This is a genomic window from Corynebacterium marinum DSM 44953 (genome assembly GCF_000835165.1).
GTDB lineage: Bacteria > Actinomycetota > Actinomycetes > Mycobacteriales > Mycobacteriaceae > Corynebacterium > Corynebacterium marinum.
The window spans coordinates 847,810-903,539 of the sequence record NZ_CP007790.1; the positions used below are offsets into that span (position 1 = coordinate 847,810).

Below are 55,730 nucleotides of genomic sequence, written 5' to 3' on the forward strand. Positions count from 1 at the left end.
CAGCGCGATGAGGATGGTGAGGTTCTGCAGGGAGGTCAGGGCGGTCTCGCCGCCGGCCAGCAGCATCACCGTGGCGATGCCCATCATGCACAGGCCCCAGAACACCACGATCAGCTTGTTCGGGGCGGGGTTGCCCTTGGAGGACATCGTGCCCATCACCACGGAAGCCGAGTCGGCCGAGGTGACGAAGAAGATCGCCAGCACGCCGATGAGGAGGAACGGGGTGACCGCGTTGAGCGGCAGCTGGTCGAAGAGGGCGAAGAGGACCTGTTCGTTGCCGGCGGAGCCGTCGAAGGCCTCGACCCCGTCGCGGTGGAAGCTGATGGCGGCGCCGCCGAAGATGGTGAAGGCCAGGATGAGGATGGAGGAGGGCACCGCGATGGTCACCAGCGCGAACTCGCGGATGGTGCGTCCCCGGGAGATACGGGCGATGAACATGCCCACGAACGGGGTCCAGGCGATCCACCAGGCCCAGTAGAAGGCGGTCCACCAGCCCTGGAACTCGACGGTGTCCTCGCCCCAGGACAGGGACTTGCCCATCATGGGCAGCATCTCGTCCAGGTAGGTGGCCACGCCCGAGGGGATGAGGTTGAGCAGCAACAGCGTCGGGCCGAAGAGGAAGACGAAAGCGACCAGGCCCAGGGTGAGGCTGATGTTGATGTTGGAGAGGTAGCGCACACCCCGGGCGACGCCGGACACGGCGCTGATGACGAAGGCCACGCCCAGGATGCCGATGATCGCCAGGATGGCGTTGTTCGTCAGCGGCCCGGCGCCCGAGATGATCTCCACGCCCCGGCCGATCTGCAGGGCGGAGAGGCCCAGGGTCGCCGCGGTGCCGAAGAGGGTGGCGATGATGGCGAGGATGTCGATGATCCGGCCGGGCAGTCCCTCGGTGTTCTTCGCGCCGAGCAGCGAGAGGAACGCGGAGCTGAACAGCGAGGGACGGCCGCGCCGGTAGGTGGAGTAGGCCAGGGCGCCGCCGACCAGGGCGTACAGGCCCCAGACCGCCAGGCCCCAGTGGAAGTGGGACTGTGCCATCGCCTGGTGGAGGGCCTCCGGGGTGCCCGCCTCGACGGTGTTCGGCGGCGGGGAGAGGAAGTAGGCCAGCGGCTCGGAGGGGCCGAAGAAGAAGATGCCCACGCCGATGCCGGCGCCGAACATCATCGCGATCCAGGAGAAGCGGGAGAACTCCGGGATGTCGTTGTCCTTGCCCAGGGGAATATGGCCGAAACGGGAGAAAGCCAGGAAGACCATGACGATCAGGCCGAGGGACATGACGAGGTTGAGCAGCCAGGCCGCGTGCGACATCGCCCAGGAGAAGGCGGTGGCGGAGACGTCGGCGACGGACGCGGGGTTGATCACGCCCCAGGTGATGAAGGCGATGATGAAGGTGGCGGCGGTGAAGAAGACCACCTTGTCCAGGCTGAACTGCCGGCGCTGGTCCTCCACGCTGATGCCGGGGACCAGTCCGGGGTGGAGATCATGCGGGTACACCCCGTCCGACAGGCCTTTCAGGGGATCCAGGATCTTCTCGGTCATCTGACTGGGTATGGGCTCGCGCTGTTCTGAGCGCTTCCGGGGGATATTCGGCATTGGTGTTCCTCACTGTGACGTGTGCGACGGGGTGCGGGGCGCGGCCGGCCGAGGGATGGGCGCGCGGATCTGCATGGGGCAGGAAATCGAGGAGACCACTCGTGGTCTCGTGGCCGGAATGTCTCGGAGGGGAACATCGCCCTGACCCCCGTGATCTTCGGTGTCGAAGGGGGTCGAACGCGGATTCCTCTGCACGGCCCGGGCGGCGGCACCGCCGCAACGCGGCTGGGCCCCCCGGATGAACCCTGAAAACGTTAGCCCCTCGGGGGTGGGGTTGGCCAACCTGAGTGATCCGTGACTCCTTGGGCGTCACATGTGGGGTGGAGCGTACAGTGTGCTCGGGATACCGGTCGGGGTGCTCCCTGAGCAGGCGCGGCAGACTTGGAGTGCGACATTCATGAACGAGAAGAAGAACGACCCGGATCTTGAGAGCGCCCACGTCTGGCTGGAGTCCGTCTCCACGGAGCTGGGGCAGGACCCGGCGGTGATCCGGGCGTTGGTCGAGGACCTGCTCGACCTCACCCGGGACGTGGCCCACGGGCCGTCCCGTCCGGCTGCACCCCTGACCGCTTTCCTGGTGGGCCTGGCCAGCGGCCGGGCGCTGGAGGCCGGTGCCGGGCCGGAAGCAACCGTCGATGAGACCCGGGAGACCATTGAACGGGTGCTCGCGCTGCTCAGAAAGGCCTAGCGGGGATTTTCCGGGCGGCTAGAGTGTGACCATGGCTACTCATCGTCCCCAGGGTCCCCAGGGTCCCCAGGTGTCCGCCGTCAACCCCGTCGCCAACGAATTCGACGACCCGAAGATCACCCGGCGGCCGAAGTCGGCCGCGGGGATGCCCGGGGTGTTCCACGCGATGCAGCACGCGGTGCCGGCCCGCGGCCTGCTGCCGCTGCTGACCATGAACAAACACGGCGGCGTCGATTGTCCGGGCTGCGCCTGGCCGGAGCCCGCCCAGGGCGACCTCGGCATCGTGGAGTTCTGCGAGAACGGGGCGAAAGCCATCGCGGAGGAGACCACCCCCGAGCGCGCGGGCGTCGACTTCTGGGCGCTCCATTCCGTCCAGAGCCTGCGGGAGAAGACCGACCATTGGCTGGGCAAACAGGGCAGGATCACCACTCCGCTGCTCTACGACCGCTCCACCGGCGACGAGCATTACCGCCCCGTCAGCTGGGAGGAGGCGTACCGCATCATCGCCGACCAGCTGCGGCGGACGGAGCCGGAGGAGGCGATCTGGTACACCTCGGGGCGGGCCTCCAACGAGGCGGCCTACATGTTCGGCCTGCTGGCCCGCCGCCACGGCAGCAACAACCTGCCTGACTGCGGCAACATGTGCCACGAGTCCACGGGCGTCGCCCTCACCGAAACCATCGGCCTGGGCAAAGGTTCCGTGACCATGAACGACTTCCACACCACGGACCTGTTGATCTCGGTGGGCCAGAACCCCGGCACCAACCACCCGCGCGCGTTGACCGCCTTCGAGAAGTGCAAGACCAACGGCGGACGGATCTTGGCGATCAACCCCATCCCGGAGACCGGCCTGATGGCGTTCTCCGGGCCGCAGTCCATCAAGGGCGCCCTCGGTATGACCGAGAAACTGGCGGACGAGTACCTGCAGGTCCGGCTCGACGGCGACCGGGCCTTCTTCCAGGCGTTGAACCGGGAGCTCATCCGCCGCGACGCCATCGACCACGAGTTCCTGGACAGGTTCTGCTCCGGGGTCGAGGAAACCGTCGCCCATCTCAACAGTCTTGATGATGCGGAGCTGTTACGCGGCTGCGGCCTGACGATGGAGCAGGTCCGGAAGGCCGCGGACATGGTCGAGGAGTCCAGCAGCATCATCGTCACCTGGACCCTGGGGGTGACACAGCACAAGAACGCCGTGTACACCATCCGGGAGATGGTCAACTTCCTGCTGCTCACGGGCAACATCGGTAAGCCGGGCGCCGGAACGGCCCCACTCCGCGGGCACTCCAACGTGCAGGGCAACCGCACGGTGGGCATCTGGGAGAAGATGCCGGAGTATTTCCTGCAGGCGCTGGAGGACCGGTTCGGTTTCGACGTCCCCCGCGAGCCCGGCCTGGACACGGTCGACGCGTTGCGCGCGATGTGGCAGGGGAAGACGAAGTTCTTCATGTCGCTCGGCGGCAACCTGGTGCGCGTGGGGTCGGACACGACCCGCCTGGAGAAGGCCATGAGCAACCAGGAGCTCACCGTCCACCTGTCCACCAAGCCCAACGGATCGCATGCGTGGCCGGGGGAGAAATCGCTGATCCTTCCGGTCAAGGCGCGCACCGACGAGGACGTCCAGGCCTCGGGCAGGCAGCAGCTGACGGTGGAGAACTCGGTCGGTGTGGTCTCCGCCTCCGTCGGGAAGCGGCGGGCCAATAAGGACCTCAACCTGCAGTCCGAGCCGGAGATCATCGGCCGGATCGGGCACCGCACGTTCGGGGATGATTTCTGGCTGCCCATGGTCGACGACTATTCCGTCGTCCGCGACCACATCGAGGCGACCATCCGGGGCTTCGAGGACTACAACCGGCGCATCGGGCACCCGGGCGGCTTCGCACTGCCGAACGGCCCCCGCGAACGCGTCTTCCGCACGCTGACCGGCAGAGCTCAGCTCACCGTGAACCAGACCGATGTCATCGACCTGCCCGAGGGATACCTGCTGCTGCAGACCGTGCGCTCCCACGACCAGTTCAACTCCACCATCTACGGCCTCGACGACCGTTACCGCGGGGTGAAGAACGGCCGGCGGGTGGTCTTCGTCAACCCGGAGGACGCCCGCGAGCGGGGCCTGCGGGACGGCGACCTGGTGGACATTGTGTCGGTCTTCGAGGGGGAGGAACGCCGGGCCCCCACCTTCCGGGTCGTGGAGTACCCCTCCGCGCGGGACTGCGCGACCACGTACTTCCCCGAGGCCAACGTCCTGGTGCCCATGGACATGGTCGCCGAGAAGTCGAACACCCCCGTCTCCAAGTCGGTGGTCGTGCGCCTGGAGCCCCTGGGCCGCCGGGCGGACGACGCCGCGGGGGCGAAGTAGATGGGGCGGATCACCCGTGATTTCGCCGTCACCCGCGTCACCGTCGAGCCTGACGGCAGTTTCTCCACCGACACCCGCGCGGACAGCGTGGCGGGGGAGGAGCCGCTGGAGGTGCAGGTCAACGGCACGACTTTGACCACCACGATGCGCACCCCCGGCCACGACGTCGAGCTCGTCCACGGCTTCCTCCACGGCGAGGGCCTGATCACCTCGAAGCAGGATGTGGTGGAGGCCCGTTACTGCTCGGGCACCGATTCCCAGGGCCGGAACACATACAACCTGCTGGAGGTGGCCCTGGCCCGTGGGGTCCGTCCGCCAGGGCCGGAGTTCGTCCGCGCCACGGTCACCACGTCGGCCTGCGGGGTGTGCGGTTCGACGTCCATCGAGCAGATCATGGGCAAGCGCGCCCACCCGATCGAGCCGGTGGAGCTGGATCCCCGGGTGGTGGTTTCGCTGCCGGAGAAGCTGCGCACCGCCCAAAAAGCTTTCCGACGCACCGGCGGCATCCACGCCGCCGGAGCCTTCACCCTCGAAGGCGAACCGGTGGTGATCCGGGAGGACATCGGCCGGCACAACGCCGCCGACAAGGTCATCGGCTCACTGCTTCTCGACGACCGCCTGCCCGCGAAGGACCTGATCCTGGTGATGAGCAGCCGCGCCTCCTTCGAGCTGGTGCAGAAGGCCGTCATGGCAGGATTCCCGGCCCTGGTGGCGGTATCGGCGGCCAGCTCGCTGGCCGTCGACCTGGCCCGCGAGGCCGGAATGGCATTGACCGGTTTTGCCCGCGGCGAGCGTTTCAACCTCTACTCGGGTGCGCTGCGACCTTCGACGTAGCCGGACCGCAGCAGCTGCTGCTCACCTACGCTGACCCGGAGCTGGTGGGCTCCGCCTGGGCGACCCTGCCGCTGGCAGACAACGCGAACACCCTCGAGGCTGAGATCCGGCTGATCCCCGGTGCCGGACGCGCACCTCTCCGGTCTGGCGGCCCTGAAGGAGCTCATGAGCACGGACATGCCGTGAGGCGGGCAGACACACGAGAAGGAGACGTGGGACGCGGGCCGTATCCGCGAACTGGAGGAGGCCGCCCGCCCGGCAGGAACCGAGACGCTCTGGAGCGTCGCGGCCCACCGCGGCCACGGGCTGGGGATGGCGCTGAAGATAGCCAACCTCGCGCAGCTCGGGCAGGCCATACCGCGGGTGAGGACCGTGTACACCTGGAACGCCGAGAACAACCGGTACATGCTCGACATCAACCGGAGGCTGGGGTTCGTGTCCTCCGGAACCCTGGAGTGCTGGCAGGCGGGTTAACCTGCCCCCGTTGAGATCACCCCCGGTCGGCGAGGGCGAGCTCTTCCTCGGGCCGGGGTGCGGTGTTGTCCGCTTCCCCCTCGAACCGGGCCAGCTTCGACGGCCACCAGACCTTCGGGCCGATGTCGTGGACCAGCGCGGGGACCAACAGCGAGCGGACGATGAAGGTGTCCAGGAGCACGCCGAAGGCGACAATGAAGGCCAGCTGGACGAGGAACAGAATCGGGATGACCGACAGTGCCGCGAACGTCGCCGCGAGCACGATGCCGGCGGAGGTGATGACGCCGCCGGTGACGGTCAGCCCGCGCAGCACCCCTGTGCGTGTGCCGTGTTTGAGGGATTCCTCGCGGACCCGGGTCATCAGGAAGATGTTGTAGTCGATGCCGAGCGCCACCAGGAACACGAAGCCGTAGAGCGGGACGGCCGGGTCCGCACCCGGGAAGCCGAGCAGCTCGTTGAACACCAGCGCCGCGACACCCATGGCGGTGCCGAAGGAGAGCACTGTCGTCAGCACCAGCAGCACCGGCGCGATGACGGAGCGGAGCAGCAGCATCAGGATGAAGAGGATGACCAGAAGGACGATCGGGATGATCAGGTTGCGGTCGGCGATGGCCGTCTCGTTGGTGTCGATGGCGGTGGCGGTGACGCCACCGATCAGGACCTCGCCGGGGACGTCGGCAAGCTCGGCACGCAGGTCCCGGACCACGGCCTCCGCTTCGGCGGAGTCTGCGGCGGGGAGCAGGGTGCCCTGCAGGAGCACCTGGCCGTCGACCGCGGTCGGTTCGGGTGCAGGACCGGCGCCGAAGAGCGGCTGGATCTCGCCGTCCCGGTCGACCGGCGCGGTGCCCGCGGGCGAATCCGCAGCGGTCACCGTCACGGAGTCGATGCCGTCGTTGCTCCACATGACGCGGGCCACCTCGGCGGCGCTCGCCTGCTCGGCGAGGGCGTAGACAGGGGATCCCGACCCGCCGGGGAAGTGCTCGCCGAGTGCGCGCTGGCCGTCGCGGGCCGCGGATCCGCCGAGCACGAGCTCGGACTGTGCCACGCCACTGGCCTGCAGCTGGGTCGCGCCGAGCGCGCCGAGCAGCAGGACGAAGGTGGTGGCGACCCAGATGGCGCGCGGGTTGCGCCTGACCCGGCCGGCCACCCATGCCCAAGGGCCGGTGGTGGCGGCTGCACCGTCACCGGCCTCAGGGTCGTAGGCGGGTCGACGCGGCCAGAAGGCGGTGCGGCCGAAAGCGTAGAGCAGGGCCGGCAGGAAGGTCAGTGCGGAGGCCATGGCGAAGAGGATGCCGATGGAGGCCACCGGCCCCAGCGTGCTGTTGGACTTCAGGTCGCTGAGCAGCAGGCACAGCAGGCCGGCGATGACGGTGCCGCCGGACGCCAGGATCGGCTCGAAGGAGCCCCGTATCGCCCGGAACGTTGCCTCCCATGTGCCCGGAGTGTGCCGGAGTTCCTCGCGGTAGCGGGCGACGTAGAGCAGCGAGTAGTCGGTGGCGGCGCCGATGACCAGGATGAAGAGGATTCCCTGGGTCTGGCCGCTGAGCAGCAGGATGTCCGCCTTGGCCAGCCACCACACGCTCAACAGGGCCACGCACAGGGCGAACATGCTGGTGGCCAACACGGCGATCGGCAGCAGGAGGGAGCGGTAGACGACGATGAGGATGATGAACACCGCGGCCAGGGCCACGGCGAGCAGGAGCCCGTCGACACCTGCGAAGGCTGCGCCCAGGTCGGCCGCGAAGCCGGCCGGGCCCGTCACGTAGACCGACACGCCCTCGGGTTGTCCTTCGCGGAGCGTTTCGGCGAGAGATTCGACGGCGTCACCCGTGTCGGCTCCGGCATTCAACGGGATGAAGGCCTGGGCGGCCAACCCGTCCTCGGAGGGGATGGGCGGCGACACATCCCCTGCCACCACTGGCAGGTCCGCAGCCTTGTCGAGCTGGGCGGCGACGGCCCCGAACTCGGCGTCGTTCAAGCCGTCCTCGGCGACGAAGACGACGACCGCGGGGATCGCCTCACTGTCGGTGAACTCGCCGAGTTTCTGCTGGACGACCGATGCGTCGGCGGATTCGGGGAGGTAGAGCGTCTGATCGTTGGTGGACACTTCGTTGACCCTGCCGAAGTACGGGCCGCCGACTGCGGCGCCGGCAAGCCAGACAAGAATGAAGAGGGCGGGCAGTAGTGCCCGGACCCACCGTGGGGCGCTGGTGAGCATGTGGTTCCTTCCGGGAGACGGGTAGCAGGGGGAGGTTTTCTTCAGTGTATTTGGTAGCTTGGAAAGAATCTAGCCTGGCGTAGTATATCCGGTGTTAAGATAGTTCCATGAATTCAGAGCACCCGGAGCAGAAGAAGGCAATCGACGTGGCGCCGCCCGTCAGCGTCGACGTTGCTTCGGCTGAGCGATCCTCTGGTCCGCCCACCGTCATGTACGGCGCTGAGGCGAATGACCCGGACGGCAGACTCCTCGACCGGAGCGGGGTGTCGGAAGCGGACAGGCGGCAGATCACCGCCCTCATGCAGGCGATGGGGGAGCTCCGTGACGCGGAGGAGCGCCTGTCGAAGGCGTCGTTGGAGTACATGCAGCTGGGCAAGACCGACATGCGCGCACTCCACTTCCTCATCGTCTCCGGGAACACCGGCCATGTGGTCACCGCCTCAACCCTGGCCGCCCACCTGGGGATAACCAGCGCCTCGACCACCAAGCTCCTCGACCGTCTGGAACGGGACGGCCACATCCGCCGGCGCCCGCACCCCAGCGACCGTCGTTCGCAGAGCATCCACATCACGGAGGAGACCCACACCGCCGCGAGGGAGACGGTCGGGGCTCAGCAGGCCCGGCGCTTCCATGCCGCCGCCCGCCTCACCCCGGCGGAACGGGACGTGGTCATCCGATTCCTGAAGGACACCGCCGCGGAACTCGAGACCGGGATGGACTGGGCCGCGGCAGGGGAGGGGGAAGCGGAAGATCAGTGACGGACCCGGCCGCTGATCCGGGGCGCGGGGAATTCAATCCCGGTACGGTGGGGTCATGACAACTACCGGCCCGGCCCCCGTCCTGCCGAACTTCGACTGGTCGGAGTTCACACGCGTGCTCGTCGTGGTGGCCCACCCCGATGACGCCGAATACGGCCTTTCCTGTGCGGTGGCGATGTGGACCCGCGCCGGGGTCGAGGTCAGCTATCTCCTGCTCACCCACGGCGAGGCCGGGATCCGCCACCTCGACCCGGCGGAGGTCGGCCCGCTGCGCGCCGAGGAACAGCGTCTGGCCTGCGCGGCCGTCGGCGTGGGGGATCTCACCCTGCTGAACCACCCCGACGGCCAGCTGATGGAGTCGATGGAGTTGCGCCGGGACATCGCGGAGCACATCCGACGGTTCCGGCCGGACACAGTGGTCACGGGGAACTTCGAGCTCGAGGCCTACGGCACCTTCAACCAGGCCGATCACCGGGTGGCCGGCCTCATGACCGTCGACGCCGTCCGCGACGCCGACAACCCGTGGGTCCACCGCGACCTGGACCTGCCGGCCCACAAGGTCAGCCGCCTCCTCGTGGCCAACCCCGGCGCACCGACCCACCGCATCGGTGTCGACGAGCAGGCGCACCTGGCGGGCGTGGAGTCCCTGAAGTGCCACAAGGTGTACTTCGAGGCCCTGCCGGACCATCCGAAACCGGAGGAGTTCATCTCGGAGATGCTCGCCCAGCCGGACGGCGGATACGCCGTCTCCTTCCGGGTCTTCGAGCAGATCTAACCGCGCGACCGCAGTAGCGGGACGAAACGGAAAGCCCCGTGCCGGGTCACTGCGGACTCGTCCTCGGAGAGCCGCTCCACCAGGAGCATCGTGCCCGCGACGGGGATGACCATGCGGCCACCGATCCGCAGCTGGTCGATCAGCTCCTGTGGGATCGTGTCGGATTCCGCCGACACCAGGATCCGGTCGTAGGGGCCCAGGTCCGGAAGCCCGAAGACGTCGTCGACGGCCTGGTGGATCTCGACGCCCCCGAAACCGGCCGCCGCGAGATTGACGCGGCCGAAGTCCACCAGTTCCGGGACGAGTTCCACACCCACCACATCGCAGCCGAGTTCCGCCAGCAGCGCCGTGGTCCACCCGGAGCCGGAACCCACGTCGAGGACGCGGTGCCCGGAGTGGACGTCGAGAAGCGTGAGCATGAAGGCCACGGTGAAGGGCTGGGAATTCGTCTGGCCGTGGCCGATCGCGATGGGAGCGTCGACGTAGGCCTCACCCCGCGCGTGGGAGGGAAGGAAGTCCGCGCGGTTGACCCGCGCCATTGCGTTGCGGACCGGGTCGTGCATGAGGGAACCTCCACGCTCTCAGGCGGTATTTCCCGGAATTTTAGCAGGTCAGCCGGGGCGTGGGAACCCCGAATCACACCTCGACGGACTCGTCGGGGCGCAAGGGGAGGTACTCCGGCCCGTGTTCTTCCGCGAGTCTGGTCAGCAGCCCGCGGCGCAGTTTCAGGCCGAACTCGTTGTCGATGCCGTCGTGGACGCCGATGAATTTCGTCGGCCTGCTGGTCCGGAGGAACTCCTCGACGTCGAGCATTTTCAGCCAGGGCGCGCTGACCGGCACGAGGGCGATCTCGACGCCCGCGAGCTCGGGGAAGGAATCGCCGGTGTGCAGCACGCGCCCGTCGAAAAGGTAACCCAGGTTCTCGGGCAGGGGAGTGTTGCTGGTGACCGTGCCGTGCGGCGATTCAAGGACCGCGACGCCGATGTCTCCGACGGTGAAGGTGTCCCCGTCGGCGACGGCGGTGAACTCGATGCCGGTGTGCTCCGCCAACTGCGCCGGCCCGTAGACCGCGATCCGCGGATTCCGGCGCCTGGCGTCGGCCAACGCCTCGACGTCGACGTGGTCGGGGTGGATGTGGGTGACCAGGATGGCGTCCACTTCGGCGAGGTTGTCCGGGGCCTGGAAGGAGCCCGGGTCGATGATCAGGCTCGACTGCCCCTTCGACAGTTCCACGCAGGAATGGTAGCGACGGGTGATCTTCATGGGCTCAATTGTGCCTGCCCCCGCAGCATTCCGGCCAGTGTCAGTTGGCGGGCAGTTCCAGCTCGACCAGGTCGTTGCGGTCGGCGTCGTCCAGCTCGACCTTCCAGCGCAGGACACCGTCGTCCTCGTCCAGCTCGGCCTCGTCGAGGAAGCCGTCCGTGTGCTGGTCCAGGGCTTCGCCGATGGCTTCGGCGGCGGTGACGGTGGCGGCCTGCGCCTTAGCGACGTCGTCGTCCTCGTCCTCGCGCTCGTCCTCGCGGACGGTGCCGTCTGCGTCGACCTCGAGCTCGATGACCTCTGCGCCCACCACGACGTCGATATCGTAGGTGTCGCGGTCGTCCTCGCGGTCGATGTCGATGATGATGCCGTCGCTGTGCTGCGCGAGAACCGCGTCGATGGCGGCGAAGACCGGGTCGCCGCCGTCCCGGCGGTCGGCGGTTGTCTCGGCGGCGGTCGTCGTCTCCGCAGGTGCGGCGGTGGTGGCGCCAGCGGTTGCCTCGGCGGCGGTGGTTTCTGTCGTCGAGGTGTCGTCGGATGCGGTACAGGCACCCAGGAACAGGGCGGCGCTGACGGTGATGCCGGCGGCGAGGGCGTGGCGGGAAATCATGGTGTTCTCACTCCTGTGTAGTTGCGGTGTTGTGGTCGTGTTCTCCAACATATGCGCTCAACATGAAATGAGGATTAAGGTATCTGTCACCCGAAGGACCGGAACCGGAGAATGGAGTGGGACATGGTGGACGCCCCGGACACTTCATCCGTCCAGTGGCGGAAGACGGGGGAAGAGCCGATCCTCGATGCATCGGGGGACCCGGTCGGTGCACTGGTGGACTTCTGGAGGTGGGCCTATTCGGAGACCATCGGCAACGCGCAACGCGGCGTGCTCGCCGAATACCTGGTGGGGTTGGCCGTCGGCGGTGTCGGCGACAGGGCGCGGGTCGAATGGGATGCGTTCGACGTGGTGACACCCGACGGGATCACGGTGGAGGTGAAATCGTCGGCCTATCTGCAGTCATGGCGGCAGGAGCGCCCGTCGAAGATTCAGTTCGGCATCGGCGAGACGCTGGGGTGGACCGCGGCGAGCAACACCTACGCCGAGGTTCCCGGCCGTCAGGCGGACGTCTACGTCTTCTGCCTGTTCAACAGTCGGAAACGGGGGGAAGCGGACCCGCTGGACACGCGGCAGTGGCGGTTCTGGGTCACATCGACGGAACACCTCACAGCGATGGTCGGCCGACAGAAGACGATCTCGCTGAACGCCCTTTTGTCCCGGGTGGGGCCGGAGGAGACGGATTTCGCGGGGCTGCGGGAGGTCGTGCGCCGCGTGGCCGGGTGATCAGGAGTTCGCGTCGATCCATTCCTCCACGACGGAGGCGGGGACCGGGTAGAAGTCGTGGGCGTCCACGCCGACGTGGAACTGCCGGCCGTCGACCACCGCGGGTTCGTGAGTGTGCCCGTGGACCAGAAGCGTGCGGCCGTCGTCGACGGGCATCAGCGCCCGCATCTCGGGCGAGGCGTGGGAGTCGACGAAAGGGTAGGGGTAGTGGGAGACGAGCGCCTCGTTGCCTGCGCTGGTGACCAGCCGGTCGCCGGTCTCGGGGAGGATGAGGTCGAAGGCTTCCTCGTAGAGCGGGCGCTGGCGCTGCGCGTACCCGGGGTCCTGGAGCAGGGAGATTGAGTCGTGGTTGCCGGGCATGAGCAGGATCGTGCCGTTGAGGTGCTGCGTCAGCGGCAGGTTCTCGGCGCGGATGCCCATCGCGAAGTCGCCCAGGTGTAGGACGGTGTCCTCCGGTTTCACCACGGCGTTCCACCGCTCGAGCATCATCGCGTTCATCTCGTCCAGCCGACCCTCGTACTCGCGGCCGAATACCCCGGCCATGCGTTCGTGGCCGAAATGCTGGTCGGAGGTGAGGAAGTCGACCGGGCGGTTGATTCCGGCGATGGTGAGCACGGCGACTCCTCCTCGTCTCCTGTTCGGCGGGCAGTGTCCGTCACCTCAAGGATAGGCACGAACGCCCGCTTCCGGCCGGTGGGCGGAGGCGGGCGGGCGTAGAGAAGCAGGGCCTACTTCACGTAGGGCAGCACCAGGCGCTTGCCGTTCGGGGCGATGTCCCACAGGCGCAGGATGAAGTTGGTGTCGTCCTGGTCGATGGCGGCGAAGGTGCGGGCGGCGCCGGTGCCCATCATCCCGGTCGGCCCGGTGCCCGGCGGCTCCGGGGTCTGCGCGAGGACGTGGCGCGGGCGCAGGTAGAGGGTGCGGTGCTCGATCTCCTTTGTCGGGAATTGAGTGCCTGTCTCGACCACTCTGCACGGTTACCGCCGGGTCGCCGGTTAGGAGTCGACAACGGTGGAGGGGTTTCCTACACTTGCCGGCATGACCCCCGCGCAGCGTCGCGCCAGTTCACGCCGGCGCCTCATCGTCATGGCCGTCGCAGCCTCCGCCGCCGCAGGCTTCGTCGGTGGCGCCGTGGCAGCGGCTTCCCTGCTTCCAGCCGAGGAATCTGCCGCCTCCGCCTCCGCCGAACAGGCCGTCGGCGACATCGCTCTGCCAGGCGAATCCCTCGCCGGGGAAACGCCGCCCGAGGTGCCGGCCGCGGCGGCGGAAGTCACCGAGGTGATCGAGCCCGAACCCTTCGACTACGGCGACTGTCCGCCCGCCGCCCGCGCCTGCGTCGATCTCGACGGGGAGCGGGCCTGGCTGCAGGAGGACGGAGAGGTCACCTACGGCGCCGTCCCCATCGGACAGGGCGGGCCCGGTTACGACACCCCGCGCGCCAGCTTCCACGTCTCACGCAAGGTGGTGGACGACGTCTCCTACGTGTTCGACATGGCGCCGATGCCTTATGCCGTGTACTTCACCGACGTCGGCCACGCCTTCCATGAGGGGGATCCGGAAGGTGAGTCCCACGGTTGCGTGCGGCTCGCCCCGGGGGACGCCGAAATCTACTTCAACGAGCTGCAGGTCGGCGACCTGATCCACATCTACTGACCTGAGCGGCCCTTCCAGGCTCAGAAGCGCAGCACCAGGGTCCCCGGATCCCGTCCCCCGCCGGCCGGCAGGAAGCCGTGGCGTTCGTAGAGGTGGCGGGCCGGATTGCCCGTGTCCACGCTCAGGCTGATGCCCGGCATGTTCTTCTCCCGTGCCAGCGCGACGATCTCCGTCAGCAGCTGACCGCCCAGGCCCATTCCCCGGTGTCCTTCGGCCACCCAGATGCTCAGCTCCGGGATCGACTCGTCCACGAAGCCGTACCCGGGGTCGTCGGCGGGGAAGTGGCGCAGCCACACCACGCCCACCGGCCCGCCGTCCTCGGCGACCAGGCCCTCGTCGGAGGCGACGTAGTGCGACAGGGACGGGGTGGCCAGGACATCGTCGAGGGCGACGCGCGGCCCCGCCCAGTTGACGTTGCCCACGGTGGCCTGTGCGAGCAGTGCCTGTTCGTCGGCGCGCAACGGTCGGATTGTCGTCATTGTGGCCTGCCTACGGTCGAATCTCGCCGGGGGGATGCGGTATAGGCGCCATGGTACGGCGCCGCCCCGGAAAAAGTGACCCAGGATACAAAAAAATTCCCCAACCCGCCGAAACCTGTCCGCCGAAGACCTAGGCTCAGAGGCGTGGCCGGCTCGGTGTGAGGCACGGGCGGTGCCAGCGCACCGCCGGATCACCGAACTGCTCCCGCCGAGAATTCCGGCCCCCATGCTGAACCCTGAAATCGGGAGAATCCCATGAAGGCTCTCGTTTATCACGGTCCCGGAAAGAAGTCCTGGGACGAAGTTCCGGACCCCGTCATTCAGAAACCCACCGACATCATCGTCAAGATCGACGCGACCACGATCTGCGGCACCGACCTGCACATCCTGAAAGGCGACGTCCCGGCCGTCACCGAGGGCCGCATCCTCGGACATGAGGGCGTGGGCACGATCACCGAAGTCGGCGACGCGGTGACCACTCTCCAGGTCGGCGACCGGGTCATCATCTCCTGCGTGAGCGCCTGCGGGCGCTGCGACTACTGCAAGAAGGGGGTCTACTCCCACTGCCGCGCGGACGAGGGCGCCCCCGGCATCGGCTGGATCTTCGGCCACCTCATCGACGGCACGCAGGCGGAGTATGTCCGGGTTCCCTTCGCGGAGACCTCGGTGCACAAGATGCCGGAGGGGGTCAGCGACGCGGAGAGCGTGCTACTCTCGGACATCCTGCCCACCGGCCACGAGATCGGCGTGCAGTACGGCAACGTCAAGCCGGGCGACGTCGTGGCAGTGATCGGCGCGGGCCCGGTGGGCCTGGCCGCGATGCTCACCGCGGGGCTCTACGGCCCCTCCCGGATCATCGCCGTCGACCTGGACGCCAACCGCGTGGAGGAGGCGAAGAAGTTCGGCGCCACCGACGGTGTGCTCTCCTCCGAGGCGGACTGGAAGGAGCAGGTGATGGCGCTGACCGACGGCTTGGGCGTGGACGTGGCCATCGAGGCGGTCGGCATTCCGCAGACCTTCACCATGTGCCTGGACATTGTCCGCCCGGCGGGAACCGTCGCGAACGTCGGCGTGCACGGCACCGGGGTGGACCTGCCGCTGGACACCCTGTGGATCTCGAACATCGTCATGACGATGGGCCTGGTCAACACCAACACCACCGACATCCTGCTCAAGATGGTCGCCTCCAAGAAGCTGGACGCCACCCCGTTCGTCTCCCACACCTTCAAGCTGGAGGACATCCTCGAGGCGTACGACGTCTTCGGCCGCGCCGCGGAGACCAAGGCGCTGAAGGTGCTGCTGACCGCCTGAACATCCGGCCGCAGAACCTGAAGAAGCCCGGCCCCGGGAAGATTCCCGGGGCCGGGCTTTCCCGCTGCCTGAGCTACGGCACGACAACCGTGCGGGTGCCGCCGACCTTGCTCGGCGCGGATTCCCTGAGGAAAAGCGCGAAGAAGGTGACCGCGAGCGCTCCGCCGGAGGAAATGAGCAGCGCGGAGGCGGTGCGTCCCTCGCGGGTGACGGCGGTGACGATGAGGCCGGCGCCTGCGCGACGCTCGACGCGCGGGATAACCATGTCCTGGGTCACCTCCTGGGCGAGCAGGTCCGAGAACTTCTCGGCCGGCCACGGGGTCGGCGGTGCCGCTGGTGATCTCCCTCCGGAGGATCTCCTTGATCTGCTTGTACATGGGGACCCCGGATGAGGGGTCGAGTTCACCGGTCGACATGATCTGAGTCAACCACAGGAAAGGAGATGGTTCGGGGACCGGCGGGAGCGGGGTCGACCAGCTCCTCCGCCTCCATGGTGACGGCCCACGGCCCTTCCAGGGGGAACTCGGGCTCCGGGACCGGGTCCGGCTCGGGTTCGGGCAGGGGATGCACCGCCGCCGGGTCGCCCGCCTCGACATCCAGGAACGCCTCCCCGTCGACCATGAACGCGCGCACGCCCAGCGGGGCGCCGTCGGCCAGGTACGGCTGCAGGCGGTGGGCGAGCACCGGGTCGAGGGCGGCCACGACCTCGCCCCCGACCGTCACGATCTCCCCCTCCACCAGCCCCAGCAGCTGACGGTCCGGACCCGCCGGCAGGTCCGCGGGCCAGCGCCGCCCCTGCGGCAGCAGTCGGGCGCCCTCCGGCAGCGAGTTCCGGGGCACGGCGAGTTCGGGGGCGGGCAGCTCCACCGAGACGTCGAGAAGCCCGCGCTCCCGGTCGACGCACACCCGGGCGAACGCGACCGGCTCCGAACGCACGGCGTGGACCAGGTCGATGCCGGAGAAGATCCCGCGCATGCTCCCGGGCAGCGAACCGATGGTGCCGTAACCCCACCGCACCCGCCAACCGCCGCTCATCAGGTCGGGGATCAGCCGCACGGATATGAGGGTCCCCTCCGGTTCGATGAGTTCCGCGGTGCGCAGGTGCGAGAAGAGAATCGCCTGGCTGACCTTCTCCACCGGCAGGGAGTGGACGTCCGTGCCCGCCGGCGGGCGGGCGAGGGGGTAGGTGGGAACGGCCATACCGACAGCCTAGTTCGCGCCGTCGCCTCGGGACGGCCCACAGGGGGAACCGCCGTCCCGCGGCCTTCCGTCCGGGGCCTCATCCGACCTGTCGACCGGCGCTCAGCTCGGGCACAGGGCAGGATGTGGGGGATTCAGCCAGTTGTTAGCTAATTGTAATGCTCTGCATGAGCGCAGGTGGCACGGAGGATGCGGGGCAGAGTCGGCTCCCCGGCACTGCCCGACTGGGCACGACCGGAGCGTGACCGGCGATAGGTTGAAATGGTTGACCTTATTCCTCATCCACGTTCCAGGAGTTTTTCATGTCTGAGCGACTGGCCAGAGCACTGCGGTTGAAAACCGATCCCCCTGTCTATTTCGCCACTGTCGGCATCGTGCTCGCCTTCGTGGTGGTCACCATCGTCGCCGGCGACTGGGTGAGCGACGTCTTCGGAACCGCCTCCGACTGGATCCTCACCAACCTGGGCTGGTTCTACATCCTCGGCGTGACGCTCTTCCTCATCTTCCTCATCTTCGTCGCCTTCAGCAGGTACGGGCACGCACGTCTCGGGAGCGATGAAGATCGGCCCGAGTACTCCACGCTGGCCTGGTTCGGCATGCTCTTCGCCGCCGGAATCGGCACCATCCTGATGTTCTGGGGGGTGGCGGAACCGATCTCGCACTTCGCCAACCCGCCGATCGGGGACACCCCGGCAGAAAGCGCCGAGGCCGCGCGGCAGGCGATGGCGATCACCCACTACCACTTCGGCCTGCACACCTGGACCATTTTCGCGCTGCCGGCCCTGTGCTTCGCCTACTTCATCTACAAGCGCAAGATGCCTCCGCGCGTGAGCTCCATCTTCTCCCCGCTGCTGGGGGCCAGGGTCTACGGACCGATCGGCAAGATCATCGACGTCGCCGCCCTGATCGGAACGGTCTTCGGCGTCGCCACCTCCGTCGGCCTGGGCACCCTGCAGATCAACGCCGGGTTGGCGGAACTCTTCGGGGTGGAGGTCTCCCCGGCGGTGCAGATCACCATCATCGTCGCCGTCACCGCCGTCGCGTCCGTCTCAGTGGCGCTCGGCCTCGACCGGGGCATCAAGTTCCTGTCCAACCTCAACATCCTCATGGCGATCGCGCTCCTGGTATTCATCATCCTGGCGGGGCCGACGGTGCTGGTGCTCAAGGGAACGATCGAGTCCATCGGCGTGTACCTGGGTGCGCTGCCTGAGCTGGCCTTCTGGAACAACGCCGTCCCCAACTCCCCGGACAATCAGGCATGGCAGAACACCTGGACCGTGTTCTACTGGGCGTGGACAATCACCTGGTCTCCGTTCGTGGGCATCTTCATCGCCCGCATCAGCCGCGGCCGCACGATCCGCCAGTTCGTCACCGGTGTCCTCGGCCTGCCCGTGGCCTTCTCCCTGATCTGGTTCGGCGCCTTCGGCACCTCCGCATTCCACATCGAACAGGACGGCAACGGGGGGCTGGTCCAGGCGGTCGCCGTCGACGGCGATATCCCGGGCGCCCTGTTCGAGTTCCTCTCCAACTACCCGGCCGCGACATTCATGTCCGGGTTGGCCATCATCATCGTGGTCCTCTTCTTCACCACCTCCGTCGACTCCGCAGCCATGGTCACCGACATGATCGCCTCCGGGCGCGAGCCCGCCCTGGCACCGACCCACCAGAAACTGATCTGGACCGGACTCATGGGAGCCGTGGCCGCCGTCCTGCTCGGCGCCACCGGCGAAGGCGGCCTTGCCGCCCTGCAACAGACCATCATCGTCGTCGGCCTGCCATTTTTCATCATGGGTTTCGTCATGATGTTCAGCCTCGGCGTGGCGTTGAAGAACGACCTCGGCGACCCTGTGCCCACCGTCACCAGACAGTGGGATTCCGCCGATACGGTCGAGGACTGGGAACGCAACGAGGATGCGCCGTCCCCGGAGCCGATCGGCCCGATCCACCACATCCCGGACGGGAACGGCGAGAGCATTCCGATCAGCCCCGCAGTCGTGGGCGCCGCCCTCGACGAATACGCCCGGCAGCACCCCGAGGAGTTGGGCCAGTTGGTGGATGACAGTGAGGAATCTGCCGCCCGCACCGACACCGACCGTGATGAATCCCCGCCGCAGGACGGTGACCACCCGAGGAACTGATCCGCCGGTGCTCCGGCTGCCGCCCAAACCCCGGAGACAGCCCGGGGCGGGAAAGTATCGTGGCGGGTACCAGGAAACCGAGAGCAGGGAGAAATGCGATGTCGCTGAAAACTACGCTCGCCTCCGTGGCAACCGCCGCTGTGCTGAGCCACACCATGGTGGCTGCACCCGCCAACGCGCAGTCTGCTGAGCCCGTCGTGCAGGGATCCTTCGACGTCTACCAGTCGCTCTATGACAACCCCGTCACCGCACCCAGCGCCATCGGTGTGTTCCTGTCGTCCATGACCTGGCAGTACCTGATCTGGTGCCCGGTGGCCCAGCGTCTCGGCTCCGCAGGCACCGACATGGGCCGCTGCAGCTTCTGAGCGCCATGAGAATCCCACCCGCCGTCCTGTTCGCCGCGTCCGCCGCCGCGCAACGCCTGCTCGCCGGCCGCTTGTCGACGCCCCCCGCCGTCCTCCCCGCACTTCCTCTCGCCGCCGCGTCCGCCCTGGTCGGCGCCGGGGGCGTGCGGGAATTCCTCCGTGCCCGGACCACCGTCGACCCCGTGAAGGTGGACGGGGCCTCGACCCTGGTCACCGGCGGTGTGCTGGGGTTGACCCGCAATCCGATGTACCTGGCGCTGGCGGGTCTGCTGGCGGCGCATGCGGCGGCCCGCCGGTCCGTCGTCGCCCTCCTGCCGGTCGCGGGTTTCGTGTGGGCCATCGGCCGGTGGCAGATCCCCGCCGAGGAAGCTGCCCTGACCTCGCGTTTCGGAGCCGCGTACCGGGAGTACTCCCGGCGGGTCCCGCGCTGGATCCCGGAGGTCTAGGGTGGGCGCCATGGAGCCCATGAAGTTGAGCATCGAACCAGGCGACATCACCACCATCCGCGTCGATGCGGTGGTCAACGCCGCCAACTCGGAACTGCGCGTCGGCGGGGGAGTGGACGCTGCCATCCACCGCGTCGGCGGCCCGGCGATCCTTTCCGAGACCCGGCGCATCCGCATCGACCAGTACCCGGACGGGCTGCCGGCCGGGCGCGCCGTCGCCACCACAGCCGGGGACCTGCCTGCCCGGTGGGTGATCCACACCGTGGGCCCCGTCTACTCCGCAAGAGAGGACCGCAGCCACGTCCTCGAGTCCTGCTACCGGGAGTCCCTCCGCCTGGCGGCCTCGCTGGGCGCCGCGTCCGTGGCCTTCCCGGCGATCTCCGCCGGTGTCTACGGCTGGCCGATCGACGACGCCGCCCGCATCGCCGTGGGAACCGCGGACGCCCTGGCCGAGGAGGTGGGTCGCGTCGTGCGGGAGGTGGTGTTCGTCCCCTTCGGGGAGGACGCGGTAGCCGCCTTCACCCGGGCACTCGCCGGGCTCCGCCGCTTCCCGCGGGACTAGCGGCTGTGCCCGGCCACCGGCACACCCGCCCGAGGGACGGGGAGTCCGCCCCATTCCACTTCGAGACGACCTGGAAGGTGCGCGGGGACCTCGGCTGTGTCTGGGGGGTGCTCTCCGACATCTCCTCCTGGCCCGGCTGGTGGCCGGGGATGAGCCGCGTCGAGATGAGCGCGGACGGGCTGCACGGCGAGCTGGTCGTGCAGAGTCCGCTGGGCTACCGGCTGTGTTTCACCTTGTGCCTGGTCGAGAAACACGCCCCCCGCGGCGCGGCCTTCTCCGTCACCGGGGACCTGCGCGGGACCGGTACGGTGCGTCTGAGGTCCGAGGGGGAGACCACCGTCGTGACCATCATGTGGTGCGTGGTCACCCGCCGCCGGTTGCTCGACCGGCTGCGCCCGGCGGCGGCCGCCGCCCACAACGTGGTGATGGCCGCCGGGCAGCGGGGGCTGCGACGCACCTGCGGGGCACGCGGCACCGGTCTCATCGGGCAGATCCGGCGCCTGGCGGGCTAACTGAGCAGCTTCTGTTCCTCCGCCGCCCGCGGTGAGACCTCGTCCCGTTCCGGATCCACGGCGTCACGTCGCGCCGGGTCGCCGGACATGCTGGACAACGTGTTGGAGGGGGTCGTCTCGTCGTCCCAGCGCAGGAGGGCGGCGACGCCGTCCGGCAGGGAGAAGGCCTCGTCGTCGAGGGCGTAGACCCCGGCGTCCGTGAGGATCGCCTGATGGAGCAGCTCCTCGATGTTCTCCGGCTCGCGGCCGGGGTTGAAGAGGAGCTCGTCCACCTGGCCGCGGCGCAGGACCTCCGCCACGTGGAAAGACCCGGCGACGGATCCGGTGTCCCGGCCCTGGGTCTCCCGGAACTTCTCGGCGTACTCCTGTTGCGTGGCGTCGACGTGGTCGCGGACGGCCTGGGCCAGCTCCTCCCGGAACGACGCCCTCTCCAGGCTCAGGCCGCGCGTGCCGCCGGACAGTTCTTTCAGACGGTCCAGGACATCCTTGTGCAGCTCCGCCTTGAGCAGCGCTTCTGCGCGGACGTCGCCGGTGAGGAAGACCACGTGGGGCTTGCGCTCCCGCACCAGTTTGTTCACCTGCTCCGCGACGGCCTCGGCGTTGCGCTCCCAGGAGTCCTCGACGCGTGCCTCGAAGTTGTCCGTGCGCCAGCCCCGGCCCGAGTCGGCGCCGGTGGCGCGGGACTTGTGCAGCTCGTCGTGGCCGCCGTCGATTGACGTGTCTTCGCCGCGCCCGTGCACGTTCTTCGTCAGGTCCGGTTCCTCGGGTGCCCGCAGGTGCAGGTCGGCGCCGGCCCGGTCGACCTCGATGAGCAGCTGGCTCACTGCGTGCGGTGTCAGCTGCAGGAGGGGGAGGACGACGGGGCGCTCACCCCAGTCGATGAGTTCCTGCTGCGGTGGGACGGGAAGGACCCGGTCCAGGAGGATCCGGTCGGCGTTGGCCAGGACGGCGCGGCCGTGGCGTCCGCCGATGCTCGGCTGGCGCAGCAGGGATTCCTCCACCTCGGCGAGGATGTTCTCCGGGGCGCCCGCCTTCGCGGCCTGTCCGCGGAACTGTTCCCACCTGGATTCGACCTCCGAGGCCGCCGTGGGGTCGGTGCGGGTGGTGTCCAGATAGACGGTCAGGAACGGGCCGTCGTTGTTCTCGAGCGCGGACTTGAGCCATGGAAGTTTCACTGGTGCCTCCTCGAAGATGGGTACGTGCTCCAGCCAGAGTGACACGGGTCACGAATAGTTTCAAGGGGTTGGCCGGTGCTGCAGGCACCGAGAGGGGTTCCGCCGGTGGGACCTGTCGGAAACGGGCTGAAGTTTCCGTGGTATGCCCGGGAAAGCCGACCTACAAGGTGAATCCCGGAGTATCTCCGACAGGCGCCGAAAACCCCCGCGTGCCCGCCGTCCCCGGCCAGCGACCACCTATGAGACGTACTCGGCCAGATACCTGCCGGTCAGGGTCTTTCCCTCCGCGATCAGCTCGGCCGGGGTGCCGGTGAAGGTCACCTCGCCGCCGCCGGAACCCGCGCCCGGGCCGACGTCGATGACGTGGTCGGCGTGGGCCACCACCGCCAGGTGGTGCTCGATGCACACCACCGTCTTGCCGGCGTCCACGAGACGGTCGAGCAGTCCCAGGAGCATCTCGACGTCCGCCAGGTGCAGGCCCGTCGTCGGCTCGTCGAGGATGAACACGTCGGTCTTCTCCGCCAGGCGCGCGGCGAGCTTGAGCCGCTGGCGCTCGCCGCCGGACAGGGTGGTCAGCGGCTGGCCGAGGGTGATGTAGCCCAGGCCGACGTCGACAAGCCGGCCGCAGATCTTCGCGGCCGCCGGAACCTTCGAATCGGGGGCGGAGAAGAACGCCGCGGCCTCGGCCGCCGGCATGGCCAGCACCTCGGCGATGTCGCGGCCGCCGAGGTGGTAGTCGAGGACCGCCTCGTCGAAGCGGCGCCCCTCGCACACCTCGCAGGGGACGTCCACGCCCGACATGATCCCCAGGTCCACGTAGACAACGCCGGCGCCCTTGCAGTTGGGGCACGCACCCTCGGAGTTGGGGGAGAACAGGGCGGGTGTGACGCCGTTGGCCTTGGCGAAGGCCTTGCGGACGGGTTCCAGGGCGCCGGTGTAGGTGGCGGGGTTGGAGCGCCGGGAGCCGCGGATGGCGGACTGGTCGACGATGACGGTGCCGTCGCGGTACGGCAGGGAAGCGATCAGCGAGGACTTGCCGGAGCCTGCCACGCCGGTGACGGCGGTGAGCACGCCCAACGGTATGTCCACGTCGACGTCGCGGAGGTTGTTGCGGTCGGCCCCGCGGATTTCGGTCGCGCCGGCCGGGGTGCGGGTGGCGGGCTTGAGCCGGGTCCGGTCGTGGAAGTGCCGCCCGGTGACGGTGTCGGACTGCGCGAGCTCCCCGACGGAACCCTCGAACTGGATGAGACCGCCGTCGCGGCCGGCGCCGGGGCCGATATCGATCACGTGGTCGGCGATGGCGATGGTCTCGGGCTTGTGCTCGACGACGAGCACGGTGTTGCCTTTGTCCCGCAGCTCCAGCAGCAGGGCGTTCATGCGCTGGATGTCGTGCGGGTGCAGCCCCGCGGTGGGTTCGTCGAAGACGTAGGTGATGTCGGTCAGCGCCGAGCCCAGGTGACGGATCATCTTGGTGCGCTGGGCCTCGCCGCCGGAGAGCGTGCCGGCCGGGCGGTCGAGGGAGAGGTAGCCCAGCCCGATGGCGACGAAGTTGTCCAGCGTCTCCCGGATCGCACCGACCAGGGGAGCCACCGACGGGGCGTCGACCTCTTTCATCCACTCGGCGAGCTCCCGGATCTCCATCGCGCACAGCTCGGCGATGTTCCTGCCCCCGATCTTCGACTCGAGGGCGTGGCGGGCCAGGCGGGTACCGCCGCACTCGGGGCAGGGGATGAAAGTGACCGCCCGGTCGACGAACTCGCCGATGTGCTTCTGCATCGCGTCGCGGTCTTTGCCCAGCATGGACCGGGAGATCTTCGGCACCAGCCCCTCGTAGGTGATGTTGATGCCGCTGAATTTGATCTTCGTCGGCTCCTGGTGAAAGAGGGCGTGGCGCTGCTCGTCGCTGAACTCCCGCACGGGGACATCCGCCGGGTACAGGCCGGATTCGGCGTAACCGCGCATGTTCCAGGAGCCGACCTTGTAGCCGGGGATGAGCAGGGCGCCGTCGTCGAGGGAGAGGGATTCGTCCACGAGCTCGGCGAGGTCGATGTCGGAGATGCGCCCCATGCCCTCGCACCGGGGGCACATGCCGCCGGTGCGCTTGAACTCCACGTGTTCCCGCTTGCCGCCGCCGACGCTGATGCCGCCGGAGGCGGACACCGAGGGCACGTTGAAGGAGTACGCGCCGGGGCCGCCCGCGTTCGGTTGCGCGATGCGTGAGTAGAGGATGCGCAGCATCGCCGTGGCGTCGGTGGCGGTTCCGACGGTGGAGCGGGAGTTCGCGCCCATCGGTTCCTGGTCGACGATGATCGCGGTGGTGATGCCCTCCAGGCGGTCGACGTCGGGGCGGGCGAGGGAGGGCATGAAGCCCTGGACGAAAGTGGAGTAGGTCTCGTTGATCAGGCGCTGGGATTCGGCTGCGATGGTGCCGAAGACCAGAGACGACTTGCCTGAGCCGGACACGCCGGTGAACACCGTGAGCCGACGTTTGGGGATCTCCACGCTGACCCCGCGCAGGTTGTTCACGTGCGCGCCGGTGACGCGGATGACATCGTGGGAATCAGCGGGCGAGGCGGTCATGTGTTCCTCCGTGGCGGGGGTGCGGGGGTGCGGGCGGTGCAGGCGGCGGGGGTGGCAGGGGGCCGATTCTATCCGGGTTGCCGGGTGCACCTGTGGATTAAGCGTGCGGAGGCGACGATGATGAGGGCTACGGTCGGGTTCCGCCCTCCCGGCCTACCCCGACACCCAGGGAGCCCCCGTCGTGTCCTCCTCATCCGCCCTGCGACGAGTGTCATTGCGCAGCCTGTCCGCCCACCGTCTCCGACTTCTCCTCACCGCCCTGGCAGTCGTGCTGGGCACCAGTTTCGTCGCCGGCGCCTTCATGTTGACCGCCACCCTGGGCAAGGCCTTCGACGACATCACCGAGGCCAATTACGACGGGGTCGACGTCGTCCTGGTCACCTCCGCCGAGCTTCCGCTCACCCTCGGGGTGGCCGGGGATATCGAGGCGCGCAATGACGTGGCCAAGGTCGAGTCCATCGACCAGCTCCCCGTTATCCTCCTCGGCGCGGAAGGAAATCCCGTGCAGACGGGCGGCGCGGGTTCCTGGCTGCTGGCCTACCTGTCACCCGGGGAGGCGGTGTCCCCGCCCCTGATCATCACGCAGGGAACCCCGCCCGCAGGTGAGGGGCGGGCGGTGCTCAACGAGGATGCCGCGGCGTCGGCCGGCCTCGAGGTCGGGGACACCGTCACCGTCATCGATTCGACGGGCCGCCACGAATTCACCCTCGACGGGTTGACCCGCTTCGAGGCGGCCACCGGCGGGTGGGCGGGCCTGCAGATCCCCGCGGAGCAGTTCCGGGCCGAGTTCACCGACGGAGTCCACACCGGGCGCATCGCCGTGCGCGCCGAGGGCGGCGACCCCGAAAGTCTCCGGCAGTCGCTGGCCGCGGCTTACCCGGGTGCAACGGTCATGACCGGCGAGGATGCCGCGGCGGCCGATTCAGAGGAGATCAGCTCCCAGTTGGCGTTCTTCACCTACATTCTCTTCGCCTTCGGCCTCATCGCCCTGCTGGTGGGCACGTTCATCATCTCCAACACCTTCTCCATGATCGTCGCCCAGCGCACCCGCGAGTTCGCCCTGCTGCGTGCCCTGGGCATGTCCCGCCCCCAGCTCAGCGGCTCGGTCATGGTGGAGGCCGCGCTCGTCGCGGTGCTCGGCTCGGCCGTCGGCATCCTCGTGGGCGTCGGGCTGGTGGAGCTGATCATGTGGGCCATGACCGCCGCCGGTTTCGGTTTCCCCGACGCAGGCCTGGGGTTGGACGCCGCGAGCATCCTCGTCCCGCTGGGCATCGGGATCGTGGTCACCGTCCTCAGCGCCTGGGTGCCCGCCCGCCGTGCCGGCCGGGTCCATCCCGTGCAGGCGATGCGCTCCGGCGACCAGTCCGTCGCGGTTCCGTTGAGGGTGCGGACGGTCATCGGCGCCGTGCTGCTGGTTGCCGGCCTGTCGGTTACGTTGGTCGCCGCCCTGGCCACTGGGTGGGACACCGCCGCGCGCGGCATCCTCACCGGGGCAGGTACCGTCGGCATCGTCCTCGGGGTGCTCCTGGTCATGGCGGTGGTGGCCCGCTCAATGTTCCGCGCCCGCTTCCGCCTCGGCGGGGTGATCACCCTCCTGGCCCGGACGAACCTGTCGCGCAACCCGAGGCGGACGGCGGCCACCGCCTTCGCACTGACCCTCGGCGTGGCGCTCGTCGCGGCGGTGGGCATCCTCGGCGCGTCGATGAAGGAGTCCGTCTTCGGGAGGATCGACGAGTCCCTGCGTGCCGACGCCGTCGTCTCCACCGGCATGGTCAACCTGCAGGGCGTGCCGGAGCAGGCGGTCGCGGAACTCGCGGGGATCGACGGGGTCGCGGCCGTGACCCCGGTGACCCTGCTTCCGGTCGAGGTCGACGGGGTGACGGCCGGCACGGTCAACACCACCGGGGTCAGCCCGCTGTTGATTGCGGACCCCCAGGCGGCGATCGCGCTGGAGGTCGTCCAGGGGTCTTTCGGCGCGACTTCCGACACCCCGGGCGTGGGACTCTCGCGCAGCACCGCTGAAGATCTCGGGCTCGCGGTGGGGGACAACGCGACCGTTTCAGCACCCTCCCTCGGACGCGCCTCCGTCACCGTGCCCGTGCTGGTTATCTGGGAGGACAGCGATTCCTACACGCCGGTGGCCGTGACGGTGCCCGTCGGTGAGCAGCTGGTCCCGGACCGTTCCGCCTGGTTCACCCAGAACGTGTTCGTCACGTTCGCCGGGGGCGCGGACGAGGAGGTGGTCTTCGGAGCGGTCACGGACCAGATGAACACCTACGGCGTCCTCCAGGTCATGGACCGCTACCAGTACCGCGACGCCGCCGCCGACCAGGTCAACCAGCTGATGAGCGTGGTCTACGCGCTGCTGGCGCTGAGCGTGGTCATCGCGGTGCTCGGCATCGTCAACACACTCGCGTTGTCAACCACCGAACGCCACCACGAATTCGGGATGCTCCGGGCGGTGGGGACCCAGCGTTCCCAGATCCGGCGGATGATCGTCCTCGAATCTGCGGTGATCGCCCTGTACGGGGCCGTCGTCGGCGTGGTCGTGGGTGTGTGGCTGGGCTGGTGCCTCGTGCGGATCTTGTCCTCCCAGGGCATCGACCGGCTGCTGGTCCCCTGGGACCAGGCGCTGCTGCTGGTGCTCGGGGCAGTGGCCGTCGGGGCGGTCGCCGGGTTGTGGCCGGCCCGCCGGGCGGCGCGGACGACGCCCCTGTCGGCGGTGGGCTGAGGGACGGACCTCCAATCCGTGCCCCCTCGAACCTTCCGGAGGGGCCCTCGACGTGCGTTGAGGGGGGTCGGAGTGGACGAGCCTGCCGGGTGAACAGGGTGGTGCCGCATTCCCGAGGCAGCACTTAAGGCACGTGATGGGTCCAGGCCGGGGTGCCGAACTTCTCCTCCACCAGCTTGTCCGCGGCGGCCAGGTCCTCGGCGGTGAGTTCGGCCATGGTCGCGCCGTAGCGGTTGCTGAACTCGGAGATCATGGTCTGAATGATTTCTTCCCGCGGGGCGCCGGTCTGGCGGCGCAGCGGGTCGACACGCTTCTTCGCGCTGCGCAGACCCTTGGCGGCGAGCTTGACCTTGCCCACCCGGAGGACCTCCGTCATCTTGTCTGCGTCGATGTCGTAGCTCATGGTCGCGTGGTGCAACACCACGCCCTTGCGGCGTTTCTGGGCGGCGCCGCCGATCTTCCCGCCGTCGGAGGTGATGTCGTTGATGGGCACGTACCAGGCGTTGACGCCGTGGCGGGCGAGCGCCGCCAGGACCCATTGGTCGAGGTAGGAGTAGGAATCCTCGTAGCTCAAGCCCGCGACCAGGGAGCCGGGCACATAGAGGGAGTAGGTGATGCAGTTGCTGCCCTCCATGAACATCGCGCCGCCCCCGGAGATGCGGCGCACCACCTGGATGCCGTACTTCTCCACGCCCTCGGGCTCGACCTCATTGACGTAGGACTGGTAGGAGCCGATGACGGTCGCTTTGTCCTCCCATTCCCAGAACCGGAGGGTGGGGCCGCGGGTGCCCGCCGCCACCTGGTCGAGCATGAGCTCGTCGAGCGCCACGTTGACCCGCGTCGGCAGGGGGCCGGGGTGGATGATCTCCCATTCGTGGTCGGTGAAGTCCGTGCCGCCGGACACCGCGCGGCGCACGGCCACGGCGACGTCGTTGGTGCTGAAGCCGTGCAGGGCGACGTCGTGGATCCGCGCGAGGGCGTTGTCGAGCCGCGCCTGCAGCTCCGCGGTCGTCTCGCTTATCGACGCTCCCTCGAGCGCCGGCCCCAGCGCCTCGTACGCTTCATCGGGCTCGAGGAAGAAGTCGCCGGACACCTGGGTGCCGGTGATGCGGCCGTCCTCGACGGAGACGTCGACGACGACGAGTTTGCCGTGGGGGACCTTGATCTCGAAATGATGTTTCATACCTGCCCAGGGTACGGGAGCGCGGAAGTGGTGGTAGGACTGAAGCCATGGACTTCACCTTCGGTCAACTGGTCAATCTCACCCCGGCGGCGGACGGGGAGGAGGCGCTGGTCTGCGGTCCGGAGGGGTGTTCCCCGGCGCCTGAAACCGACCCGGAACCCGGGCCCGCGGACGATGCTTAACGCCCTCCTGGTTCTCCTGTTCATCCTCATCGGCGGCGTCTTCGCGGCCACCGAGATGGCGCTGGTCAGTCTGCGGGAATCGCAGATCCGCCAGCTGGAGAGGGGATCCTCCACCGCCCGGGGCGTGGCCGCGCTGGCCCGGGACTCAGGGCTCTTCCTCTCCGCGGTCCAGATCGGCGTGACCTTCGCCGGCTTCTTCTCCTCCGCCTTCGGCGCCTCGACGATCGCCCCGCAGATCGCCCCGCACCTTCAGGGGTGGGGGATGAACCCCCGCGCGGCGTCGATAAGCGCGCTGGTGCTGATGACCGTCGCCATCTCCTACCTCTCGCTCGTGCTGGGCGAGCTGGTGCCCAAGCGCATCGCCATGCAGAAGGCGCGGCAGGTCAGCCTGCTCATGGCGCCGCCCCTGAAGATCTTCGCGCGGCTGATGACCCCGGTGATCTGGACGGTGGACAAGTCGTCCGGGCTGCTGCTGCGCCTGATGGGTTTCGACCCGTCCGAGCGGACCTCGCAGATGAGCGTCGAGGAGGTCCGGGACATCGTCTCCACCCACCACGGGATCGACGAACGGCAGCGCGAACTCGTGGGGGACGTCTTCGACGCGGGCGACCGGATCGTCAGCGAGGTCATGCGGCACCGTTCCGACATGGTCGCCTACCAGGGGGACATCACCGTGGCGGAGGCGTCGGACGACATCACGGGCCGGCCGTACTCCCGCTACCCGGTCTACGGGGAGTCGATCGACGACATCGTCGGCTTCGTCCACGTGCGCGACCTGCTGGAACAGAGCGCGTTCGGGCGACGCGACGTTCCGGTCCGCGACATCGTCCGCGACATCGCGAAGTTTCCCGGCGCCATCTCCCTGCCGGAGGCGATGGCGCAGATGCGCGCGTCGGGCCAGCACATCGCCGTGGTGGTCGACGAATACGGCGGCACCGACGGCATGGTCACCCTCGAGGACCTGCTGGAGGAACTGGTCGGCGAGATCTGGGACGAGTACGACATCGTGCAACGCCGCGAGTTCCTCCGGCTTCACGAATCCCGGCTGATGGCGGGGACGACCAACCTGGAGGACTTCGCCGAGGCCACCGGCGTCTCCCTGCCCGACGGACCCTACGAGACGGTCGCCGGGTGGCTGCTCGCCGAACTCGGCCGCCTGGGGCGCGCCGGGGACGTGGTGACCGTCCCGCCGGAGTTCACCGCCGATCCCATGGACGACACCGACGTCGAACAGGAGCCCGCGGCCCGCTACGAACTGGAGATCACCGAGGTCGCCGGCAACCGCATCGTCACGGTTGAACTGCGGAAGGCGGGCAACGGGGACTCCCCTGACGGTGCGGCCGCAGAAAAAGCACCGTAGGGTATCCGGACATGTACGATCTCCCGACCATCCTGACGGCTTTCGGCCTGACGCTGTTCGCCGGCTTGGCGACGGGGCTCGGCGGCCTCATCGCCGTGATGAAAAACGACCCGGGCAAGCGTTTCATGGCGGGCGCCCTGGGCCTGTCCACCGGCGTCATGCTGTACGTGTCCTTCATGGAGATCCTGCCCAAGGCCTTCGACGAGCTCACCGGGGCCTGGGGCGAACGCGGCGGCAGCTGGGCGACGGTGGCGGCGTTCTTCGCGGGCATCGCGATCATCGCCCTCATCGACCGACTCGTGCCGGAGCCCATCAACCCCCACGAACGGGGCATCGGGGACGACCCGAAGAAGGCCGCGCAGCGTCGCCGCATGATGAAAATGGGGCTGTTCACGGCCGGCGCGATCGCCATCCACAACTTCCCCGAAGGTTTCGCCACCTTCATCGCGGGGCTGGAGGACCTCACCGTGGCCGTTCCGGTGGCGGTGGCCATCGCCATCCACAACATCCCGGAGGGCGTCGCCGTCGCCGTGCCGATCCGCCAGGCGACCGGCTCCCGGAAGAAGGCGCTGTTGTGGTCGACGGTGTCCGGACTGGCAGAGCCCGCCGGCGCCCTCATCGGTTTCCTGCTGCTCATGCCGTTCCTCGGGCCAGCCACACTCGGGATCTCCTTTGCGGTGGTCGCGGGGATCATGGTGTTCATCTGCCTCGACGAGCTGCTGCCCACCGCCGTGGCCACCGGCCGCCACCACACCGCCATTTACGGGCTCATCCTGGGCATGGCGATCATGGCGGCGTCGTTGCTGCTCATGATCTGACCGCCGGCCCGGCTTTTCGACGCCCCCGCGGAAGCGCCAGCAGGTGCGCCCCCACCGTGCCGGCCAGCAGCAGCGGCAGGGTCCACAACGGCGCCCACGTCAGTTCCCAGGCGATGACGGCGGCGAACAGCGGGGCCTTCTGCAGGACGGAGAGCACCATCGCAGCGCCCACCAGCGCCAGGACGGGTGCGGACTCCGCCCCGGCGCCCGCGATCAGGGCCGCGGCTGACCCCAGCGCGGCGCCCACCGCCAGCGCCGGCGTGAGAGTTCCGCCGACCGCGCCGGACCCCAGGGACGCGGCCGTGAGCAGCGGCTTGGCCACCACCAGAACGGCGAGGAGAACCAGCGGCGAACCGGGGTCCAGGGCGGTGCGCACGATCTGTTCGCCGTTGCCCGTCACCCCCGGCAGGATGAGGGAGGCCGCGACCACCCCGGCGGTGGCCGCACCGACGCTCAGGGGGAGCCAGCGCGGGTCGACGACCTTCCACCCGCCGGTGGACCTCATCAGCGCGAGGAAGAGCCGGCCGGTGAGAACCGCCGCCAGCAGGAGCAGCGGGAACAGGTACAGGACAACGGGGTGGAAGGCCGCTTCCGGGAAGTCGTACACGGCCCGCCGCCCCACGATCGGCCAGGCGGTCACCGTGGCCACGCCGGACATGGCGGCCGCGATGGGCAGCGCACGCCAGGTGCGCCGCACCGGCATCGCCTCCAGGGTGAACAGAACTCCGGCCAGGGGCACGTTGTACACCGCGGCCAGACCGGCGCCCGCCGCTGCGGCCACGAGGACCCGGCGGTGGTCCTCCGTCACGCGGAGCGCCCTGCTGAGCTGGTCCAGCACCGCCGCCGAGGCCTGCCGGGGGGCCTGCTCCCGGCCCAGCGAGATGCCGGATCCCACGGCGAGCAGCTGGAGGAATGCATCGGTGAAGGTGCGGCCGAGGGGGAGGCGGGCGCCTTCGCTGAGGACCGATTCCTCGATGGCGCGCACCGGGCCCCGCCGGCGCAGCCACCACCAGCCGAAACCGGCGAGGACACCGCCCACGGCGGCGGCCGCCACCGGGTGGACCACCCCCGCGCCGCCGGCCAGCAGCTGGATACGGCGAATCAGCCAGGCCATGGATCCGCCGATGACCCCTGCGGCGGCGCCGCCGGCGAGCACCAGCGCGACGAGGACGAGCAGGCTGCGGAACATAAATTCAGGGTAACCCGGGGCCTGCCCTCCAGCCGGAGCAGGTCAGGCCGCGGCTGTCCGCTTGCCCGGGTGGGTCTCGAAGAGACGGTAGGCGACGACCATGCCGACCGCGGTTGACAGCCCCGCGGCGGCCCACACCGCGGAGCTCAACCCCACCGCGTCGGCCACCAGGCCGCCCAACAGGGCGCCGGCTGTGTACCCCAGATCGCGCCACACCCGGTAGATGCCGACGGCCCGGCCGCGCCACTCCGGCGCCGCGACGTCGCCGATCACGGCAAGCAGCGCCGGGTACACCAGCGCGGATCCGAGGCCGAGGAGCATCGTGCCGGCCGCCCAGCCGGGCATCGCGTGCGAGGCTGCGATGACAGCCAGGGCCGCGGCCTGCAGGAACATGCCGGCAGTGACCAGGGGTTTACGGCCGAGGTGATCGGAGAGCCACCCTGTGGCGAGCTGGCCGAAGCCCCACACCAGCGGGTAGAGGGCGACGAGCAGGCCGACCTGTCCGAGGCGGAGGCCGGCGCCCGCGAACAGCAGCGGGAACACTCCCCAGGACAGGCCGAAGTTGAGGTTGTTGGCCATGCCGGCGAGGCTGGCGGAGGACAGGGCCCGGTCACGCCAGCTGACGAGGGTGAAGATCTGCGCGTTCGAGAGCCCGGTGGCCCTGGACTGGGAGGGTTCCGGCGCGGCGGCCTCCAGCTCCACGAATCCGCGCGTCTCCCGCACGAAGAGGGACACCACCACGAGGGCGATGACGGCGTACGCCAGGCCCAGCAGGAACGGGGCGGGGCGCAGTCCGTGTTCCGCGGCGATCCAGCCGGCGGCCATGGACGTGACCGACACGGCGAGATAACCGGCGGCCTCGTTGAGGCCCATCGCCAAGCCGCGCTGTTTCGGCCCTACGAGGTCGATCTTCATGGTGACCGTGGTCGACCAGGCCAGGCCCTGGTTGATGCCGAGGAACAGGTTGGCCAGGATGATCCATTCCCAGGATGGTGCCCACATGATCAGCAGGGGTACCGGCAAACCGAAGAGCCAGCCGGCCAGAAGCACCGGTTTGCGTCCGTAGCGGTCGGAGAAGATGCCCGCCACATAGTTGGAAGCCGCCTTGGCGATGCCGAACACCGCCACGTAGGCGAAGACGAAGGAGTAGCCGGCGAGGCCGAATACCTGCTCGGCGAGCAGCGGGAGGGTGGTCTGCTGCTGGCCGACCATGCCGCCGACCAGGGCGTTGACGGCCACGAGCAGCGCGAACTGGGGGGCGTTCTCGCGGAGGCCCAGTCTCGGGCCGGAGGGGTGTGCGGATGAGGTCACTGGTGCTCCCGATGAAGGCAATTCAACTAATTCATTGAATAGTACACTCGGGGACATGACATCCCAATCGCGGGAACCGCTGGACGGACGCGCCTTCAAAGACGAGATCTTCACTCACCTGGCCCGCGTCGGGGCCGCGCTCGGGAACGCCAAACGGGTCGAGATCGTCGACGTGCTGCTGCAAGGCGAAAGGACGGTGGAATCCCTCGCCGGGCAGGTCGCCGCCACCGTGGCGAACACTTCCCGCCACCTCCAGATTCTGGCGGCCGTCGGCCTGGTCGCCCGCCGCGCGGAGGGGAACCTGCGGGTCTACCGGATCGCGGACAGTGAGGTGGCCACCGCCTACCTCACACTCACCGGTCTGGCGGAGCGCCACATCCGGGAGATCGCGGATCTCGCGGACGCGTTCTTCACCGAGGTGGACGGAGCCCGGGCGATCTCCTTCGAGGAGTTCGATCGGTTGCGGGAAACGGGCGAGGCCCTGCTCGTCGACGTCCGCCCCTCCTCCGAATTCGACGCCGGCCACGCGGTGGGGGCCGTCAACATCCCGCTGTCGGAACTGGATTCCCGGATGTCCGAACTGCCCGCGGACCGCGACATCGTCGCCTACTGCCGCGGCCCGTACTGCGTCATGTCGGCGCATGCCGTCGCCCGGCTACGTGAAGCCGGATTCTCGGCGCTGCGCATGGAGGGCGGCTATCCCGGCTGGCGTGAGGCGGGACGTGCCGTCACGGAGTAGCCGGCCGGGCGTCAGTGCGCCGCAGCCGCCGGCTTTCCGGTCGCCCGGCGGGTGAGCCGGGTGGCGCCCTCGACGACGAAGGCCACGACGGTGCCCCACACCAGGCCGAAGACCAGGGCGAAGAACGTGTTGACCAGCCAGCCGATGAATCCGCCGCCGACGGCGACCTCCATGCCGTGGATGGTGTCGTAGAACCAGGTGAGGCCGAACTCCGCCAGGCCCGCGATGATGATGTGCCCGCCGACCCAGAGCATGGCGAAGGTGCCGATGACCGAGATCGCGGTGAGGACCTTAGGCATGGCGGAGACGAGACCCCGGCCGAAACCTGCCCCGGGGCCGCCCCGGGAGACCATGTGCAGGCCGATGTCGTCCATCTTCACCAGCAGCGCGACCGCGCCGTAGACGAGGGCGGTGATGCCGATGGCCACGACCACGAGGACCGCGGCGCGGAAGATCATCGGCTGGTCGGAGACCTCGTTGAGGGAGATGACCATGATCTCCGCCGACAGGATCAGGTCGGTCATGATGGCGCCCTTGACCAGCTGGTCCTCCGCGAGGGGGGATTTATCCTTGACGGGCTTGTCGTGGCTGCCGTGGCCCAGCACCTTGGCCAGGACCTTCTCCGCGCCCTCGAAGCACAGGTACGTGCCGCCGATCATGAGAATCGGGGTGAGCGCCCAGGGGGCGATCCACGACAGGAGCAGCGCGATCGGCAGGATGATGACCAGTTTGTTGATCAACGATCCCTTGGTGATGCGCCAGATCATCGGCAGCTCCCGGGCGGGTGTGGCGCCGGTGACGTAGCGCGGGGTCACCGCCGCGTCATCGACCACCACTCCGGCCGCCTTGAGGGAGGTCTTGCCGGCGGCGGCGGCGACGTCGTCGACGCTGGCGGCGGCTGCCCGGGCGATGAGGGCGACGTCGTCAAGCAGGGCAATGAGGCCACCGGCCATTGTTGTGACCTTTCTGTCTGCGGGTCTGGATGAGATGCAGTGTAGTCCTCCCGCCCGCGGTGCGCGCGTAGGCTGGTCGCATGAAAATCGCAGTCATCGGAGCGGGCGCCGTCGGGGGCTGGTTCGGCGGGAACCTGGTTCAGGCGGGTCATGACGTCGTGTTCGTTGCGCGGGGCGAAACACTGCAGGTCCTGCGCTCCGAGGGGCTGCGTCTCAACGGCCAGGAGCCGATTGCGGTGCGCGCCGTCGGGACGCTCCGCGAGGCAGGGGCGCCGGACGTCGCGCTGCTGGCGGTCAAGGCCTCCGCCGGGACTGATATGGCGTCGCTGCTCGAAGGGCTTCCCGGCACCTCGATGGTCGCCGTCACCCAGAACTCGGTCGAGGTGCCCGCGCGGGTCGCGGAGGTCGTGGGCGCCGCACGCACCCTGCCCGGGGTGGTGCGCGGTTATTTCCACCACACCGGCCCCGGGAAAGTCGAGTTCCACGGCGGTCCGATCTCCCACACGACGGGAACATGGGACGGCAGCCCGAACGGCACCGTCGACGCCTTCGCGGCGGCGCTGCGGGAGGCGGGCGTGGACGCTGTCGTCCGCGGGGACATCTTCGTGGATGTGTGGGAGAAGGCGATGTACGTGACCACGACGGGTGCGCTCGGGGCCCTGGCCGGCAGCCCGCTCGGCGAGCTGCGGACCCGGCTCCGACCGACGTTGGAGGCGCTCATGCGGGAGGTCCACGCCACCGGCCGGGCGGCCGGGGTGCCGCTGTCCGACGACGCCGTGGACCGCACCCTCGCCTTCGCCGACCGCATGCCGGCGGATGCCACCAGTTCCATGCAGCGCGACCTGGCGGCGGGCCGGCCCGCCACCCGCCACGAGCTGGACGCCCAGGTGGGCGCCATCTGCCGTCTCGCCGCCCGGAACGGCGTCGACGTCCGGCTGCACGACCTCGTGCTCAGGCTGCTGGGGTAGCGTGAGGGCATGACTGCTTCATCCACAGCCCGGGTCAGGTGCGATCGCCCGGGCCGCTACGCACGTCTGCTGGCCGGCCGATTCACCCACGCCGCGCACACGGAGTGGGACAGCGGGTCCGGGCGGGGGCACATGCTGTTCACCTGGGGGCACGAAGGCGAGGTGGCCATGATCGCCGGGGACGGTGTCCTGCTCCTCCAGCTGGAGTGCCCGGCCGAGGAACTCGACCAGTTCGAGGCCATGATTGGCGGGGGCCTGGCCGAGATCGCCCGGGGGACCGGTCTGGAGGTCGCGTGGAAGCGGACCGGGGGACAGGACGGCACCCGCTGGGTCGCTGACCGGGACGGGGAACCCGGGGCGCTAGGATAGTGTTCCACCAACATCCAGTCACGGGTACCCGGTGCGAATCCGGGCTGAGACGCCGACAAACGGCGAACCGTCGAACCTGATCCGGTTAGTACCGGCGCTAGGGAGATTATTGTGAAAACTTCGCGCACGCGTTCGTCATGGCGCGTCATCGACATCATCATCGCCTCCGTCCTGGGAGTGGCCGTCGGCCTCATCTTCTGGGTGTGGAACTCCTTCGGTTACGCCTGGTTCACCGCCATGGACACCCTGACCCCCGGGCTGGGCGGCCTCGCTGCGGGCACGTGGCTGCTGGGCGGCGTCGTCGGCGGGCTGGTCATCCGTAAGCCGGGAGCCGCCCTCTACGTGGAGCTGCTCGCCGCGATCGTGTCGGCGCTGCTGGGCAACCAGTGGGGGATCGGCACCATCTACTCGGGTATCGCGCAGGGCTTGGGGGCGGAGCTCATCTTCCTCGCCTTCGCCTACCGCCGCTTCACCCTGCCCGTCGCGGTGCTGGCGGGCATGGGAGCGGCCCTCGGCGCTTTCGTCCTGGAGCTGTTCACCAGCGCGAACCTGGCGAAGTCCCTGGCCTTCAACTCGATCTACCTCACGTGTCTGCTCATCTCCGGTGCGGTCCTGGCCGGCGTGCTCGGCCACTGGCTGGTGCGCGCCCTGGCCGGGACGGGTGCCCTCGACCGTTTCGCCGCGGGCCGAAAGCGGGTGTAACGGCGTGGCCGTCATTGACGCCCGGGGCCTGGGCTGGCGGCACGCCTCCCGGGTGGCCCCGGCGATCCGCGGCATCGACCTGCGCGTGGAGCGGGGGGAGCGGATCCTGCTCACCGGGGACTCCGGTGCCGGGAAGTCCACCCTGCTCGCCGCCCTCGCCGGCGTCCTCGGCGGGGAGGAGGACGGGGAAATGGCCGGTTCCCTCACCGTCGCCGGAACCGTGGGCATGGTGCTGCAGGACCCGGACTCCCAGGTCATCGCCTCTCGCGTGGGAGACGACGTCGCCTTCGGGTGCGAGAACCTGCGGGTGCCGCGCGAGGAGATCTGGCCGCGGGTTCGTCGCGCGCTGGAGCTGGTGGGGTTGAACCTGCCGCTGGACCACCCGACCCGGCACCTGTCGGGCGGGCAGAAACAACGGCTGGCGCTGGCCGGCGTCATGGCCATGGGCGCGGACCTCATCCTGCTCGATGAGCCGACCGCGAACCTCGACCCGGCGGGCCAGCGGGAGATCGTCGGGGCGGTCGCCCGGATCGCGGCGGAGACTGACGCCGCCCTCATCGTCGCCGAGCACCGCCCCCGCCTGTGGAGCGGCATCGTCGACCGTTTCCTCCACCTCTCCCCGGAGGGGCTGTCGGAGGTGCGCGAGGAGGATCTCCCCGCCCCGCCGGCGCTGCCCGCCGCCCGTGGGGTGCCGGCTGGGGCACCCGTGGCCGTCGAAGCCCGTGACCTCCTTCCCGAGTGGGGTCCGCCGCGTTCGCTGCGGCTGAGCGAGGGCTCCTCCACCGTCATCACCGGCCCCAACGGCGTGGGCAAGTCGACGTTGGCGCTCACGCTCGCCGGGTTGACGGAACCGAAGGGCGGCGCCCTGACCTATTCGGATCACCTGGCCCGGGGGCTGCGCACCCCGCCGCACCGCTGGTCCTCAAGACAGCTCGCCGACCGGGTGGGCTTCGTGTTCCAGGACCCGGAGCACCAGTTCGTCGCGCGCACCGTCGGGGAGGAGATGGCAGTGTCCGGCGGAGCGCAGGCGCGCATCGACGACTTGCTCACCCGCCTGCGCCTGGACCATCTGTCGGCCGCCAACCCCTTCACCCTTTCGGGCGGCGAGAAGCGCCGCCTGTCGGTGGCCACAGCGCTGGTGAACACCCCGGGCCTGCTCGTCCTGGACGAGCCGACCTTCGGCCAGGACGCCCGTACCTTCGTCGAGCTGGTCGGACTCATCCGGGAGCTCACCGACCAGGGGGTGACGGTCGTGTCGATCACCCACGACGAGCTCTACCTGCACGCGCTGGGCGACCACGAGGTGGCGCTGACATGATCAACGTCCTCGAGGGCATCAACCCCGTCACCCGCATCCTCGGGCTCATCCTGCTGACCACCCCGCTGCTGCTGTCGGTGGACCTCGTCTCCGCGGCGGCGGCGCTGGGCTTCACTCTCCTGGCCGCCCCGCTGTGCGGCGTGGGCTGGTTCCGGCTGGTGCGCCGCGGTTGGCCGGTCCTCCTCGCCGCGCCCCTGGCCGCCATCCCCATGGCGCTCTACGGACGGCCGGAGGGGGAGACGTACTTCCAGTTCCTCATGGTCCACGTGACGGACAACTCCCTGTCCCTGGCGGCGGCGATCTTCGTGCGTGTCCTGGCGGTCGGCCTGCCGGTCATCGTGCTCTCCGAGGGGGTGGACCCGACGGACCTCGGCGACGGCCTGGCCCAGGTTCTGCGGCTGCCCGAGCGTTTCGTCCTGGGGGCGGTGGCGGCCTCCCGGCTGATCTCCCTGTTCCAGGACGACCTGGCGTCGATGCGCCGCGCGCGACGTTCCCGCGGTATCGCCGACCAGGGGCGGATCCGCTACGGGCTGACGCTCGCCTTCGGTCTCCTCGTGCTCTCGCTGCGGCGCGGCTCGAAACTGGCCACCGCGATGGAGGCCCGCGGTTTCGGCCGGGTCGCCGACCACGGCCGCACCTGGGCCCGGGAATCCCGGCTGCACGCCCGGGACTTCGCGGTCCTGGCGGTGTGCCTGCTGGCGTCGGTCTCTGCGGTCGCCGTGGCGGTGGCGCTCGGGAGCTTCCGTTTCCTGGGTGTGGCATGAGCAGGCTGACGGTGCTTGTCGACGGCCCGTCCGGGGCGGGGAAGACGACCTTCGCCGCGGCGGTGGCCCGGCGCACCGGGCTCCGGGTGGTCCATCTGGACGACTTCTACCCGGGATGGTCGGGTCTGTCCGCCGCCTCCCGCATGGTCGCCGATGACGTCCTGCACCCGACCAGTCCCGGTTACCGGCGCTGGGACTGGGTGAGCGGGGCGCCCGCGGACTGGGTGCCGCTGGATCCGGGGGAGTCCCTGATCGTCGAGGGGGTCGGGTCGGTCACGGAGGCGTCGGTCGCCGCGGCCGGAGCTCTCGGCGAGGTGCTGACCGTGCGCATCAACGCACCCGCCCAGGTGCGCCGCACCCGCGCGCTCACCCGGGACACCGGATACGCACCTTATTGGGATATGTGGGCCCGTCAGGAGGATCAGCATTTCAGCGCCCACGGCCGGGTCCCGGTGGATTTCGAGTTGGAGTGGTGACCGCCCGGAACCCCGCGGTCAGTGCCGTTTGAGATCTTTCACGGCCGGCCCTTCGAGGAGACGGCCGCCGGCGGTGAAACGGGAGCCGTGCAGGGGGCAGTCCCAGGACTCTTCCGCCCCGTTCCAGGCCAACGTCCCGCCCATATGCGGACAGACCAGTGAGACGCGGCAGGTCCGCCCGTCCACGAAAGCCTCGCCGACCGGATGAATTCCCTCCCGGAAGACCGCCGCGCCGTTGTCCTCGGCGGTCGAATCATCCGGGGCGTCACCCCGGTGGCCGCCCGACCCGGTGAGGGTGCGCGCCAGATTACGGATTTCGGAGACAGGGGCGGAGGCCTGCCTGGACAATGTGGTCTTCAACGTTCCGGACACGGAGGGACTGCCGAACGTGAGCTGCGGAGGGCGGCCCTGGAGGAGATCGGCGAGCTGCAGCGCCGCTGCGGGAGCCGCCGCCAGCCCCCACTTGCTGTACCCGCCGGCGAACAGGACCCGGCCCCCGCCCCAGTGGAGGGTCTCCACGTGGGGGACCATCCCGACGGGGTGATAGTCCTGCGCCGACCAGGCGTGGGTGCGGCGCGCGCCGGGGAAATGCCGCATCGTCCATTCGGTGAGCGTGTCGACGTGTTCAGCTGTGGGGCGGAAATCGCCCGTCCGGTGCCCCTGGCCGCCCACCAGAAGCCTGGTTCTGTCCCCGTCGGTGTAGGTGCGCAGTGAGATGGTCGGTGACTCCGCGGAGATCCACATCCCCTCGGGGATCTCCACGGCTGGGTCGGGGTCGAAGGCGCAGAGGTAGGAACGCTGTGGAACCAGCTCCATGGTTGTGGCCCGTTTGTCCGTGATCGGGGTGGCCGTGGCGAGCACGGCCTGCCGGGCCGTCAGCGGGCCCAGGGAGGTGGTCAGGCGGACCCGGTCCGTGTCCGCCCGGACGCCGGTGACCCGGACGTGCTCCGTGACGGTGCCCCCGGCTAAGTTCACCGCCCTGACCAGGGCGGCCAGCAGGTGGGTGGGGTTGAGCTGGAGCTGGCCGGGTAGTTCGACGGCTGCGTGGACGGGGAAGGGGGCCGGGAGGCTGTCATGGAGGACAGTGGGCAGGCCCAGCGCCTGCGCCGTCTGGTGCTCTGCCTCCACGTTCTCGATACCGCTGTCGGTGGCCGCGAAAGTCACGGCGGTGGCGGCCTGCGTGCTCACCCCCTGCTCCCGGCAGAAATCCCGCAGCCAGTTGAGCCCGGCCTGGTTTGCCTGCAGATAATCCGCTGCGAGTTCCCGGCTGTGGGTCTGCGCCAGAGTCGACAGCCTTGTGCCCTGCAGCACGGTCGCTTTGGCCGTGGTCGCCCCGCTGGCGCCTGCGCCGACGGTGCGGGCTTCGAGAACCGCGACACTGAGTCCCTCCCGGGCGGCGAGGAGGGCGGCGATCAGCCCGGTGAAACCTGCCCCGACGACCGCGAGGTCCACCCGGCGGTCGGTCGGGAGCGGGGAAGTGGGGTAGGTGGGTGCGTCATCCCGCCACAGTGGGCTGTTCATTTCCCCTCACCTGACAGGCAGATGGAGGGGCGGGTCCGGGTCCGGTCCGGGTGCACGTCAGCGTTCATGTCAGTGTCCTCGTTGTCGGTTCGTGCCCTGTGGCGGTCCGTGTCGGCCGGGCGGTTCCGCCCCGGGCCCCCAGTAGGTGATGGCAGTCACATAAATCCCGGCTTTGAGCGTACTCGCGGAGCGCCCCCTTGGGGAGGGGGTTGATGCCGCGGAACCGGCCCCCCTTGCCGCGGGCGGGCCTCCGGGCGGGGGTGGCTGAGGGTAGGCAGGGTGGTGGGAGAAGTCCCGCCGAGCAGGACTAAAGATATTTCCTATTAAGTTTGGAGGTGAAAACTATGTGACCCCTCCCGCTCCGCAGACTTTCTGTGTTGCATGTCACCGAGTAGGCTGAGTGCAACCTGAATCGTATGACCCTTGATCTGGAGGTTCCACCTATGGCGCTCACTAAGAAGACGATCAGCCTGCTCGCCACCACCACCCTGGCGTTCGGGCTCGTGTCGTGCTCCGATTCCGGCGATGGGGCCTCGGGCGGTGACGGCGGCGGAAACTACGTCCTCGCAAACGGCACCGAGCCGCAGAACCCGCTCATCCCCTCGAATACCAACGAGGTCGGCGGCGGCAACATCGTCGACCTGATCTACTCCGGCCTCGTCTACTACGACGCGGAAGGTGAGATCCACAACGAGATGGCGGAGTCCATCGAGCCGGAGGGGGAGAAGGGCTACCGCGTCACCCTGAAGGACGGCTGGACCTTCTCCGACGGCACCGAGATCACCGCCCAGCATTTCGTGGACACCTGGAACCACGCGGTCAAGAGCTCCCACCTCTCGGCCTACTTCTTCGAGCCGATCCTCGGCTACGAGGAGGGCGCGGAATCCATGGAGGGCCTGCAGGTCGTCGACGACAAGACCTTCACCATTGAGCTCAACCAGCCCGAGGCAGACTTCCCGATGCGGCTGGGCTACTCCGCCTTCTACCCCCTGCCGGACGAGGCGCGCGAGGATGAGGCAGCCTTCGGCGAAAACCCGAACGGAAACGGCCCCTACAAGCTGGCCGAGTGGAACCACAACCAGGACGCCACGGTCGTCCCCGACGAGAACTACCAGGGTGAGCGCACCCCGCAGAACGACGGCATCAAGTTCGTCTTCTACGCGCAGCAGGACGCCGCCTACAACGACCTCCTGGCCGGCAACCTGGACACCCTGGACGCCATCCCCGACACCGCGTTCTCCACCTTCCAGGACGAGCTCGGCGACCGTGCCGTGAACGAGCCCTCCGCCGTCTTCCAGTCCTTCACCATCCCGGAGAGCCTTGACCACTGGGGTGGCGAGGAGGGCAAGCTGCGCCGGCAGGCCATCTCCCACGCCATCAACCGCGAGGAGATCACCGACGCGATCTTCCAGGGCACCCGCACGCCGGCCACCGACTTCACCTCTCCGGTCCTGCCGGGCTACGACGGTGAGATCCCGGGCAACGAGGTCCTGAACTACGACGCCGAGCGGGCCCGTGAGCTGTGGGCCCAGGCCGATGAAATCGCCCCGTTCACCGGCGAGTTCACCCTCTCCTACAACTCCGACGGCGGCCACCAGGCCTGGGTCGACGCCGTGACGAACTCCATCCGCAACACCCTGGGGATCGAGGCCGTGGGCAGCCCGTACCCGGACTTCAAGTCGCTGCGCGACGACGTCACCGGACGCACCATCCAGGGCGCCTTCCGCACCGGCTGGCAGGCGGACTACCCCTCCAGCGGCAACTTCCTCGGCCCGCTCTACGGCACCGGCGCCGGCTCCAACGACGGCGACTACTCCAACCCGGAGTTCGACGCCAAGCTGGCGGAGGCCGCCCGCGCCGGGTCCACGGAGGACGCCGCGCGAATCTACAATGAGGCGCAGGAGATTCTCTTCCAGGATCTGCCGGCCATCCCGCTGTGGTACTCCAACGTCGCCGGCGGTTACAGCGAGAACGTCGACAATGTCGTCTTCTCCTGGAAGTCCGTCCCCGTGTACTACGACATCACCAAGAACTAGCCCCCTGATGCCCTGCGACGGCTGATACCCGCGTGACGCGCAGCGCGTCACGCGGGTATCAGCCTGTCCGGCCACCCATCACCCTGAAGGAATAGTTATGTTGCGCTACATCGGGCGACGGCTGCTCCAGATGATCCCCGTGTTCTTCGGGGCCACGCTCCTCATCTACGCACTCGTCTTCCTCATGCCCGGCGACCCGGTCCAGGCCCTCGGCGGCGACCGGGGATTGTCCGAGGCCGCCCGCGCCCGCATCGAGGCGGAGTACAACCTGGACAAACCCTTCCTCGTCCAGTACCTGCTCTATCTCAAGGGTATTTTCACCCTCGATTTCGGCACCACCTTCTCCGGGCAGCCCGTCTCCGACGTCATGGCCCGCGCCTTCCCCGTCACCATCAAACTCGCCGTCATGGCGCTGGTTTTCGAGGCCTTCTTCGGCATCCTCTTCGGCGTGATCGCGGGAGTCCGCCGCGGCGGCATCTTCGACTCCACCGTCCTGGTGATGTCCCTGATCGTCATCGCCGTGCCCAGCTTCGTCATCGGTTTCGTGCTCCAGTTCCTCGTCGGAGTGAAGTGGGGGATACTCCCCGTCACGGTCGGCTCCCGGGAGACGTTCACCTCGCTGCTCATGCCGGCGGTGGTGCTGGGAGCGGTGTCCTTCGCCTACGTCCTGCGGCTGACCCGCCAGTCCGTCAGCGAGAACCTGCGCGCCGACTACGTCCGCACCGCCCGCGCCAAGGGCCTGAGCAACGGGCAGGTGATGAGCCGGCACGTGCTGCGCAACTCGCTCATCCCCGTCGCCACCTTCCTCGGCGCGGACCTGGGCGCGCTCATGGGCGGCGCCATCGTCACCGAGGGCATCTTCGCCATCAACGGTGTCGGTGGCACCATTTACCAGGCGATCATCAAGGGCGAGCCGACGACCGTCGTGTCCTTCACCACGGTCCTCGTCATCGTCTACATCGTCGCCAACCTCATCGTGGACCTGATCTACGCCGTGCTCGACCCGAGGATCCGCTATGCCTGACATGAACCGAAACGTCGCTAACCCGGCCGGCGAGGACGACCTCCTGGCCACCCGCCACCCCGCCCCGCGTCCGGGGCAGGACCACTTCATCGCCGACACCGACGAGACCGGCCTGGGCGCCGTCGACGCCGTCGCCGACGAGTCCGCGCCGTCGTCCATGTGGGGCGAGGCGTGGCGGCACCTGCGCCGCCGACCCCTGTTCTGGGTGTCCGCCCTCCTCATCCTCGTGGCGGTGCTCATGGCCGTTGTCCCGCAGCTGTTCACCTCCGTCGACCCGCGCGCCTGCACGCTCTCCGACTCTTTGGGAGGACCGCAGGCGGGCCACCCCTTCGGCTTCGACCGTCAGGGCTGCGACATCTACTCGCGCACCATCTACGGCGCCCGCGCCTCGGTGTCGGTGGGGCTGCTCACCACAGCGCTGGTGGTGGTCATCGGCACCTTCATCGGTGCGATCGCCGGTTACTTCGGCGGAATCCTGGACACCCTGCTCTCCCGCGTGACGGACATCTTCTTTGCGATCCCGCTGGTGCTGGCCGCCATCGTGGTCATGCAGATGTTCAAAGACCACCGCACCATCATCACCGTCGTGCTCGTTCTGGGGCTCTTCGGCTGGACCAACATCGCGCGCATCACCCGCGGCGCCGTCATGGGGGTGAAGAACGAGGAGTACGTCACCGCCGCCCGCGCGCTCGGCGCCTCGCGCTTCAAGATCCTGGCCAGCCACATCATGCCCAACGCGGCTGCCCCGATCATCGTCTACGCCACAGTGGCGTTGGGCACCTTCATCGTCGCGGAGGCCACCCTGTCGTTCCTGGGCATCGGCCTGCCACCGTCGATCGTCAGCTGGGGCGGGGACATCTCCGCCGCGCAGGCCTCGCTGCGCACCGCCCCGATGGTCCTGTTCTACCCGGCTATGGCGCTCGCGCTCACTGTCCTGAGCTTCATCATGCTCGGCGACGTCGTCCGCGACGCCCTCGACCCGAAGGCGAGGAAGCGATGACCGAGAACGCCACCCCCCTGCTGGAACTGAAGGACGTGAAGATCTCCTTCACCTCCTCCACCGGCGTCGTCGAGGCCGTCCGCGGCATCAACATGGCCGTCTACCCGGGCCAGTCCGTCGCCATCGTGGGAGAGTCCGGCTCCGGCAAGTCCACTGCGGCCATGTCGATCCTGGGGCTGCTGCCCGGCTCCGGCAAGGTCACCGGCGGGCAGATCCTGTTCAACGGCGAGGACATCACCGGCCTGGGCGACAAGGAAATGCAGCGCTTCCGCGGCTCCGAGATCGGGCTGGTCCCCCAGGACCCGATGTCCAACCTCAACCCGGTGTGGCGCGTGGGCACCCAGGTCGCGGAGAGCCTGCGGGCGAACAACGTGGTCAAGGGCTCCGAGGTGGGCGCGCGCGTCCAGGAGCTGCTCGAGGAGGCGGGACTCCCGGACGCCGGGCGCATCGCGCGGCAGTACCCGCACGAGTTCTCCGGCGGCATGCGCCAGCGGGCGCTCATCGCGATGGGCCTGGCGGCCCGCCCGAAGCTGCTCATCGCCGACGAACCGACCTCGGCACTGGACGTCACCGTGCAGAAGAAGATCCTCGACCACCTGGGCACCCTTACCGAGGAACTCGGCACCGCCGTGCTGTTCATCACCCACGACCTGGGCCTGGCGGCCGAACGCGCCGAACACCTCGTGGTGATGCACCGCGGCCGCATCGTCGAGTCCGGCCCCAGCATGCAGATCCTCCGGGACCCGCAGCACCCCTACACCCGCCGGCTGGTGAAGGCGGCGCCCTCGCTGGCGTCGGCACGCATCCAGTCGGCCCTGGCGGCCGGTGTCGAGTCCGCGGAGCTGGTGGCCCACGGGCGGGAGGCGAAGACGCAGGAGGTCATCCGGGTGGAGAACCTCACCAAGGTCTTCGGGGAGAAAACCGCCGTCGACGACGTCAGTTTCACCCTGCGCAAGGGCACCACCCTGGCGCTGGTCGGCGAGTCTGGTTCCGGCAAGTCCACCGTGGCGAACATGGTGCTCAACCTGCTGGAACCCACCAGCGGTAAAGTCCTCTACCAGGGCACCGACCTGTCGACGCTGGGCAACCGCGAGCTCTTCGAGATGCGCCGGAAGATGCAGGTGGTATTCCAGAACCCCTACGGTTCGCTGGACCCGATGTTCTCCATCTACCGGTGCATCGAGGAACCCCTCGCCCTGCACGGGGTCGGCGGGCGCAAGGAACGGGAGAACCGCGTCGCGGAACTGCTCGACATGGTCGCCATGCCGCGCTCCGCCATGCGGCGGTTCCCCAACGAGTTGTCCGGTGGCCAGCGCCAGCGCATCGCCATCGCCCGGGCGCTGGCGCTCAATCCGGAGGTGCTGGTCCTGGACGAGGCCGTCTCCGCGCTCGATGTGCTGGTGCAGAACCAGATCATCCAGCTGCTCGCGGAACTCCAGGAGGAGCTCGACCTGTCCTACCTGTTCATCACGCACGACCTCGCCGTCGTCCGGCAGATGGCGGACGATGTGGTCGTCATGAAGCAGGGCGCGATCGTCGAGCAGGGCACGGCGGACGAGATCTTCGCCGATCCGCGCGAAGAGTACACCCGGGACCTGATCACCTCCGTCCCCGGCCTGAACATCGAGCTGGGCACGGGGGCGAACCTCGGCCTGGCGGGGGACGGGACACCCTCCGCCGGCGGCGCCTGACCCCGCTGCGCGCCCCGGCCCCGCCACCTGGACTGTTCAGGTGGCGGGGCCGGGGCGTACGCGGGGAGCTCAGGCCTGCGGGTCCAGGACCACCTTGATGCAGCCGTCGGTCTTCTTCTGGAACATCTCGTAGGCCCCCGGCGCCTCGTCGATGGGCAGGCGGTGAGTCACCAGATCATCCACCCCGAGCGGGTCGGCCGGATCCTCCACCAGAGGGAGCAGGTCGTCGATCCAGGCCTTGACGTTCGCCTGCCCCATGCGCAGCTGGATCTGCTTGTCGAAGAGCGTGAGCATCGGCAGGGGGCTGGCCTCCCCGCCGTACACCCCGCTGAGGGAGACGGTGCCGCCGCGGCGCACCAGGTCGATGGAGGAGTGGAGGGCGGCCAGGCGGTCGATCCCGGCGTGTTCCATCATCTTCCGGCCCAGCGCGTCGGGGAGGAGTCCGACCGCGGTGTGGGCGGCCTTCGCGATGGGCGAGCCGTGGGCCTCCATGCCCACCGCGTCGATGACGGCGTCGGGGCCGCGGCCCTCGGTGGCGTCGCGGATCTCGTCGTTGGTGTCGGAGGTGAAGTCGAGGACCTCGACGCCGTTGCGGGCGGCCATGGCCCGCCGCTCGAGCACCGGGTCGACGCCGAAGACCCGCGCACCCAGGTGCAGGCCGATGCGGGCGGCCATCTGGCCGATCGGGCCGAGACCGTAGACCGCGAGAGTGCCGCCTTTCGGGACGTCCGCGTACTGGACAGCCTGCCACGCGGTGGGGAGGACGTCGCTGAGGAAGAGGTAGCGGTGGTCGGGCAGATCCTCGCCGATCTTGACCGGTCCGAAGTCCGCGTGCGGGACCCGCAGATACTGGGCCTGCCCGCCGGGCACCGAACCGTAGAGGCGGGAGTAGCCGAACAGCCGCGCTCCGGTTCCCTGCTCCCTGACCTGCGTGGTCTCGCACTGGGAGTAGAGCTTGCGGTCGCACATCCAGCAGCGGCCGCAGGCGATGGTGAAGGGGACGACCACGCGGTCGCCCACCTTGAGGTTGGAGGCGGAGCCGGCCTCCACGACCCGGCCCATCGGTTCATGCCCGATGATGTCGCCGGCGTCCATGTAGGGGCCGAGGACCTCGTAGAGGTGGAGGTCGGAGCCGCAGATGGCGGTGGAGGTGACCTCGATGATCGCGTCGTTGTCCTGTTGGAGGACGGGGTCCGGGACGTTGTCCACGCTGACGTTCCGCTTGCCCTGCCAGGTGACTGCCTTCATGATTGCTCCTTATGCGGTGGGGGTGGTGTGGTCGGCGACGGTGCTTTCCCGCATGAGCTCGTGGAGCAGCTCGAGGGAGCGTCGCCGGGCTTGCGCGAGGACGTCCCCGGGGTCGCCGTCGAAATGGTGCAGTTCGGTGCGGGTCCTGCCCCGCACGCGCGCGGCGATCCAGGTCGTGCCGGGCGGCTGCCCCTCCTGTTCACCGGGGCCGCCGCAGCCGGAGGCCGCGACTGCCGCGTCCGCGCCCATGAGCTTCGCGACGCCCGCGGCCATCGCCTCCACCGCGGTTTCGCTGATCACCGGCTGCCCCTCGGGCACGCCCAGGACGTCGTACTTGACGCGGGTCTGGTAGCTGACCACGCTGCCGGCGAACCAGTCGGAGGAGTCCTCCGCGGCGGCGAGCGCGGTCGCGATCTGTCCACCGGTCAACGATTCTGCGGTGGCGACGGTGAAGCCGTGCTTCTTCGCCAGTTCGGCGACGGCGGCCGCGGCGGTCTTTCCGCCTGGTGTGGAGTCGGACATGTCTGCGCCTTCCTCAATCCGTCAGTCCCAGAAGGTGTCCCGGTCGTCGCGCAGCGCGCGTTCACGGGCGTAGGCGTGGACCCCGTCCAGGGTCGCAGTCTGCCTGTCGCTGGTCTCGACCAGCCGGTCGAAGACCTCCTCGTCCAGGCCCAGTTGAGGCGAAAGTTCGCGGAGCGTCTCCCACACGCCCTTCTTGCCGGCCACGGCGGAGCGCATGAGTTCGGCCTCCAGCAGCAGGGTCATGGGGGAGCGTTGGACGACCCGCCCGTTGAGCTTGAGACGTCCGGCGCGCTCAGCTGCCCAGGCCGCGGCCTGGCGGTAGGGCCGCCGCGGGAAACCGAGGTCGTCGATGATGTTGCGCAGCAGCTCCCGGTCGGCGCGGATCTCGTCGGCCAGCGAGGCCAGATCCGCGTACACCGGGGTGTCCACGAAGTCCTCCGCCATCCGCTCGATGCGGTTGACTCCGGCGGTGGCACCCGTGAGGTGGTCGGACAGGTACAGCCCGAGCAGGTCCTTCGTCAGTTCCTCGGGCAGGTCCTCCGGGCCGTCCTCCGGCGCGGACCCCGCACCCGACCGGGCCCCGGCCTTCGCCGGTTCCCCGGTCACGGTAACGAGGCGTTCGTCCTTGTCCCGCGGGTGCAGCGAGGGAGAGGGGTGGCCGTGACCCTCGACGATGGCGTCGATGAGCTCCTGCAGCGCGTCCACGGCGGAGACCTGCGGGCGCCACCCCAGCTCCTCGGCGGCCCGGGAGTTGTCCATGAGCGGAACCTGCATGCCCATGTCCAGCCAGCCGGCGTCGGCGGGGACGATGCCCGCCTTGTGGGCGGCGGCGAGAGCGGCACGGACAATCCCCGGCGGAACCTCCATGACGCGGCCGTGGTCGATGACGTCGGCGAGTTCCTGCGGACCCAGGACGTCGTCGGCGCAGATGTTGAAGGTGCCGGGCACCTGCCGGACCGCGGCCGCCACGTAGGCGCGCCCGATGTCGTCGGCGTGCACCGCCTGCAGGAGCAGGCCCTTGGGCACTGTCAGGGCGGGCAACCGGCCGGCCTTGAGCAGCTGAAGCGGCATGGCGCCGCCCAGGAAGTAGCGCTGGACCTCCGATGCGGCATCCGCCTGGAAGATCAGTCCCGGTCGGAGCCGGGTGACGGCCACCTCCGGGTGCTCCGCGGCGAAGGCGTCCAGCACCTTCTCCTGGGCGGCCTTGTCCACACTGTAGTGCGAGGAGTCGATGCCGCCTGCGGGGAAGGACTCGTCGCGCAGCGGCGGTTCCCCGCCGCCGGAACGTGCCTCGTCGGGTGAGTACGCGCCCACGGAGGAGGCGGCGACCAGGTGGGGGACGCCTGCCCGGGCGACCGCCTCCGTGACGCGCCGGGTGCCCTCCACGTTGACCCGGCGCAGCAGCTCGCGCTGGTCGTTGGGCTGGATGAGCCAGGCCAGGTGGATGACGGAGTCCGCGCCGCGGAACACCTCGGTGAGCTGCTCGACGGCGTCGTCGGAGGTGGAGGCCGCGGCGATGTCGATGGAGTGCCACTCGCAACCCTCGTAGGGTTCCACCCCCGGATCGGGCAGACGCCGGGCAACGGCAACGATTCCGGTGACCTCGGAGGTCTGATGGAGAGCCCGCAGGACCGCGGTTCCGGCATTTCCAGTGGCGCCGACAACGACAATTTTCATGGTTCTCGCTCCAGAATCGGTGGGGTGCTGTCACCTCCGAGGAAACGGGAAAATCCTGCGTTTTTCAAGGAGTTCGGGTGTTTTCCCTGCTTAACGAAGTAGCTCGACCTTATGGGTTGAGTGACCGGCCTCACGCATGGTCGTCGCATGGTCGTCGCGGGCGAGGTCCTTCGGGGCCGGCCGCCGGGGACGCCTGCCGGGGACGCCTGCTGGGGACGCCTGCCGGGGACGCCTGCCGGGGACGCCTGCCGGGGACGGAAACATCCCGCCTCCGGGCTGGCCGGCGGCGGGATGTTGGAGTTCTGGCTGGTGCGGATCAGTAGTTCGCGGGCGGGTCGCTCGCGGGGAAGGAATCCTCGCCCCACTCTTCGACGAGTTCGTCGGTGTCGGCGCCCGGGCGCTTGCCCGGGTTGCCGGGATCGGTCTCCTCTGCGACGGTCTGATCCTCGAGCTCCTGCTCGACGATGCCGGGTTCCTCGTTTTGCTTCGGGTCGTGGCTCATGGTCAGGTCCCTTCTGTCAGCGGCACAGTCCCCGGAGGGTGCGGCGTGCGCCGCGGTGTGCTCGTGGGAAAGTTTAGTGATCCGGCGGGATCGGCGCCGGGGAGGTCAGAGGATTTCGTCGATGGCTTCGGTGGGGCGGGCGATGCGCACACCCTTCTCCGTCACCACGAACGGGCGCTCGATCAGCCGCGGGTGGGCGGCCATTGCGGCGAGCAGCTCGTCGTCCGGCGTGGCGGGGGAGAGGCCGAGTTCCCGGTACTCGGCCTCCTTCGTGCGCACGGCGTCGTGGACTGCGATTCCGGCGGCGCCGATGAGCTCGCGGAGCTTCTCGACGCTCGGCGGCGCGTCCAGGTAGCGGATGATCTCCGGCTCGATCCCTCTGTCCCGCAGGCGCTCAAGGGCCTGGCGGGACTTGGAGCAGCGGGGGTTGTGGTAGATCGTCGTCATGCCACAACCCTAACGCCGGCTCAGTAGTTGGCGGGCGGGTCGCTGGCGGGGAAGGACTCCTGGCCCCACTCCTCGGCGAGCTCCTGCTTCTGCTCGGGGCTTTCCTTGCCCGGGTTCTCCGGGTGGTTGTGCTGGTAAGGCTTGTCCTCGGGGAACTCCCAGACATGGCCCTTGCTGGTTGCGTCGTTGCTGTCCACGGCGTGTCCTTTCCATCGTTTTCAAAGGGGTGAATCGATTTCGGGAGCGACGGACGGTCCGGGATGGCGTCCGGGACTGTTCGTTGTGCCCAATTCCGAGCCTACCCCTGTTGTGTGCGCGGGGACACAGTTATCGGGCTATTCAGCGGGGACCATGTCGATCTCATCCGCCCACGTCAGCTCGATGCCGAGGGTGCGCAGCCACTCCATAGCGTCGTCGTGGTGGCGCGTGATCCCTTCCACGGCGTTGAGGGTGACGTCGATGGCGCGCTCGGCCTCTGCGGCGGTGATCAGACCGGCGGAGGTCGCGGCGGCGAGCTCGTCTATGTCCTGCACGTCGATGGGTTCGCCGGTGACGGAGACCAGGTCGACGTAGAGGTCGCGGGTGGACCATACGCCGCCGTCGACGTGGATGTCGGCGACGTCGAAGTAGAAGTCCTGCCGCTCGTCGACGCCGTCCCGGAAGTGGAAGATATTGGCCCGCAGGCCGAGCTTGGGCAGAAGCCAGGATTCGAGGTAGCCGAAACGCGGGTGGTTCGCCCCGCGGGCCATGTACAGGCCGAAGTCGGTGAGCCGGTAGGTGTCCACCTCCCGGAGGTGCCCCTTGGGATCGATGTTGATCCGGTCGGTGGTGTTGAAGGTCTCTTGCTTGACCGGATGAAGATCAGCTGCCATGACGGTTACCTCGCATCGATGATTGCGGCTGTGGGCAGGAACGAGCACGTTGTGTCCTCGGTCCGGACGGCGCCCGAGACGATCGCGACGACAGTGCCGTTACCGGTGTCGGCGGTGCCGGAGAGGGTGGCCGGACCGTCCGGGTTGATGCCGTAGTTGCCCAGGGGGGTGACGCCGTTGCGCAGGGTGTCCAGGTTGAACCAGGTGACGTTCATGCCGCCCTGCTCGGGCAGCGCCGGTGCGGTGCCCAGGGCGGTGAACACGAAGGCGGTCTGGCCTGCGGCAGCGCCGGGCGCGGGAATCTCCGCCGGGCCGGGGACGGCGATGGCGGTGCCCACGGCGTCGAGTTCGCCGCCGATGCAGGAGCCGGCGACCGTGGGCCAGTAGAACTGGGTGAAGACGGGGGCGTTCTCGGGCAACGGCGGGCCGCCGTCACCGTTGTCTCCGACGCTGAAGGCGAGCGCGCTCAAGATCGCGTCGCGCATCTGGGCGGGCAGCCACGGCTGGTTGGCGAAGTCCCTGATCTGAGCCTGGGTCTGCGGGGTCGGGCGGCCGAGTTGGTCGAGCGGGTTCTGTGAGGATGCCGGGGACGAGATCTGGGCGGACGCCGCGGCGGGGCTGATGCTGAGGCCGAGTGCGCTGACGGCGGTCAGTGCGACGGCTGCTGCAGCTGTCCGGACGGCGGTTCTCCGTGCGATGGATCCCACAGGCGGGTCCTCTTTCCTGAACTCAAGGCGGTACGGCGGTTGTGTCGGCGGTGATCATCCCGGCCACAATCGCAACATTGGTAACAGTAGTTTCGTTACCCAACAATATTCACTTGCGTGACGCAGTCAACCGGAACGGCGGAATAGCCCGGAAACTGCTCCGCCCGGCTATTCCTTGTTTCGGGGAAGGAAACCGAATCGTTACACGACGGCGGAAAATCTTCGCCGGAGCAGGGATAAGTCATCCGACGGTGTGACCCCGACCCCTCGATGGTGCGCTACACCAATATTGCGGGTATCGTCAACGGCTGTTCACCATCGCGTGCCCGGTGACTGTCGGCCGCGATCCCTTTTTTTAGGAGCAGCCCACTCGTGTCCCATCCTGAGTTCCGCAACGTCGCCATCGTCGCACACGTCGACCACGGCAAAACCACCCTCGTCAACTCCATGCTGGAGCAGTCCGGCGTGTTCGACGACCACGGTGGTGTCACTGACCGCGTGATGGACTCCGGTGATCTCGAACGCGAGAAGGGCATCACCATCCTGGCCAAGAACACCGCCGTGCGCCGCAAGGGTGCCGGCAAGGACGGCCGGGACCTCATCATCAACGTCATCGACACCCCGGGCCACGCCGACTTCGGCGGCGAGGTCGAGCGCGCGCTGTCCATGGTCGACGGCGTCGTCCTCCTGGTCGACGCTTCCGAGGGTCCCCTCCCGCAGACCCGTTTCGTGCTGGGCAAGGCCCTGGCGGCGAAGATGCCGGTGATCATCCTGGTCAACAAGACCGACCGCGCCGACGCCCGCATCGACGAGGTCGTCTCGGATTCCCAGGACCTGCTCCTGGAGCTCGCCTCATCCCTCGAGGACGAGGAGGCCGCCGCGGCTGCCGAAACCCTGCTCGACCTGCCCGTCCTCTACGCCTCCGGCCGCGAGGGCAAGGCCTCCACTGAGAACCCCGGCAACGGCAACGTCCCGGATGCTGAGGACCTTCAGGCCCTGTTCGACGTCATCTACAACGTCCTTCCGGAGCCGTCCGCGGACCTCGAGGCGCCGCTGCAGGCCCACGTGACCAACCTGGACTCCTCCTCCTTCCTCGGCCGTATCGGCCTGGTCCGCATCTTCGCCGGCTCCCTGAAGAAGGGCCAGCAGGTCGCCTGGATCCACTACGACGACGAGGGCAACCAGCACACCAAGACCGTCAAGATCGCCGAGCTGCTGCGCACCGTCGGTGTGACCCGCCAGCCCACCGATGAGGTCGTCGCCGGCGATATCGCCGCGATCTCCGGCATCGACGAGATCATGATCGGCGATACCCTCGCTGATCTGGCACACCCGGTGGCCCTGCCCCGGATCACTGTCGACGAGCCTGCCATCTCCATGACCATCGGCGTGAACACCTCCCCGCTGGCCGGTCGCGGCGGCGGCGACAAGCTCACCGCCCGCATGGTCAAGGCCCGCCTGGACAACGAGCTCATCGGCAACGTGTCCATCCGCGTCCTCCCGACCGAGCGCCCCGACACCTGGGAGGTGCAGGGCCGAGGCGAGATGGCGCTGTCGATCCTGGTGGAGACGATGCGCCGCGAAGGCTTCGAGCTTACCGTGGGCAAGCCGCAGGTGGTCACCCAGACCATCGACGGCAAGATCCACGAGCCCTACGAGCACATGATCATCGATGTGCCCTCCGAGCACCAGGGCGCCGTCACCCAGCTCATGGCCGCCCGTAAGGGCCAGATGACCGCCATGGACACCGGCTCCGGCGACTGGGTGCGCATGGAATTCGACGTGCCCGCCCGCGGGCTCATCGGCTTCCGCACCACCTTCATGACCGAGACCCGCGGTACCGGCATCGCCAACAGCTTCGGCATCGAGCTGCGCCCCTGGGCCGGCGAGATCAAGGGCCGTTCCTCCGGCTCCCTGGTCGCCGACCGTTCCGGCAAGATCACCGCTTTCGCCTTGCAGGGACTGTCCGACCGCGGCTCCTTCTTCGTGGAGCCGGGCACCGAGGCATACGAGGGCATGGTCGTCGGCGCGAACAACCGCGAGGAGGACATGGACGTCAACATCACCAAGGAAAAGAAGCTGACCAACATGCGTGCGGCCAGCGCCGACACCACGGTCACCCTCGCCAAGGCCCAGGCCCTGTCCCTGGACGAGGCCATGGAGTTCTGTGGCCAGGACGAGTGCGTGGAGGTCACTCCCGACGTCCTCCGTGTCCGCAAGCTCCACCTCGGGGCCACCGAGCGCGCCCGCGCCCGTTCCCGCGAGAAGAACCTCAACAAGTAGGAGACACGGCCGGCGGCGTCGGTCGGCACTGCGGCCCGGGAAGACCTAGGCTGCGTGCATGACCGCCTCCGGCCTTTCCCGCAGTCCCGTCGGCGTCGCGATCATGTTCGCGACCAACGGGGCTGTTTTCGCTTCCGTGCTCCCCTGGTACCCCACGCTCAAGCAGCAGTGGGGCCTCGACGACCTGGTCTTCGGCTTCGTCGTCGCGGCGTTCGCCGCCGGCTCGCTGGGTTCGACGGTGCTGCCCTCTCTGGCGGTCAGCCGTTTCGGTCCCCGCCGGGTGGTGTTCTGGGGAACCGTGGCGCTCGCGCTGCTGGTCGCCGGGGTCGGGTGGGCGCCCTCGGGCCTGGTCCTGGCGGTTCTGCTCCTGGGCGTCGGGCTTGCCGACGCCGTCGTGGACGTCTCCCAGAACGTCGCTGGTGTT

General features: G+C 68.8%; 56 protein-coding genes and 1 riboswitch (2 of these 57 only partly in view). Of the genes, 31 read left to right on the forward strand and 25 right to left on the reverse strand.

Annotated elements, in window-relative coordinates; translation table 11 throughout:
• A protein-coding gene (locus B840_RS04175; protein ID WP_042621091.1) for a BCCT family transporter crosses the window boundary here: on the reverse strand, positions 1 to 1,539 show its 5' portion. 387 nt of this gene lie to the left of the window's left edge; the window shows 1,539 of its 1,926 coding nt (coding positions 1–1,539); its start codon is at positions 1,537 to 1,539; its stop codon lies beyond the left edge, outside the window.
• A gap of 451 nt (positions 1,540 to 1,990) precedes the next feature.
• Between B840_RS04175 and B840_RS04180 the strand changes: the two genes are divergently transcribed.
• From B840_RS04180 to B840_RS13440, 4 genes are all read left to right on the forward strand, one after another.
• Complete coding sequence (locus B840_RS04180; protein WP_042621092.1) at positions 1,991 to 2,281, forward strand: DUF6457 domain-containing protein; 291 nt, start codon at positions 1,991 to 1,993, stop codon at positions 2,279 to 2,281.
• A gap of 31 nt (positions 2,282 to 2,312) precedes the next feature.
• Positions 2,313 to 4,637 carry an FdhF/YdeP family oxidoreductase gene (locus B840_RS04185; RefSeq protein ID WP_042622510.1) on the forward strand — a complete coding sequence of 775 codons (2,325 nt, stop codon included), beginning with the start codon at positions 2,313 to 2,315 and terminating at the stop codon, positions 4,635 to 4,637.
• A complete protein-coding gene (fdhD, locus tag B840_RS04190) occupies positions 4,638 to 5,471 on the forward strand; it encodes a formate dehydrogenase accessory sulfurtransferase FdhD (protein ID WP_042621093.1) in 834 nt (277 codons plus the stop codon).
• 312 nt (positions 5,472 to 5,783) lie between these two features.
• On the forward strand, positions 5,784 to 5,945 hold the full coding sequence (locus B840_RS13440; RefSeq protein ID WP_156971834.1) for a hypothetical protein: 162 nt from the start codon (positions 5,784 to 5,786) through the stop codon (positions 5,943 to 5,945).
• 16 nt (positions 5,946 to 5,961) lie between these two features.
• Here the strand turns inward: B840_RS13440 and B840_RS04195 are convergent, their stop codons facing one another.
• Positions 5,962 to 8,163 (reverse strand): MMPL family transporter, encoded by a 2,202-nt coding sequence (locus tag B840_RS04195; RefSeq protein WP_042621094.1) that lies wholly within the window; start codon positions 8,161 to 8,163, stop codon positions 5,962 to 5,964.
• Positions 8,164 to 8,270: 107 nt separating this feature from the next.
• On the opposite strand from B840_RS04195, the gene B840_RS04200 reads away from it, so the two are divergent.
• Both B840_RS04200 and B840_RS04205 read left to right on the forward strand, forming a co-directional pair.
• Entirely contained in the window at positions 8,271 to 8,921 is a 651-nt protein-coding gene (locus tag B840_RS04200) for a MarR family winged helix-turn-helix transcriptional regulator (RefSeq protein WP_229676582.1), read from the forward strand.
• Positions 8,922 to 8,976: 55 nt separating this feature from the next.
• A complete protein-coding gene (locus B840_RS04205; protein ID WP_042621095.1) occupies positions 8,977 to 9,696 on the forward strand; it encodes a PIG-L deacetylase family protein in 720 nt (239 codons plus the stop codon).
• Here B840_RS04205 and B840_RS04210 read toward each other — a convergent pair.
• The 3 genes from B840_RS04210 to B840_RS04220 all read right to left on the reverse strand — a co-directional run bounded on the left by B840_RS04210 (position 9,693) and on the right by B840_RS04220 (position 11,566).
• Positions 9,693 to 10,259: a protein-L-isoaspartate O-methyltransferase family protein gene (locus B840_RS04210; protein WP_042621096.1), complete on the reverse strand. Its 567-nt coding sequence runs from the start codon at positions 10,257 to 10,259 to the stop codon at positions 9,693 to 9,695. The genes B840_RS04205 and B840_RS04210 overlap by 4 nt on opposite strands.
• Positions 10,260 to 10,332: 73 nt before the next feature.
• Positions 10,333 to 10,959 carry an MBL fold metallo-hydrolase gene (locus B840_RS04215; RefSeq protein ID WP_042621097.1) on the reverse strand — a complete coding sequence of 209 codons (627 nt, stop codon included), beginning with the start codon at positions 10,957 to 10,959 and terminating at the stop codon, positions 10,333 to 10,335.
• A 40-nt stretch (positions 10,960 to 10,999) separates the two neighbouring features.
• Positions 11,000 to 11,566 (reverse strand): PepSY domain-containing protein, encoded by a 567-nt coding sequence (locus B840_RS04220; protein ID WP_042621098.1) that lies wholly within the window; start codon positions 11,564 to 11,566, stop codon positions 11,000 to 11,002.
• A 111-nt stretch (positions 11,567 to 11,677) separates the two neighbouring features.
• Here B840_RS04220 and B840_RS04225 point away from each other — a divergent pair, with 111 nt between their 5' ends.
• A complete protein-coding gene (locus tag B840_RS04225) occupies positions 11,678 to 12,292 on the forward strand; it encodes a hypothetical protein (RefSeq protein ID WP_052491089.1) in 615 nt (204 codons plus the stop codon).
• On the opposite strand, the gene B840_RS12840 is transcribed toward B840_RS04225, so the two are convergent.
• A complete protein-coding gene (locus tag B840_RS12840) occupies positions 12,293 to 12,907 on the reverse strand; it encodes a metallophosphoesterase family protein (RefSeq protein ID WP_052491090.1) in 615 nt (204 codons plus the stop codon).
• Positions 12,908 to 13,020: 113 nt separating this feature from the next.
• Entirely contained in the window at positions 13,021 to 13,260 is a 240-nt protein-coding gene (locus tag B840_RS04235) for a hypothetical protein (protein WP_042621099.1), read from the reverse strand.
• Positions 13,261 to 13,330: 70 nt separating this feature from the next.
• Here B840_RS04235 and B840_RS12845 point away from each other — a divergent pair, with 70 nt between their 5' ends.
• Positions 13,331 to 13,945, forward strand: a complete 615-nt coding sequence (locus B840_RS12845; RefSeq protein ID WP_229676581.1) for a L,D-transpeptidase — start codon at positions 13,331 to 13,333, stop codon at positions 13,943 to 13,945.
• Between the two features lie 20 nt (positions 13,946 to 13,965).
• On the opposite strand, the gene B840_RS04245 is transcribed toward B840_RS12845, so the two are convergent.
• Positions 13,966 to 14,424 (reverse strand): GNAT family N-acetyltransferase, encoded by a 459-nt coding sequence (locus B840_RS04245; protein WP_052491091.1) that lies wholly within the window; start codon positions 14,422 to 14,424, stop codon positions 13,966 to 13,968.
• A 255-nt stretch (positions 14,425 to 14,679) separates the two neighbouring features.
• Between B840_RS04245 and B840_RS04250 the strand changes: the two genes are divergently transcribed.
• Positions 14,680 to 15,735: a zinc-dependent alcohol dehydrogenase family protein gene (locus B840_RS04250; RefSeq protein WP_042621101.1), complete on the forward strand. Its 1,056-nt coding sequence runs from the start codon at positions 14,680 to 14,682 to the stop codon at positions 15,733 to 15,735.
• A gap of 73 nt (positions 15,736 to 15,808) precedes the next feature.
• Here the strand turns inward: B840_RS04250 and B840_RS14005 are convergent, their stop codons facing one another.
• Together B840_RS14005 and B840_RS04260 are read right to left on the reverse strand one after the other, a co-directional pair.
• On the reverse strand, positions 15,809 to 16,000 hold the full coding sequence (locus tag B840_RS14005; RefSeq protein WP_308422542.1) for a hypothetical protein: 192 nt from the start codon (positions 15,998 to 16,000) through the stop codon (positions 15,809 to 15,811).
• A 137-nt stretch (positions 16,001 to 16,137) separates the two neighbouring features.
• Positions 16,138 to 16,935, reverse strand: a complete 798-nt coding sequence (locus B840_RS04260; protein ID WP_042621103.1) for a hypothetical protein — start codon at positions 16,933 to 16,935, stop codon at positions 16,138 to 16,140.
• Between the two features lie 302 nt (positions 16,936 to 17,237).
• On the opposite strand from B840_RS04260, the gene B840_RS04265 reads away from it, so the two are divergent.
• From B840_RS04265 to B840_RS04285, 5 genes are all read left to right on the forward strand, one after another.
• Positions 17,238 to 19,073: a BCCT family transporter gene (locus tag B840_RS04265; RefSeq protein ID WP_042621104.1), complete on the forward strand. Its 1,836-nt coding sequence runs from the start codon at positions 17,238 to 17,240 to the stop codon at positions 19,071 to 19,073.
• 125 nt (positions 19,074 to 19,198) lie between these two features.
• A complete protein-coding gene (locus B840_RS04270; RefSeq protein ID WP_156971835.1) occupies positions 19,199 to 19,438 on the forward strand; it encodes a hypothetical protein in 240 nt (79 codons plus the stop codon).
• Positions 19,439 to 19,443: 5 nt separating this feature from the next.
• Complete coding sequence (locus B840_RS04275) at positions 19,444 to 19,884, forward strand: methyltransferase family protein (RefSeq protein WP_052491093.1); 441 nt, start codon at positions 19,444 to 19,446, stop codon at positions 19,882 to 19,884.
• 19 nt (positions 19,885 to 19,903) lie between these two features.
• Positions 19,904 to 20,446 carry an O-acetyl-ADP-ribose deacetylase gene (locus tag B840_RS04280; RefSeq protein WP_042622517.1) on the forward strand — a complete coding sequence of 181 codons (543 nt, stop codon included), beginning with the start codon at positions 19,904 to 19,906 and terminating at the stop codon, positions 20,444 to 20,446.
• 5 nt (positions 20,447 to 20,451) lie between these two features.
• Positions 20,452 to 20,958 (forward strand): SRPBCC family protein, encoded by a 507-nt coding sequence (locus tag B840_RS04285; RefSeq protein WP_042621105.1) that lies wholly within the window; start codon positions 20,452 to 20,454, stop codon positions 20,956 to 20,958.
• Here the strand turns inward: B840_RS04285 and B840_RS04290 are convergent.
• Both B840_RS04290 and B840_RS04295 read right to left on the reverse strand, forming a co-directional pair.
• A complete protein-coding gene (locus B840_RS04290; RefSeq protein WP_042621106.1) occupies positions 20,955 to 22,133 on the reverse strand; it encodes a baeRF2 domain-containing protein in 1,179 nt (392 codons plus the stop codon). The genes B840_RS04285 and B840_RS04290 overlap by 4 nt on opposite strands.
• Positions 22,134 to 22,370: 237 nt before the next feature.
• The gene (locus B840_RS04295; RefSeq protein ID WP_042621107.1) at positions 22,371 to 24,713 is read right to left on the reverse strand and encodes an ATP-binding cassette domain-containing protein; all 2,343 of its coding nucleotides are present in this window, start codon (positions 24,711 to 24,713) and stop codon (positions 22,371 to 22,373) included.
• 181 nt (positions 24,714 to 24,894) lie between these two features.
• Here B840_RS04295 and B840_RS04300 point away from each other — a divergent pair, with 181 nt between their 5' ends.
• Positions 24,895 to 27,444 carry an ABC transporter permease gene (locus B840_RS04300; RefSeq protein ID WP_042621108.1) on the forward strand — a complete coding sequence of 850 codons (2,550 nt, stop codon included), beginning with the start codon at positions 24,895 to 24,897 and terminating at the stop codon, positions 27,442 to 27,444.
• Between the two features lie 124 nt (positions 27,445 to 27,568).
• On the opposite strand, the gene lplB is transcribed toward B840_RS04300, so the two are convergent.
• Complete coding sequence (gene lplB / locus B840_RS04305; RefSeq protein ID WP_042621109.1) at positions 27,569 to 28,627, reverse strand: lipoate-protein ligase small subunit; 1,059 nt, start codon at positions 28,625 to 28,627, stop codon at positions 27,569 to 27,571.
• Between the two features lie 47 nt (positions 28,628 to 28,674).
• Between lplB and B840_RS13945 the strand changes: the two genes are divergently transcribed.
• The 3 genes from B840_RS13945 to zupT are packed head-to-tail and all read left to right on the forward strand — an operon-like array spanning position 28,675 to position 30,987.
• Entirely contained in the window at positions 28,675 to 28,809 is a 135-nt protein-coding gene (locus B840_RS13945) for a hypothetical protein (protein ID WP_280513146.1), read from the forward strand.
• A complete protein-coding gene (locus B840_RS04310) occupies positions 28,802 to 30,169 on the forward strand; it encodes a hemolysin family protein (protein WP_042621110.1) in 1,368 nt (455 codons plus the stop codon). The genes B840_RS13945 and B840_RS04310 overlap by 8 nt, the downstream gene beginning before the upstream one ends.
• A gap of 11 nt (positions 30,170 to 30,180) precedes the next feature.
• Entirely contained in the window at positions 30,181 to 30,987 is an 807-nt protein-coding gene (gene zupT, locus B840_RS04315) for a zinc transporter ZupT (protein WP_042621111.1), read from the forward strand.
• Here the strand turns inward: zupT and B840_RS04320 are convergent.
• Both B840_RS04320 and B840_RS04325 read right to left on the reverse strand, forming a co-directional pair.
• Positions 30,977 to 32,176: a chloride channel protein gene (locus tag B840_RS04320; RefSeq protein WP_042621112.1), complete on the reverse strand. Its 1,200-nt coding sequence runs from the start codon at positions 32,174 to 32,176 to the stop codon at positions 30,977 to 30,979. The genes zupT and B840_RS04320 overlap by 11 nt on opposite strands.
• Before the next feature lie 42 nt (positions 32,177 to 32,218).
• On the reverse strand, positions 32,219 to 33,487 hold the full coding sequence (locus B840_RS04325) for an MFS transporter (RefSeq protein ID WP_042621113.1): 1,269 nt from the start codon (positions 33,485 to 33,487) through the stop codon (positions 32,219 to 32,221).
• Between the two features lie 55 nt (positions 33,488 to 33,542).
• Between B840_RS04325 and B840_RS04330 the strand changes: the two genes are divergently transcribed.
• A complete protein-coding gene (locus B840_RS04330) occupies positions 33,543 to 34,226 on the forward strand; it encodes a metalloregulator ArsR/SmtB family transcription factor (RefSeq protein WP_042621114.1) in 684 nt (227 codons plus the stop codon).
• 11 nt (positions 34,227 to 34,237) lie between these two features.
• On the opposite strand, the gene B840_RS04335 is transcribed toward B840_RS04330, so the two are convergent.
• Positions 34,238 to 35,179: a DUF808 domain-containing protein gene (locus B840_RS04335; RefSeq protein WP_042621115.1), complete on the reverse strand. Its 942-nt coding sequence runs from the start codon at positions 35,177 to 35,179 to the stop codon at positions 34,238 to 34,240.
• 80 nt (positions 35,180 to 35,259) lie between these two features.
• Between B840_RS04335 and B840_RS04340 the strand changes: the two genes are divergently transcribed.
• The 6 genes from B840_RS04340 to B840_RS04365 all read left to right on the forward strand — a co-directional run bounded on the left by B840_RS04340 (position 35,260) and on the right by B840_RS04365 (position 39,776).
• Positions 35,260 to 36,147: a 2-dehydropantoate 2-reductase gene (locus B840_RS04340; RefSeq protein WP_042621116.1), complete on the forward strand. Its 888-nt coding sequence runs from the start codon at positions 35,260 to 35,262 to the stop codon at positions 36,145 to 36,147.
• A gap of 9 nt (positions 36,148 to 36,156) precedes the next feature.
• Positions 36,157 to 36,516, forward strand: coding sequence for a DUF2218 domain-containing protein (locus tag B840_RS04345; protein ID WP_042621117.1), 360 nt, complete (start codon positions 36,157 to 36,159; stop codon positions 36,514 to 36,516).
• A 10-nt stretch (positions 36,517 to 36,526) separates the two neighbouring features.
• Positions 36,527 to 36,637, forward strand: a riboswitch (TPP riboswitch).
• Positions 36,628 to 37,218 carry an ECF transporter S component gene (locus B840_RS04350; protein ID WP_042621118.1) on the forward strand — a complete coding sequence of 197 codons (591 nt, stop codon included), beginning with the start codon at positions 36,628 to 36,630 and terminating at the stop codon, positions 37,216 to 37,218. (Overlaps the previous riboswitch by 10 nt.)
• 4 nt (positions 37,219 to 37,222) lie before the next feature.
• Positions 37,223 to 38,536, forward strand: a complete 1,314-nt coding sequence (locus B840_RS04355) for an ABC transporter ATP-binding protein (protein ID WP_042621119.1) — start codon at positions 37,223 to 37,225, stop codon at positions 38,534 to 38,536.
• Positions 38,536 to 39,300 carry an energy-coupling factor transporter transmembrane component T family protein gene (locus tag B840_RS04360; protein WP_042622518.1) on the forward strand — a complete coding sequence of 255 codons (765 nt, stop codon included), beginning with the start codon at positions 38,536 to 38,538 and terminating at the stop codon, positions 39,298 to 39,300. The genes B840_RS04355 and B840_RS04360 overlap by 1 nt, the downstream gene beginning before the upstream one ends.
• A complete protein-coding gene (locus B840_RS04365; protein ID WP_042621120.1) occupies positions 39,297 to 39,776 on the forward strand; it encodes a nucleoside/nucleotide kinase family protein in 480 nt (159 codons plus the stop codon). The genes B840_RS04360 and B840_RS04365 overlap by 4 nt, the downstream gene beginning before the upstream one ends.
• 18 nt (positions 39,777 to 39,794) lie before the next feature.
• On the opposite strand, the gene B840_RS04370 is transcribed toward B840_RS04365, so the two are convergent.
• Positions 39,795 to 41,297: an FAD-dependent oxidoreductase gene (locus B840_RS04370; protein ID WP_042621121.1), complete on the reverse strand. Its 1,503-nt coding sequence runs from the start codon at positions 41,295 to 41,297 to the stop codon at positions 39,795 to 39,797.
• A gap of 443 nt (positions 41,298 to 41,740) precedes the next feature.
• Between B840_RS04370 and B840_RS04375 the strand changes: the two genes are divergently transcribed.
• The 4 genes from B840_RS04375 (at position 41,741) to B840_RS04390 (ending at position 47,048) form a co-directional block, all read left to right on the forward strand.
• Positions 41,741 to 43,333, forward strand: coding sequence for a peptide ABC transporter substrate-binding protein (locus tag B840_RS04375; RefSeq protein ID WP_042621122.1), 1,593 nt, complete (start codon positions 41,741 to 41,743; stop codon positions 43,331 to 43,333).
• A gap of 97 nt (positions 43,334 to 43,430) precedes the next feature.
• Positions 43,431 to 44,357 (forward strand): ABC transporter permease, encoded by a 927-nt coding sequence (locus tag B840_RS04380; RefSeq protein WP_042621123.1) that lies wholly within the window; start codon positions 43,431 to 43,433, stop codon positions 44,355 to 44,357.
• Complete coding sequence (locus B840_RS04385) at positions 44,350 to 45,357, forward strand: ABC transporter permease (protein ID WP_042621124.1); 1,008 nt, start codon at positions 44,350 to 44,352, stop codon at positions 45,355 to 45,357. Before B840_RS04380 ends, B840_RS04385 begins: the two co-directional genes overlap by 8 nt.
• Entirely contained in the window at positions 45,354 to 47,048 is a 1,695-nt protein-coding gene (locus tag B840_RS04390; RefSeq protein WP_042621125.1) for a dipeptide ABC transporter ATP-binding protein, read from the forward strand. Before B840_RS04385 ends, B840_RS04390 begins: the two co-directional genes overlap by 4 nt.
• A 69-nt stretch (positions 47,049 to 47,117) precedes the next feature.
• Here B840_RS04390 and B840_RS04395 read toward each other — a convergent pair whose 3' ends face one another.
• The 8 genes from B840_RS04395 to B840_RS04425 form a co-directional block, all read right to left on the reverse strand.
• Positions 47,118 to 48,296 carry a zinc-dependent alcohol dehydrogenase gene (locus tag B840_RS04395; RefSeq protein WP_042621126.1) on the reverse strand — a complete coding sequence of 393 codons (1,179 nt, stop codon included), beginning with the start codon at positions 48,294 to 48,296 and terminating at the stop codon, positions 47,118 to 47,120.
• Positions 48,297 to 48,305: 9 nt separating this feature from the next.
• The gene (locus B840_RS04400) at positions 48,306 to 48,818 is read right to left on the reverse strand and encodes a CinA family protein (RefSeq protein ID WP_042621127.1); all 513 of its coding nucleotides are present in this window, start codon (positions 48,816 to 48,818) and stop codon (positions 48,306 to 48,308) included.
• A gap of 21 nt (positions 48,819 to 48,839) precedes the next feature.
• Positions 48,840 to 50,495, reverse strand: a complete 1,656-nt coding sequence (locus tag B840_RS04405) for an NAD-dependent epimerase/dehydratase family protein (protein WP_042621128.1) — start codon at positions 50,493 to 50,495, stop codon at positions 48,840 to 48,842.
• Between the two features lie 316 nt (positions 50,496 to 50,811).
• Positions 50,812 to 50,997: a hypothetical protein gene (locus tag B840_RS04410; RefSeq protein ID WP_042621129.1), complete on the reverse strand. Its 186-nt coding sequence runs from the start codon at positions 50,995 to 50,997 to the stop codon at positions 50,812 to 50,814.
• A gap of 105 nt (positions 50,998 to 51,102) precedes the next feature.
• The gene (gene arsC, locus B840_RS04415) at positions 51,103 to 51,444 is read right to left on the reverse strand and encodes an arsenate reductase (glutaredoxin) (protein ID WP_042621130.1); all 342 of its coding nucleotides are present in this window, start codon (positions 51,442 to 51,444) and stop codon (positions 51,103 to 51,105) included.
• Between the two features lie 20 nt (positions 51,445 to 51,464).
• Positions 51,465 to 51,641, reverse strand: coding sequence for a hypothetical protein (locus B840_RS13450; protein ID WP_156971838.1), 177 nt, complete (start codon positions 51,639 to 51,641; stop codon positions 51,465 to 51,467).
• 138 nt (positions 51,642 to 51,779) lie between these two features.
• Positions 51,780 to 52,316 carry a ribonuclease FAU-1 family protein gene (locus B840_RS04420; protein ID WP_042621131.1) on the reverse strand — a complete coding sequence of 179 codons (537 nt, stop codon included), beginning with the start codon at positions 52,314 to 52,316 and terminating at the stop codon, positions 51,780 to 51,782.
• Between the two features lie 5 nt (positions 52,317 to 52,321).
• A complete protein-coding gene (locus B840_RS04425) occupies positions 52,322 to 53,023 on the reverse strand; it encodes an Rv1157c family protein (RefSeq protein WP_042621132.1) in 702 nt (233 codons plus the stop codon).
• 372 nt (positions 53,024 to 53,395) lie between these two features.
• Here B840_RS04425 and typA point away from each other — a divergent pair, with 372 nt between their 5' ends.
• Positions 53,396 to 55,306, forward strand: a complete 1,911-nt coding sequence (typA, locus tag B840_RS04430; protein ID WP_042621133.1) for a translational GTPase TypA — start codon at positions 53,396 to 53,398, stop codon at positions 55,304 to 55,306.
• Positions 55,307 to 55,364: 58 nt separating this feature from the next.
• Positions 55,365 to 55,730, forward strand: the 5' end (the start) of a protein-coding gene (locus tag B840_RS04435; RefSeq protein WP_042621134.1) for an MFS transporter. The gene runs 825 nt beyond the window's last position; only the first 366 of its 1,191 coding nucleotides appear in the window; it begins with the start codon at positions 55,365 to 55,367; its stop codon lies beyond the right edge, outside the window.

Excerpts from the sequence above, each read along its gene's own strand:
- B840_RS04260 (WP_042621103.1), bottom strand. The coding sequence starts at position 16,935 with ATGGCCGTTCCCACCTACCCCCTCGCCCGCCCGCCGGCGGGCACGGAC.
- B840_RS04335 (WP_042621115.1), bottom strand. The coding sequence starts at position 35,179 with ATGGCCGGTGGCCTCATTGCCCTGCTTGACGACGTCGCCCTCATCGCC.
- B840_RS04245 (WP_052491091.1), bottom strand. The coding sequence starts at position 14,424 with ATGACGACAATCCGACCGTTGCGCGCCGACGAACAGGCACTGCTCGCA.
- B840_RS04275 (WP_052491093.1), top strand. The coding sequence starts at position 19,444 with ATGAGAATCCCACCCGCCGTCCTGTTCGCCGCGTCCGCCGCCGCGCAA.
- B840_RS04195 (WP_042621094.1), bottom strand. The coding sequence starts at position 8,163 with ATGCTCACCAGCGCCCCACGGTGGGTCCGGGCACTACTGCCCGCCCTC.
- B840_RS12845 (WP_229676581.1), top strand. The coding sequence starts at position 13,331 with ATGACCCCCGCGCAGCGTCGCGCCAGTTCACGCCGGCGCCTCATCGTC.
- B840_RS04265 (WP_042621104.1), top strand. The coding sequence starts at position 17,238 with ATGTCTGAGCGACTGGCCAGAGCACTGCGGTTGAAAACCGATCCCCCT.
- B840_RS04280 (WP_042622517.1), top strand. The coding sequence starts at position 19,904 with ATGAAGTTGAGCATCGAACCAGGCGACATCACCACCATCCGCGTCGAT.
- B840_RS04215 (WP_042621097.1), bottom strand. The coding sequence starts at position 10,959 with ATGAAGATCACCCGTCGCTACCATTCCTGCGTGGAACTGTCGAAGGGG.
- B840_RS04345 (WP_042621117.1), top strand. The coding sequence starts at position 36,157 with ATGACTGCTTCATCCACAGCCCGGGTCAGGTGCGATCGCCCGGGCCGC.
- B840_RS04210 (WP_042621096.1), bottom strand. The coding sequence starts at position 10,259 with ATGCACGACCCGGTCCGCAACGCAATGGCGCGGGTCAACCGCGCGGAC.
- B840_RS04380 (WP_042621123.1), top strand. The coding sequence starts at position 43,431 with ATGTTGCGCTACATCGGGCGACGGCTGCTCCAGATGATCCCCGTGTTC.
- B840_RS04220 (WP_042621098.1), bottom strand. The coding sequence starts at position 11,566 with ATGATTTCCCGCCACGCCCTCGCCGCCGGCATCACCGTCAGCGCCGCC.
- B840_RS04375 (WP_042621122.1), top strand. The coding sequence starts at position 41,741 with ATGGCGCTCACTAAGAAGACGATCAGCCTGCTCGCCACCACCACCCTG.
- B840_RS04410 (WP_042621129.1), bottom strand. The coding sequence starts at position 50,997 with ATGAGCCACGACCCGAAGCAAAACGAGGAACCCGGCATCGTCGAGCAG.
- lplB (WP_042621109.1), bottom strand. The coding sequence starts at position 28,627 with ATGAAACATCATTTCGAGATCAAGGTCCCCCACGGCAAACTCGTCGTC.
- fdhD (WP_042621093.1), top strand. The coding sequence starts at position 4,638 with ATGGGGCGGATCACCCGTGATTTCGCCGTCACCCGCGTCACCGTCGAG.
- B840_RS04400 (WP_042621127.1), bottom strand. The coding sequence starts at position 48,818 with ATGTCCGACTCCACACCAGGCGGAAAGACCGCCGCGGCCGCCGTCGCC.
- B840_RS14005 (WP_308422542.1), bottom strand. The coding sequence starts at position 16,000 with ATGGTTATCCCGCGCGTCGAGCGTCGCGCAGGCGCCGGCCTCATCGTC.
- B840_RS04365 (WP_042621120.1), top strand. The coding sequence starts at position 39,297 with ATGAGCAGGCTGACGGTGCTTGTCGACGGCCCGTCCGGGGCGGGGAAG.
- B840_RS04330 (WP_042621114.1), top strand. The coding sequence starts at position 33,543 with ATGACATCCCAATCGCGGGAACCGCTGGACGGACGCGCCTTCAAAGAC.
- B840_RS04385 (WP_042621124.1), top strand. The coding sequence starts at position 44,350 with ATGCCTGACATGAACCGAAACGTCGCTAACCCGGCCGGCGAGGACGAC.
- B840_RS04310 (WP_042621110.1), top strand. The coding sequence starts at position 28,802 with ATGCTTAACGCCCTCCTGGTTCTCCTGTTCATCCTCATCGGCGGCGTC.
- B840_RS13945 (WP_280513146.1), top strand. The coding sequence starts at position 28,675 with ATGGACTTCACCTTCGGTCAACTGGTCAATCTCACCCCGGCGGCGGAC.
- B840_RS04225 (WP_052491089.1), top strand. The coding sequence starts at position 11,678 with ATGGAGTGGGACATGGTGGACGCCCCGGACACTTCATCCGTCCAGTGG.
- B840_RS04295 (WP_042621107.1), bottom strand. The coding sequence starts at position 24,713 with ATGACCGCCTCGCCCGCTGATTCCCACGATGTCATCCGCGTCACCGGC.
- B840_RS04205 (WP_042621095.1), top strand. The coding sequence starts at position 8,977 with ATGACAACTACCGGCCCGGCCCCCGTCCTGCCGAACTTCGACTGGTCG.
- B840_RS04185 (WP_042622510.1), top strand. The coding sequence starts at position 2,313 with ATGGCTACTCATCGTCCCCAGGGTCCCCAGGGTCCCCAGGTGTCCGCC.
- B840_RS04250 (WP_042621101.1), top strand. The coding sequence starts at position 14,680 with ATGAAGGCTCTCGTTTATCACGGTCCCGGAAAGAAGTCCTGGGACGAA.
- B840_RS04340 (WP_042621116.1), top strand. The coding sequence starts at position 35,260 with ATGAAAATCGCAGTCATCGGAGCGGGCGCCGTCGGGGGCTGGTTCGGC.
- B840_RS04370 (WP_042621121.1), bottom strand. The coding sequence starts at position 41,297 with ATGAACAGCCCACTGTGGCGGGATGACGCACCCACCTACCCCACTTCC.
- arsC (WP_042621130.1), bottom strand. The coding sequence starts at position 51,444 with ATGACGACGATCTACCACAACCCCCGCTGCTCCAAGTCCCGCCAGGCC.
- B840_RS04320 (WP_042621112.1), bottom strand. The coding sequence starts at position 32,176 with ATGTTCCGCAGCCTGCTCGTCCTCGTCGCGCTGGTGCTCGCCGGCGGC.
- B840_RS04395 (WP_042621126.1), bottom strand. The coding sequence starts at position 48,296 with ATGAAGGCAGTCACCTGGCAGGGCAAGCGGAACGTCAGCGTGGACAAC.
- B840_RS04390 (WP_042621125.1), top strand. The coding sequence starts at position 45,354 with ATGACCGAGAACGCCACCCCCCTGCTGGAACTGAAGGACGTGAAGATC.
- B840_RS04200 (WP_229676582.1), top strand. The coding sequence starts at position 8,271 with ATGAATTCAGAGCACCCGGAGCAGAAGAAGGCAATCGACGTGGCGCCG.
- B840_RS04180 (WP_042621092.1), top strand. The coding sequence starts at position 1,991 with ATGAACGAGAAGAAGAACGACCCGGATCTTGAGAGCGCCCACGTCTGG.
- B840_RS13440 (WP_156971834.1), top strand. The coding sequence starts at position 5,784 with ATGGCGCTGAAGATAGCCAACCTCGCGCAGCTCGGGCAGGCCATACCG.
- zupT (WP_042621111.1), top strand. The coding sequence starts at position 30,181 with ATGTACGATCTCCCGACCATCCTGACGGCTTTCGGCCTGACGCTGTTC.
- B840_RS04420 (WP_042621131.1), bottom strand. The coding sequence starts at position 52,316 with ATGGCAGCTGATCTTCATCCGGTCAAGCAAGAGACCTTCAACACCACC.
- B840_RS04405 (WP_042621128.1), bottom strand. The coding sequence starts at position 50,495 with ATGAAAATTGTCGTTGTCGGCGCCACTGGAAATGCCGGAACCGCGGTC.